The sequence below is a fragment of the Pantoea sp. UBA7232 genome, from assembly GCF_002473195.1.
Classification (GTDB): Bacteria; Pseudomonadota; Gammaproteobacteria; order Enterobacterales; family Enterobacteriaceae; genus Pantoea; species Pantoea eucrina.
Genome location: NZ_DKTK01000009.1, coordinates 297455 through 346831 on the forward strand (window position 1 = coordinate 297455; position 49377 = coordinate 346831).

45 protein-coding genes and 1 other RNA gene (1 of these 46 running past the window's edge) are annotated in these 49377 nt (G+C 54.6%); 34 read left to right on the forward strand and 12 right to left on the reverse strand.

The genetic code is table 11. The features are described 5' to 3' along the window. Both ssrA and B4056_RS11330 read left to right on the forward strand, forming a co-directional pair. Positions 1-38: a transfer-messenger RNA gene (gene ssrA / locus B4056_RS11325) on the forward strand; it begins 399 nt to the left of the window's first position. Positions 39-232: 194 nt separating this feature from the next. Next, on the forward strand, positions 233-1444 hold the full coding sequence (locus tag B4056_RS11330) for an integrase domain-containing protein (protein ID WP_288654773.1): 1212 nt from the start codon (positions 233-235) through the stop codon (positions 1442-1444). Here B4056_RS11330 and B4056_RS11335 read toward each other — a convergent pair. The 4 genes from B4056_RS11335 to B4056_RS11350 all read right to left on the reverse strand — a co-directional run bounded on the left by B4056_RS11335 (position 1441) and on the right by B4056_RS11350 (position 6356). Then, on the reverse strand, positions 1441-4089 hold the full coding sequence (locus B4056_RS11335; RefSeq protein ID WP_288654774.1) for a DEAD/DEAH box helicase: 2649 nt from the start codon (positions 4087-4089) through the stop codon (positions 1441-1443). The two genes, B4056_RS11330 and B4056_RS11335, sit on opposite strands and share 4 nt — an antisense overlap. Positions 4090-4098: 9 nt before the next feature. Next, a complete protein-coding gene (locus B4056_RS11340; RefSeq protein WP_288654776.1) occupies positions 4099-5046 on the reverse strand; it encodes a HamA C-terminal domain-containing protein in 948 nt (315 codons plus the stop codon). 345 nt (positions 5047-5391) lie between these two features. Then, complete coding sequence (locus tag B4056_RS11345; RefSeq protein WP_085013637.1) at positions 5392-5643, reverse strand: ogr/Delta-like zinc finger family protein; 252 nt, start codon at positions 5641-5643, stop codon at positions 5392-5394. Beyond that, positions 5640-6356 carry a hypothetical protein gene (locus B4056_RS11350; protein WP_288654779.1) on the reverse strand — a complete coding sequence of 239 codons (717 nt, stop codon included), beginning with the start codon at positions 6354-6356 and terminating at the stop codon, positions 5640-5642. The genes B4056_RS11345 and B4056_RS11350 overlap by 4 nt, the downstream gene beginning before the upstream one ends. A gap of 530 nt (positions 6357-6886) precedes the next feature. Here B4056_RS11350 and B4056_RS11355 point away from each other — a divergent pair. From B4056_RS11355 to B4056_RS11395, 9 genes are all read left to right on the forward strand, one after another. Next, positions 6887-7144 carry a helix-turn-helix transcriptional regulator gene (locus B4056_RS11355; RefSeq protein WP_288654780.1) on the forward strand — a complete coding sequence of 86 codons (258 nt, stop codon included), beginning with the start codon at positions 6887-6889 and terminating at the stop codon, positions 7142-7144. Further along, positions 7141-7389: a hypothetical protein gene (locus B4056_RS11360; protein ID WP_288654782.1), complete on the forward strand. Its 249-nt coding sequence runs from the start codon at positions 7141-7143 to the stop codon at positions 7387-7389. Before B4056_RS11355 ends, B4056_RS11360 begins: the two co-directional genes overlap by 4 nt. 13 nt (positions 7390-7402) lie before the next feature. Then, complete coding sequence (locus B4056_RS11365) at positions 7403-7930, forward strand: host cell division inhibitor Icd-like protein (protein ID WP_288654784.1); 528 nt, start codon at positions 7403-7405, stop codon at positions 7928-7930. Next, on the forward strand, positions 7927-8193 hold the full coding sequence (locus tag B4056_RS11370) for a hypothetical protein (RefSeq protein WP_278497509.1): 267 nt from the start codon (positions 7927-7929) through the stop codon (positions 8191-8193). The genes B4056_RS11365 and B4056_RS11370 overlap by 4 nt, the downstream gene beginning before the upstream one ends. Then, complete coding sequence (locus B4056_RS11375) at positions 8180-8521, forward strand: DUF5375 family protein (RefSeq protein ID WP_288654785.1); 342 nt, start codon at positions 8180-8182, stop codon at positions 8519-8521. Before B4056_RS11370 ends, B4056_RS11375 begins: the two co-directional genes overlap by 14 nt. A gap of 14 nt (positions 8522-8535) precedes the next feature. Then, a complete protein-coding gene (locus B4056_RS11380) occupies positions 8536-10851 on the forward strand; it encodes a primase-helicase zinc-binding domain-containing protein (protein WP_288654786.1) in 2316 nt (771 codons plus the stop codon). A gap of 345 nt (positions 10852-11196) precedes the next feature. Further along, positions 11197-12096 carry a hypothetical protein gene (locus B4056_RS11385; protein WP_288654788.1) on the forward strand — a complete coding sequence of 300 codons (900 nt, stop codon included), beginning with the start codon at positions 11197-11199 and terminating at the stop codon, positions 12094-12096. A 768-nt stretch (positions 12097-12864) separates the two neighbouring features. Beyond that, the gene (locus B4056_RS11390) at positions 12865-13221 is read left to right on the forward strand and encodes a hypothetical protein (protein WP_039379739.1); all 357 of its coding nucleotides are present in this window, start codon (positions 12865-12867) and stop codon (positions 13219-13221) included. A gap of 121 nt (positions 13222-13342) precedes the next feature. Continuing rightward, a complete protein-coding gene (locus tag B4056_RS11395; RefSeq protein ID WP_065648639.1) occupies positions 13343-14002 on the forward strand; it encodes an epoxyqueuosine reductase QueH in 660 nt (219 codons plus the stop codon). Positions 14003-14016: 14 nt separating this feature from the next. On the opposite strand, the gene B4056_RS11400 is transcribed toward B4056_RS11395, so the two are convergent. Continuing rightward, positions 14017-14694 carry an SDR family oxidoreductase gene (locus tag B4056_RS11400; protein ID WP_150034111.1) on the reverse strand — a complete coding sequence of 226 codons (678 nt, stop codon included), beginning with the start codon at positions 14692-14694 and terminating at the stop codon, positions 14017-14019. A 155-nt stretch (positions 14695-14849) separates the two neighbouring features. Next, positions 14850-17561 (reverse strand): magnesium-translocating P-type ATPase, encoded by a 2712-nt coding sequence (gene mgtA / locus B4056_RS11405; RefSeq protein WP_288654789.1) that lies wholly within the window; start codon positions 17559-17561, stop codon positions 14850-14852. 799 nt (positions 17562-18360) lie between these two features. Here mgtA and B4056_RS11410 point away from each other — a divergent pair. From B4056_RS11410 to speG, 6 genes are all read left to right on the forward strand, one after another. Further along, positions 18361-19929 (forward strand): ABC transporter substrate-binding protein, encoded by a 1569-nt coding sequence (locus B4056_RS11410; RefSeq protein ID WP_094111730.1) that lies wholly within the window; start codon positions 18361-18363, stop codon positions 19927-19929. Further along, positions 19929-20981, forward strand: coding sequence for an ABC transporter permease (locus B4056_RS11415; protein WP_288654791.1), 1053 nt, complete (start codon positions 19929-19931; stop codon positions 20979-20981). The genes B4056_RS11410 and B4056_RS11415 overlap by 1 nt, the downstream gene beginning before the upstream one ends. Then, entirely contained in the window at positions 20978-21835 is an 858-nt protein-coding gene (locus B4056_RS11420; RefSeq protein WP_065648634.1) for an ABC transporter permease, read from the forward strand. Before B4056_RS11415 ends, B4056_RS11420 begins: the two co-directional genes overlap by 4 nt. Further along, positions 21825-22658, forward strand: a complete 834-nt coding sequence (locus B4056_RS11425; RefSeq protein WP_039379750.1) for an ABC transporter ATP-binding protein — start codon at positions 21825-21827, stop codon at positions 22656-22658. Before B4056_RS11420 ends, B4056_RS11425 begins: the two co-directional genes overlap by 11 nt. Next, entirely contained in the window at positions 22651-23316 is a 666-nt protein-coding gene (locus B4056_RS11430; RefSeq protein WP_039379752.1) for an ABC transporter ATP-binding protein, read from the forward strand. The genes B4056_RS11425 and B4056_RS11430 overlap by 8 nt, the downstream gene beginning before the upstream one ends. Positions 23317-23421: 105 nt before the next feature. Beyond that, complete coding sequence (gene speG, locus B4056_RS11435) at positions 23422-23967, forward strand: spermidine N1-acetyltransferase (protein WP_039379754.1); 546 nt, start codon at positions 23422-23424, stop codon at positions 23965-23967. Positions 23968-24172: 205 nt separating this feature from the next. On the opposite strand, the gene B4056_RS11440 is transcribed toward speG, so the two are convergent. From B4056_RS11440 to B4056_RS11455, 4 genes are all read right to left on the reverse strand, one after another. Then, complete coding sequence (locus B4056_RS11440) at positions 24173-24595, reverse strand: hypothetical protein (RefSeq protein ID WP_094111732.1); 423 nt, start codon at positions 24593-24595, stop codon at positions 24173-24175. Positions 24596-24694: 99 nt separating this feature from the next. Further along, positions 24695-25627 (reverse strand): homocysteine S-methyltransferase, encoded by a 933-nt coding sequence (gene mmuM / locus B4056_RS11445; RefSeq protein WP_039379758.1) that lies wholly within the window; start codon positions 25625-25627, stop codon positions 24695-24697. Next, positions 25617-27029: an S-methylmethionine permease gene (mmuP, locus tag B4056_RS11450; protein WP_039379760.1), complete on the reverse strand. Its 1413-nt coding sequence runs from the start codon at positions 27027-27029 to the stop codon at positions 25617-25619. Before mmuP ends, mmuM begins: the two co-directional genes overlap by 11 nt. Before the next feature lie 132 nt (positions 27030-27161). Continuing rightward, a complete protein-coding gene (locus B4056_RS11455) occupies positions 27162-27500 on the reverse strand; it encodes a DUF2002 family protein (protein ID WP_039379762.1) in 339 nt (112 codons plus the stop codon). Positions 27501-27648: 148 nt separating this feature from the next. On the opposite strand from B4056_RS11455, the gene B4056_RS11460 reads away from it, so the two are divergent. The 12 genes from B4056_RS11460 (at position 27649) to emrB (ending at position 40785) form a co-directional block, all read left to right on the forward strand. Next, positions 27649-27963, forward strand: coding sequence for a DUF883 family protein (locus B4056_RS11460; RefSeq protein ID WP_039379764.1), 315 nt, complete (start codon positions 27649-27651; stop codon positions 27961-27963). Between the two features lie 261 nt (positions 27964-28224). After that, positions 28225-28467, forward strand: a complete 243-nt coding sequence (nrdH, locus tag B4056_RS11465) for a glutaredoxin-like protein NrdH (RefSeq protein WP_094111733.1) — start codon at positions 28225-28227, stop codon at positions 28465-28467. Positions 28468-28471: 4 nt separating this feature from the next. Next, entirely contained in the window at positions 28472-28876 is a 405-nt protein-coding gene (nrdI, locus tag B4056_RS11470) for a class Ib ribonucleoside-diphosphate reductase assembly flavoprotein NrdI (protein ID WP_288654815.1), read from the forward strand. After that, positions 28855-30993 carry a class 1b ribonucleoside-diphosphate reductase subunit alpha gene (gene nrdE / locus B4056_RS11475; protein WP_288654795.1) on the forward strand — a complete coding sequence of 713 codons (2139 nt, stop codon included), beginning with the start codon at positions 28855-28857 and terminating at the stop codon, positions 30991-30993. The genes nrdI and nrdE overlap by 22 nt, the downstream gene beginning before the upstream one ends. A gap of 7 nt (positions 30994-31000) precedes the next feature. Next, the gene (gene nrdF, locus B4056_RS11480) at positions 31001-31960 is read left to right on the forward strand and encodes a class 1b ribonucleoside-diphosphate reductase subunit beta (protein ID WP_039385618.1); all 960 of its coding nucleotides are present in this window, start codon (positions 31001-31003) and stop codon (positions 31958-31960) included. Between the two features lie 473 nt (positions 31961-32433). Further along, a complete protein-coding gene (gene proV / locus B4056_RS11485; RefSeq protein ID WP_094111735.1) occupies positions 32434-33630 on the forward strand; it encodes a glycine betaine/L-proline ABC transporter ATP-binding protein ProV in 1197 nt (398 codons plus the stop codon). Beyond that, the gene (proW, locus tag B4056_RS11490; protein WP_108570364.1) at positions 33627-34793 is read left to right on the forward strand and encodes a glycine betaine/L-proline ABC transporter permease ProW; all 1167 of its coding nucleotides are present in this window, start codon (positions 33627-33629) and stop codon (positions 34791-34793) included. The genes proV and proW overlap by 4 nt, the downstream gene beginning before the upstream one ends. A gap of 63 nt (positions 34794-34856) precedes the next feature. Then, a complete protein-coding gene (gene proX, locus B4056_RS11495) occupies positions 34857-35852 on the forward strand; it encodes a glycine betaine/L-proline ABC transporter substrate-binding protein ProX (RefSeq protein WP_094111736.1) in 996 nt (331 codons plus the stop codon). 176 nt (positions 35853-36028) lie between these two features. Beyond that, positions 36029-37207, forward strand: a complete 1179-nt coding sequence (locus tag B4056_RS11500; protein WP_094111737.1) for an MFS transporter — start codon at positions 36029-36031, stop codon at positions 37205-37207. 174 nt (positions 37208-37381) lie between these two features. Continuing rightward, positions 37382-37912: a transcriptional repressor MprA gene (gene mprA, locus B4056_RS11505; RefSeq protein ID WP_039379772.1), complete on the forward strand. Its 531-nt coding sequence runs from the start codon at positions 37382-37384 to the stop codon at positions 37910-37912. A 148-nt stretch (positions 37913-38060) separates the two neighbouring features. After that, positions 38061-39233, forward strand: a complete 1173-nt coding sequence (emrA, locus tag B4056_RS11510) for a multidrug efflux MFS transporter periplasmic adaptor subunit EmrA (protein ID WP_288654800.1) — start codon at positions 38061-38063, stop codon at positions 39231-39233. A gap of 16 nt (positions 39234-39249) precedes the next feature. Continuing rightward, entirely contained in the window at positions 39250-40785 is a 1536-nt protein-coding gene (gene emrB / locus B4056_RS11515) for a multidrug efflux MFS transporter permease subunit EmrB (RefSeq protein WP_039379775.1), read from the forward strand. Positions 40786-40825: 40 nt separating this feature from the next. On the opposite strand, the gene B4056_RS11520 is transcribed toward emrB, so the two are convergent. Next, a complete protein-coding gene (locus B4056_RS11520; RefSeq protein ID WP_113655651.1) occupies positions 40826-42019 on the reverse strand; it encodes a tRNA/rRNA methyltransferase in 1194 nt (397 codons plus the stop codon). 156 nt (positions 42020-42175) lie between these two features. Between B4056_RS11520 and trxC the strand changes: the two genes are divergently transcribed. From trxC to B4056_RS11550, 5 genes are all read left to right on the forward strand, one after another. Further along, the gene (trxC, locus tag B4056_RS11525) at positions 42176-42595 is read left to right on the forward strand and encodes a thioredoxin TrxC (RefSeq protein ID WP_039385620.1); all 420 of its coding nucleotides are present in this window, start codon (positions 42176-42178) and stop codon (positions 42593-42595) included. Positions 42596-42671: 76 nt separating this feature from the next. Further along, the gene (locus tag B4056_RS11530; protein ID WP_094112291.1) at positions 42672-43376 is read left to right on the forward strand and encodes a tRNA-uridine aminocarboxypropyltransferase; all 705 of its coding nucleotides are present in this window, start codon (positions 42672-42674) and stop codon (positions 43374-43376) included. A gap of 86 nt (positions 43377-43462) precedes the next feature. Next, positions 43463-46165, forward strand: coding sequence for a bifunctional acetate--CoA ligase family protein/GNAT family N-acetyltransferase (locus B4056_RS11535; protein ID WP_039379780.1), 2703 nt, complete (start codon positions 43463-43465; stop codon positions 46163-46165). A gap of 75 nt (positions 46166-46240) precedes the next feature. Then, entirely contained in the window at positions 46241-47596 is a 1356-nt protein-coding gene (pssA, locus tag B4056_RS11545) for a CDP-diacylglycerol--serine O-phosphatidyltransferase (protein WP_071668497.1), read from the forward strand. 4 nt (positions 47597-47600) lie between these two features. Beyond that, positions 47601-47921, forward strand: a complete 321-nt coding sequence (locus B4056_RS11550) for a YfiM family lipoprotein (protein ID WP_094112289.1) — start codon at positions 47601-47603, stop codon at positions 47919-47921. Here B4056_RS11550 and B4056_RS11555 read toward each other — a convergent pair whose 3' ends face one another. Further along, positions 47922-49226, reverse strand: coding sequence for an MFS family transporter (locus B4056_RS11555; RefSeq protein ID WP_288654804.1), 1305 nt, complete (start codon positions 49224-49226; stop codon positions 47922-47924). Positions 49227-49377: the final 151 nt, after the last annotated feature.

A 49377-nucleotide genomic window follows, 5' to 3' on the forward strand; every position in this document is an offset into this window, starting at 1 on the left:
AATTTCGGACGCGGGTTCAACTCCCGCCAGCTCCACCAAAATTCTCCATCGGTGATTACCAGAGTCATCCGATGAAGTCCTAAGAGCCCGCACGGCGCAAGCCCTGCGGGCTTTTTTGTGTCTGTAATCTTCCGAGGCGATCCGCCTGAATCCAGAGATAATTGGTACACGTTTAGGTACACGCTATAATGTGTACCAAAAAACGTGTACCAATTATGGATGGAAACCAGTCATGGCGCGGATGACACGCCCACTCACCAACAACGAAATCCTCAAAGCTAAGCCTCAAGACAAAGACTTCACGCTGCACGATGGCGACGGGCTTTTCATGCTCGTCAAAACCTCAGGTAAAAAGCTGTGGCGTTTTCGCTATCAGCGTCCAAATAGTAGCAGCCGCACAAATCTCAGCCTCGGCTCTTATCCTGCCCTAACGCTCGCTGCCGCACGCCAAATGCGAGACGAATATCTGTCGCTACTTGCGCGAGGGATCGACCCGCAGAAGCAGCAAGAGGAAGCGTCGGAACAGCGTCAAATAGAGCTGGATAGCATTTTCTCAGTCGTAGCCAGTCGATGGTTCCTGGTTAAAAGCAAAAGCGTCACTGAGGATTACGCGAAGGATATTTGGCGATCGCTAGAGAAAGACATCTTTCCTACGATTGGTGAGATTCCTGTTCAGGTACTTAAAGCCAGAACGATTGTTGAAGCATTGGAGCCGATCAAAGCTCGCGGGGCGCTTGAAACAGTCCGCCGTTTAGTTCAGCGTATTAACGAGATCATGATTTATGCTGTCAACATAGGGTTGATAGATGCCAATCCTGCTTCGGGCGTTGGTATGGCCTTTGAAAGGCCCAAGAAGCAAAACATGCCAACATTGCGACCGGAAGAACTGCCAGAGCTAATGCGCTCATTACTTATATCCAATCTCTCAATCACCACTCGCTGTTTAATCGAGTGGCAACTACTTACCCTTGTAAGGCCGTCAGAAGCCTCTGGGACACAATGGGCAGAGATCAACTTCGATTTAAACCTTTGGGTTATTCCAGCAGAGCGCATGAAGGCCAAGCGCGAACATATCGTTCCTTTATCTGAACAAGCTTTGGAAATACTCAAAGTTATGCGGCCTCTAAGTGCTAACAGACAATATGTTTTTCCAAGCCGTAACGATCCTAAACAACCAATGAATAGCCAAACTGCGAATGCCGCATTAAAGCGTATAGGATATGGCGGCAAATTGGTTGCTCATGGTCTTCGTTCTATAGCTAGCACAGCACTTAACGAAGCAAACTTTAACGCCGATGTAATTGAAGCTGCATTAGCGCATAGTGATAGAAATGAGGTGAGAAGAGCCTATAATCGTTCAACGTATCTTTCACAACGCAAAGATTTATTAGAATGGTGGGGGCGCTACGTGCACCCCAATCCATCAGGTAACATGCTTTATTAACTTCTCATTTCCCCAAAACCAGCTCTTGCTAAATATTTTTTATGTAACGGCGAGAGCTTATTTATATCATAGCTATTAAGGTAACTATCTACAGATTCACCATCTGCAATCCTTTTTTTGCGCAAGAGCTCGATAGCAGTACTTCGATTTATACCGAAAGCCATTATTTCTAGAACTTGAGAATCATAGCTACCCATTTCTAACATTGAAGGTAAATTTAGAAAGAACGCGTATTCTTCCTTTTCATCTTCATTCATAAATGAGCTAACTACATCAGACCATACCGACAAATACTTTACAAGAATGAAAGTTAAGTTTGTATTAATATGAGATGTAATGAAATTTGTTACACTATCAATTTTTTTGTAGTCAACAGGGATGCCGTGTTTTGTGAACTTATTGCTCACCATATCCTCAATAAAGAATCTATATTTTTTTCCAAGCATCCAGCTATGAGAATCATAGGCTAATTTTGCTATGCTGACCCTATATTTGGATTTAATAGATACCCCATCCTCTTTAAAATTGATCTCCCTCTCAATATCAAACAACTGGTTTAACCTTACGATAATGTTTTTATACTGATTGTAGTAATTCATTTCCAAGAAATTAACATCTTGACTTGATACACCAGTTTTATTGCTTGGGTATTTATTCATAATCCATGAAGAAACACCCTCTCTTTTTATTAAGAAGTAAAGATCGTCCAGAATCAAAGGATCTATAAAGGGGTTTTTTGCAATAAGCTCTGAGGGAACTGTAAGGTTGTTCGCAACGATTTCTAAACGTGAATCCATCAGACTTGTCTGTTCAGCATTCAAATTACTATTATTTAGTATTTTTTCGTAGTGATCGCGATCGACAATGAATTGACTCCTCAAGTAGGACACTAGGGGATAAACTTTATAATCACCCTCACCAGATAAAATGTCATTTCCAAACAAGTTAATATAACTAACAACCTTTTCAGCATTATCATTTATTTTTTTAAGAACCGTAGACTCTATTTCTTTCTTTTCTTCTTTAATAATCTTTTCCTCAGCCCAAGACTCATCACACAATTCAACGCAAAAAATCTCACCATATAAAGAATTACTAATCCTGCCAGCTCTTCCGATTAAATTTAAAAAGTCAAAGTGTGATAATTCGTAATCTCCTATCTTGGGGGAGAGAATAATTATCCTATCAGCAGGTAGATTAACCCCCTGTAATAAAGTAGAAGTACAAACCAAATTTTTTATAACACCTTCTGAAAAAAGATCTTCTACCTCTAATCGTGCAACGTCTAGCAAGCCGCCATGGTGAAATGCAACCCCCTTTTTTATACTTCTCACCAATGAGTAAAGCGGGTGAATTTCACTCTCTAGAAAGGAGCAGAGGTTACTTATCTTTTCATTTTCAATATTATTATGTAAATTGTCAGCATTATTTTCATCATCAGCACCAGATATCTTAAGAGCCCAGCCTTGAGCTATATTTTTTTTAGGCGCATATATTATATTTTGCTCTGAATCATCAAACAAAGATGTTAAGTGCTTAAGGGCATCTCCTTTTGAAGAGGATAACTTGCTATAAAGAGACTTTCCAATATTAATAGAACCTGATATAGGTTCTCCCACAGGCCCAAAAAGTTTATAATTTACATCCTGACTCCTTTTTAGAACTGACAAAATAACCTTCAATTGCAAAACTGGTGTTGCTAATGTTTTATGTTCTATTAACTTTATATCTACAACTTTCTTTAAAGATAAATGAAGGTCACTTATGTAGGGGCCTGCCATAATAAACTGAGTTTCTTTCCACAAAGTTGTCATCCTATAAATTATATTCTCGAACACACTCCCTCTGCTTCCGTCTTCTAAATTTTGTATTTCATCGAAGAAAACGATTTTTGGCGACTTATTAGAACTTTCGTTGAGTAGCCGTAAGCATCGCTCAGGCGTTAAGACAAAAACTATTCTCCCCTGCTCTTCTGTGTTCTCTCTATAGGTTGTCAATACGGAAGCGGTCTTTTTAAGCTCCCTCGACAATTCGTTACTAACTTGGTTAATTAATGCTTTCGAAGGGACTATATAAACATAAACACCATCTTTATTTTTTGTTATCTTTTCAAAAATGTACTTTTTAATTACAAATGATTTTCCAGCGGAAGTAGGCGCAGATACAGCCACATTATCGCCATCAACTAACTTGCGCCAAAGATCTTTTTGAAAATGAGTAAAATAAACAGTTTCTTCACCGTCAAACTCCTTTTCGAGGAGAACTTTTTGCGATGTAAGCTCCAAATCCAAAGATACACTAAAATGATTAATTATATTTTTATTTTTGTAGAGACCTTCGAGGTGCTTGGAAGAAACAATATTTCCCGCTCTTGATTGCAAAACATAGCAAGCCTTTAGAAACAACTCATTTTTAGAATCATACAAGTAAAGGAGGGCTCCAAATGAGCTAGCAATGCTTCGTTCCTTTTCATCCCCTAGTGATATTAATGATGCAAGCCACGTTGCTCTCCTAATACTTTCCATTGACAGGCTTGGCAAATCCCTTCCTTTTCTATTTTTTAAAAAAAGAGACTTAACTAAAAAATTAAAGACCTCTTGGAAATCTCTATGCATCAATGCTTTACTGGCTGTGGTATCAGACATGATTCTTCCTTAATTTTCGTTATAGTCTATGCCGTGGATAGCTCGGTATAAAGATTTTTTGAAGTGCCCCACATCAGACATTGGGATTAAAAAGAAATCCAAAAAACAAGGTTTAACGTTTTCATATTTAGATAATTTTTCTTCTATGCTTTCCTTAATAATTAACTTTTTGTCTTCAAGCCATTTTTCTAACATTTCTTCTGCATGCTTTTTACTCATTGCTTGATTTTCAATTTCTTTAATTTCTCTATCTTCAAATATTAATAAAACCGGATGAGTCTTAATACATTCTGAATTCAATGGTTTACCTGGAGTGAACGCGTCATAAACAAGCTCCATTGTTTCAAAATCAAAGTTGCTGGATATATTAGCTCTTGCCATGAAAAGCTCATGGCTCAACGCACCAGATGAATAGCTTTTCGTGAATCTATCAAGAGAGTCAAATGCACTCTCTAATGCACCACTAAAGCTTTTATATATCTTAGACTCACCAATAAGTAAAGACAGGTTATCTCTATAGACGCCAAAGAAAACCCCATCTCCACCTTTGACCTGATCATTTAGATTACTTAACGTCGTGATTTTATGAGATACCATTGGAGTATTTAAAATAGCCTCAGACAGAATATAAAGAATTAACTCACCATACTTTCCATCTTTAACGGGATTTGTATCGCCAAAAAATTGCGAAGCTTTTCTAAATGGGACAGTGCCTTCACCTCTCATTTTTTCCAAAGCCTCTTTATCAAATACGTAGTGTTCGATTGAATCTGCTAAACAATCAACTAAAGTTTGAATTTCTTGAATTACGCCACTAAAAGGAATAGTAAATAACCGAGAAATAACTTTATTACTAGTTGAACTACCATTATTAGATAATTTTGACTCTATCCAAGAATGTTTCGAGTGCACCAGTTCAGACCAGTCAATCGCCTTTAACTTTTCGATATCGTCCATATAGTTTTGAGCCTGACAGAATAGGAAATATCCTATTCTGTATCATTTTCAATCTTTCAAAAAGCTGATCATTTCATCAGGTATCCGGGCATAACAATCTCAGCGCGCAATGCTATCCCCACCACGCCTGCCCGCTTTATGCATCGCTTTTCATGCAGGTGCATGCTACGGGCCGGGCCACGCTCTGTATGGCCTGAACGAGGGAAAGTGGTACATGATTTTGCATGCAGATCCATGCACGCTATGCATGCACGGCTCTTTACAAAGCGGCTCGCCAGAAAAAAGGCTTCAGTAAGACAAAGACAGAAATAAAAAAGCCGCTGGTTATGTAGCGGCCGTGGGGGATTAATGAACCTGGCGAAATGCTGAGCCGTAACGGCCCAGCGTCTGACGTTCTCTTACCGGTTCCGGTGGTGCTTCCGGTACGGTTTCCGGCTGTGGCGGTGCGGTGATCACCTTTGTTATGCTCTCATTCGTTTTGAAAGTACAGGAGCAGTCCAGGTTAGTGCACTGGTGATAACGCTCTTTCACCTGTTCGGACATATAGCGGCTCGACTTGGTATGTGCCGCACTTTTGCAGTAAGGACAGTGCATCATTTCTGGCTGCCCTCCTGAAGTTTTGTACGCTGCGCGCGGATTGATTCAGCCAGCTTCTGACGGCGCAGAGGGCTCGTATAAAGCTCCATATCAATACCCGTCAGGGCCGGGCGGTGCAGGCCGATATTCTCCAGCAGTGGTGCCTCTATCAGCACACCGTCCGGCAGGGCCGCAGCCGCCCGCGTCAGTGCTTCACCAACCAGATAAGCTACGTCCTTAATCCGGTCACGGTCTTCACCGGCAAATGTCGGTGAAAGCTCTTCACGACGGAGACGCAGCTTAATGGCCCACAGCAGCGACGGACTCACGTTACGCAGGGCCGACTGCCAGTGTACATCCGCGAACCCGGTAAACGCCTCCCGGTGTGATTCAACGTACTCTTTGCCACTGCCGCAGCATTTCAGCATCGCCTCCTGCTTATCCAGCGCCAGCTCTTTGAGCAGTCCTCCGAACTCATCGGCCAGTTCCCGGCTCGCGATGCGCTGAGAGTGTTCGACGCGCAGCTCGTCAGTGAGATTGCCTCGCAGGTTGCGAAAGCGCGTGCGCCAATTGCTCTCAGCTTCTTTCCCTGCCTCGATGGCCGCCTGCTGTTCTTTCTCACAGCGGACAATATCGGCGCAGATGCCGTTATAGGCTTTCATTCTTTCGGTATGTTCAGCGCGGGCTTTCTCGAAGCATTCAAGTGATGCAGGTTTTTGTTCAGGCATGGTCATGGTTGTCTCTCATCGTCTGTAAAGGATGAGGCCATTCTGTCGTGTACCACAGGACAGCGCATTTCATTGCTTTCCGCCTGCCGATGAGCAGACAAGAGCACAGCCGGTGCGAGATAGCTCTTGAGAGATTATGTTTCTTATATAACTATTCACTAGTATTCACTAAAATATAAAAGATAGTAAATACAGTAACTAAGGAAGTGAACACTTTGAGATTTGGCCTTCACTTAGTATTCACCAGTGTTCACACTCGCTCAGTAATAAGTTTTTTCTGGCGAGCGTTATTCAACGTTATTTCCTTTTAATGATGGAATTTTGATAGTTGCGCCCTCTTTAATTTTTACTGACTGCACTTCACTGCATCACACTGCACCAAATTAAATAAACTGATTATTTTTTAGGCTACCCTGACTGGTCATAAGCCAAAACAGGGTTGTTTACACAGCAAAAAATATTCTCAAAATAGGGGGTTACCTGAAGACACTACCGTAACCGGACAGCACCGGCCGGACTCATAATGAGGTAACACCATGCACGCAGTTTCATCTGTACAGGCACCCGCCATCCCAGTAACCCGCGATACCGTTTATCCACGCGATCGCTTTATGCGTCTGCCCGAAGTCATCAGCGCCTGCGGTCTGTCACGCTCGACCATTTACGACTTAATCAGCCGGGAGCAGTTCCCCTCGCAGATTTCACTTGGCGGTAAAAACGTCGCCTGGCTGGCATCAGAGATTGACGGCTGGATGCAGGCCCGCATCGCGCAGCGTGCCGGAGGTGCAGCATGATTACGCTGAATTTCGGCACGAAAACTTACCCCCTCACCCGTGAAGAAGCCGCCTTTGTCGCGGAAAGCCTGACGGCAGCGGTGAGCGGCAAACCCGCCACGGCACCGGCCTTTACCAGCGGGATGCACAGTCATATTTCCGTGCTGAGTCAGAAAGCGAAGCCTGCAAAGCGAAGCGCAAAGAAAGAGGACGGTAAATTCCGATCAAATCCGCAGCAATCCGATCACGTCCTGACCGATTGCTGAGGAAAACGCCCCGATGAGTGAAAAAAGCCTTTTCTCTGGCGAGCGGCCGTTATACAGTTTTCGCGCTGTCGCAAAATCGGCAGCCGGGCGTAGGAACCCGAGTTACTCAATGGCGACACCAGACGCGCCATGCGTCTTTTTTTGTGTCTATGCCTCGGTGCACCCATTATCCGGGCAACGGTTCTTTAGCCGTTGCGCCGTCTGCGTAATGGTGGCCCGGGCGGGGCAGCCTTCGGGCTGGCCGGTATCCATTGAGGCCGGTATTCCTACCCCCGTCCGGGCTACCACCCATGAGCGTAGGAACTCCGGTGGTAGCAGCAACCGCTACTCAATGGAGATTGTCCTCATGACAACAGCCCTTACTGCCGCTCACCCCGAATTCACCTTTATTTTTGCCGCCGTGCGCCGCATCGATGCCGCCGCTCGTCCCTGCATGCTGCGTACCGTTGCAGGCGATGAACGCAGCGCCCGCGCCAGCCTCGCCCGCGATTACGTCCTGTCCTTTGCCGGTCGTCTGCCGGTTAAGGCGGTGGCGGCATGAATACCCTTTCTCAACACCTGAATAACCATGACACCTACCCTATTCCCCACGCTGACTATCTGCGCCTGCTGCACGCGCACACGGTCGGCGTGACCGTACTCGATATGTTCGACTCGGTGAACTGCCTGAACGCGCGCGGCTGCGTGCCGGACGGCGCGGCGCTTGCCTCGGTCGTTGCCCTACTCACCGACCAGCTCGGTAAAGTCGTTGAAACCTGTGAATCCCGCATGTTAGCCACGGAGGCCCGCCATGATGACCGTTAATCACTCCTGCCTGCCCGTTGAGGTACGCACCGCCGTTTACCGTCGCGCGCTGGCGCAGGGCTATCTGAATGCCTGCAAAAACCTCGGCATCACCGTGTCAGCCACGCTCGATGAGCTTCAGATGACCATCGCCCTTGAGCTGGAAAACTTTTATGTGCGCCGTCACGGCCCCGATGCGGGCATGGAGATGGCCTGCACCATGCTGGGCGATATGGTTGAGCCTGACCTGCTGACCGCGCCGCCGCGCCTGACGCAGCTCGGCGTCACCATGATGGATGAACTTTTCCGCAGCCAGCTTGCGGCCGCCAGCCGCATCACGCTGCACTGAGGGAGAAAATGCAGATGAAACATATCGTCTCTGACACCGTAAAGGCGGCCACCGGATTGTGGCCGCAGCTTCTGCCTGCCCTCGGCATCAGCGTGCTCGCCGGGGGGCGACATGGTGCCTGCCCTGCGTGCGGCGGTAAAGACCGCTTCCGTTTTGACAATCAGGACGGGCGCGGAACGTGGCTCTGTAACCAGTGCGGGGCCGGTGACGGCCTTAACCTGGTGGAAAAGGCGCTCAGTATCAGTGCTAAAGAGGCCGCCATGAAGGTGGCCGGAATGCTCGGCACGCTGCCGGAGTCAGCCCCGGTTATGCATGATGAAGCCGCAGACAAAAGCCGCGCGCAGGCAGACGCAGCCGCACGGGCGCAGGCACTTATAGCCGCTGCCGTCAGCCGCACGGACAACGCCTACCTTTCAGCGAAAGGGCTGCACGGCACGCAGGCGCTCACGCTTGGGGAGGCGCTGCGCTGTGGTGGTGTCAGCTTTGCCGCCGGGGATGTGCTTATCCCGCTGACCGGCGAAGATGGTACCGCCATTAACGTGCAGCTCATCAGCGCCGCAGGCGACAAGCGCACCCTGCCCGGCGGACAGGTGAAAGGCACATACTGGCTGGCCGGTGAGCCGGATGGCAAAACGCTGTGGCTCACTGAAGGATACGCAACCGGCCTGACCGTGCACCGGCTGACCGGGCAGGCGGTTTACGTGGCGCTGAGCGCCAACAACCTGCCCTCACTGGCAAAGCGGCTGCGTGAGTCATACCCCGGCGCGCTGATGATGATTGCTGCCGACCGCGACAACAACGGCACCGGCCAGTTAAAGGCAGAGGAAGCGGCGAAAGCCTGCGGCGGTAAAGCCGCCCTGCCGCCGGTTGCGGGTGACTGGAACGACGTGTGGCAGATGCAGGGTGATATCGCCACGCAGGCGCAGCTCACCGGCTTCACGCAGCCGCAGCCCCTCAGTCCGTTTGAATCCGTCAGCGAGGCTGACCTGAAAGCAATGAGCGCCAGCCAGAAAGCTGAGCTGCTGGTCGCCCATTACGGAGAGGCGCTGGCCGTGCCGCCAGTCGGGGAGGAAATCTGCCGCTATGAGAACGGCGCATGGCAGGTGATGGAGGCGAAGACACTGCGCCGGGAAATCGCCGCGCTGTTTCAGAAAGTGCGCGCACCGTTCTCGGCCGCCGGTATCGGCAGCGTACTGGACACGCTCAAGCTGATGGTGCCGCAGATGGGCGAACCGTCCCGCCGCCTGATCGGCTTCCGTAACGGCGTATTTGATACCGCTGCCGGCACGTTCAGTCCGCACCGCCGCGAGCACTGGCTGCGCACCGTTAACAGCGTGGACTACACCGCCCCGCGTCCGGGTGAAAACCTCGCAGACCACGCCCCGTATTTCTGGCGCTGGTTAACGCGGGCCGCCGGGCATAATCACGACAAGCAGGAGCGCATTCTCGCGGCGTTATTTATGGTGCTGGCAAACCGCTATGACTGGCAAATGTTTCTCGAAGTCACCGGCCCCGGCGGCAGTGGTAAAAGCGTCATGGCCTCGATAGCCACTCTGCTGGCCGGAAAAGACAACACCACGTCCGCCACTATCGACACGCTGGAATCATCGCGCGAACGCGCCAGCGTGGTGGGTTTCTCGCTAATTATTCTGCCTGACCAGGAGAAATGGAGCGGCGACGGCGCGGGCATTAAGGCGATTACCGGCGGCGATGCGGTGGCAATCGATCCGAAATACCGTGACGCCTATTCAACGCACATCCCGGCGGTGATTCTGGCAGTAAACAACAACCCAATGCGCTTCAGCGATCGCAGCGGCGGCGTGTCGCGCCGCCGGGTCATCCTGACGTTCCCGGAAGTTATACCGGCACAAGAGCGTGACCCGCAGCTACTCGATAAAATCAGCAACGAGCTGGCCGTGATTGTTCGTCACCTGATGCAGCGCTTTTCATCACCAAACGAAGCGCGCGAGCTGTTGCAGGCGCAGCAGACTTCCGGTGAGGCGCTGGATATCAAGCGACAGGCTGATCCGCTGGTTGACTTCTGTGGATACCTGATGCCGCTGAGCACGCCAAACGGACTGTTTATCGGTAACGCTAATATTCGTCCGATAAACCCGAAGCGCTATCTTTATCATGCGTATCTGTCATTTATGGAATCGCGCGGACATCAGCATCCGCTCAGCCTGACAGCTTTCGGCCAGGCAGTGCCGCAGACGCTGAAAGAGTATGAGCGCGTGCTGCTAAAGCGCCGCACAAATAACGGCATTCAAACTAACCTGACGTTACATGAGGACAGCGAGGCGGATTGGTTGCCAGCATGTAGCGTCTGATAAATCTTAAAAAAACCGGCTTAGGCCGGTTTTATGTTATGCGGAATAAATTGATGGCATTACTTATGATCATACTAGACAGCTTCAAATGAGGAACCGACATCACTACTTCATGTTACATTTTACCTAAAGCAAATTTTCAGCGATTTATGTGGTTTAATGGAAATCGTAAATCATTGATGATAGGTGCCTTACATATTGCCTTTAACAAAAAATTTCATATTATGTGCTAGAAGCACACTCACATTCTTAATGTGTGAAAATCTAAATTTAATAAAAGAAAGAATGAATTATTATTAGCCTTAATGCAATCTGCACGAAAATGTTGATCAAGGAGAAGATACAATGAGCGGAATTAAAATTACACAAGCAATTGATAAAAATCAAATTTTAGTCAATGTTATAGCCTTTACCCATGGAATAAACACTTTCCCGCTCACTTGTCCTGACCCAAATTGTAGTGCTCACCTAGTTTATGTTAAGAGCTACATCCGACGAAGTTATAATAAGACTCAACACATACCTGCTTTCTTCAGATTGGAAAAAGGTAATTTACACAACGAAGCCTGCCAATATGCTACTTCTGGTATGGATACGATTCATGCAGGTGATTCCAGCCATGATATCCGCAAAGCACTTGCTAATGGAAATAATATATTCCGGCTCCACATCCTCGATGTAGATGACTCTACTCTAATTAGAAAGAAAGCATTGGCAATGCAAATCACCCCACCTTCAGATACAACAGATCGAGTCTATATTAAAAAAGGTAGGAAAGCACCATATGTGAAAAATATGCTCAGTTTACGAGAGATCTATGATTATGGAAAAGCTAACCCTCATCTAAAAAATACTATAAAAATTGTTACAGCAACAAATACAGTCACATGGTCTGATTTTTTTTACGAAACATTCCAGTTAGACAAATTATCGACGTATCTACAATCGGTTAATATAGCTCAAGTGGCTGTAATTATTAAAGTCCATGTAGTCAGAACACCTATATCACATTTGGGTAACAAACAATTTATTGAAGGAACACCTAAGAAGATAAATGGGCAGCCTGACTTATATCCTACAATTCAACTAATTAATATAAGCCCTAAAATATTTCCGTTGAGTAAAAGTGTGATGGTTCTGGGTAAATTTACTGTTCCTGCGAATAGTAAAATGATCATGAAACCAATACTTGAGCGTGAGGTCAGGACTATGGTCTTTAGCGACGAACAGGTGTTAGAACTCTGAAACAACTGTAATTATCGCCATTTAACTGTAGAAGTGAACAATGGATGTTCGCTTAACTACTTCACATCAGAGTGGTGTTTGTTCTATTTGATAATATTTATACACATCCCCAATAACCGGCTCTAGCCGGTGTTTGTCTTTTTCACTTAAGTGATCACTCTAAGTGCACACTAGTGTTCATCCCGCTTCAAACTATTCACTACCTAATAGTATGAATTTAATTAATAAAATTAAAAAGTGAACAGTATGAACACTTTTCCCATAAATCATTTTATTTTGGATTTAGCACCAAGCATTCGCTATCCTTGCCCTGCCGTTCCGGGGTATGAGATCCAATAATTGGTACACATTTAGGTACACGGAACAAAGTTGAATTGGCGAAAAACATTCAATTTCATGAGCTTGCGAAACTTATTCAGACTCCGCCAGCGCAGTAGACCCGAAAGCCCCTACAACATAATCCCCGCAGCCTTTTGCACCTGCTGCTTACCAACCCAGGCTTACCGTACAGCTCTTTCACCTTCTTCCCTAACTCACTTCCCCCATATAACTCCCCCACCCATCCAAACAATAAATCACCCTAAAAACCTGCATTCGCCATTTCAACCCCCGCCCCTGAGCAGTAATACCCTGCGACTGTTTTCACAGTTAACCTAACCCCTCACGGCGTTTTCATTCACTTACAGTTTTATCCTGGAGCGCAACGTTGCTCAGTGTGCCACTCTTAACTACGCTCATATCACCAAATACGTTAAATGAGGGACTATGATGAAAAAGACCATTATTGCTGTATCTGCTTTCCTGCTGGCTTCTTCCGCGTTTGCGGCTACCACACACGCAACTGATGATACGGTCGCTAACGCTCAGGCTGGCGCTAACACCGCGAAAGAGAAACTGCATCAGGCGCAGCATCAGGGCGAAGAGCAGCGTCTTAAAGCGAAGCACGCGGCACAGGGCGAGCGCGACAGCATGACCAGCAAAGCCAGTGAAGGAACCCAGAAAACCTGGAACAAGACCAAAGAAGGGACTGAGAAAGGCTGGGATGCGACCAAAGAAGGCGCACAGAAAGGCTGGAACAAAACCAAAGAAGGTGCCAGCGATCTGAAACAGAAAGTCAGCGAGTAAGCTGCACTGCTGTGATAAAAAGGCCGCCCTGCGGCCTTTTTGTTTTTCCGCTGCCGCATTTTGCATCCGGCGCCGTAACTCCCTACACTACGCGTACTCTCTGCAAGCTTAACGGTTACTTATGTCTGAAACCTTCACACGTCAGCCGCTGCCGCTGCCCGGCGGACACAATAAAGTGCTGCTGCACTCCTGCTGTGCCCCCTGCTCCGGCGAAGTGATGGAAGCGATGCTCGCCTCCGGCATCGACTACACCATTTTCTTCTACAATCCGAATATTCATCCGTTGAAAGAGTATGAGCTGCGCAAAGAGGAGAATATCCGCTTTGCTGAGCAGTTTGGCGTGCCGTTTGTGGATGCTGACTACGACAAAGATAACTGGTTTGAGCGCGCGCGCGGCATGGAGTGGGAGCCGGAGCGCGGCGTACGCTGCACCATGTGTTTCGATATGCGCTTTGAGCGCACCGCGCTTTACGCGCACGAGCACGGCTTTCCGGTGATCACCAGTTCGCTAGGGATTTCACGCTGGAAAGATATGAAGCAGATCAACGACTGCGGCGTGCGGGCGGCGGCGCACTATCCGGATATGCTCTACTGGGAGTTTAACTGGCGTAAAGGCGGCGGCTCGTCGCGCATGATTGAGATCAGCAAGCGCGAGCGCTTCTATCAGCAGGAGTATTGCGGCTGCATCTATTCACTGCGCGATACCAACCGTCACCGCGTGGCCGGCGGCCGCGAACGCATTGAGATCGGGGTGCAGTATTACGCGCCTGACGACGCGTAATACGGCTCAGAACCTCACCAGGCGAGCGCGTCACCTTTGTAATCAAGGTAGTGATGACCGCCCTCGCCGCGATAGCGCTGCAGCTGGGTAACCAGTCCTGCCGCGCTCTCTTCTGCCGTGATATCGGCGTTCTCGCCACCCATATCGGTTTTCACCCAGCCCGGATGCAGCGACAGCAGCGTCGCTCCCTGCGGCCGCATCTCTTTTGCCAGCGCGCGGCTCAGCATATTGAGTGCCGCCTTGCTGGCCGAGTAGAGCGGCATCGCGGCGACGCGGTTTTCATTCAGGCTCGCCAGCTGTGACGTGGTGATCCCTACCACGCTCTGCTTATCACGCAGCAGCGGCAGCAGGCTCTCCGCCAGCCGCACCGGGGCTACCGCGTTGGTGAGAAATAGCTCGCTCAGCTCCGCATCCTCTGCCTGCTGCAGCTGCTGCGCATCCGGGCCAAAGATGCCGGCGTTAATCAGCACCGCATCAAACTGCTCACCCTGTAACTGCTGCAGCAGCGCCGCACGCGCCGCGCCGTCGGTGATATCCAGCGCCAGCCAGCGCAGCCGCTCGTGCTGGTATGATACCGCCGTGCGGCGGAAGGTGGCGGTCACGTCCCAGCCCGCCTGTAAAAACTGCTGTACCACCGCAAGCCCGATCCCTTTTGAAGCACCGATAATCAACGCACGTTGTGACTGGCTCATACCTTTCTCCCGGACAGATAGCGAAACGGGCAGCGTATGCTGCCCGCGATGAACTAACGTAACACTAACGTTAGCACGGTAATCACCGTCATCATTAACACCAGGTGGCAGACCACCTTTGTCAGTTCCGGCTTTTTCATCGCTCCTCCTGCAGATCAGAACCACTGACCAAAACGTTTGATGTAGAGGGTCTTCATGCCCTGCGCCACCAGGCAGTAACCGCACAGCGTCGCCACCAGCCACGGAAAGTAGGACCACGGCAGCGGCGTCAGCCCGACGCTGGCCCCCAGCGATGAGAACGGCAGCAGGACGCCGGCGATCATGACGCAGGCGGTGGTCAGCAGCACCGGCAGCGCGGCGCGGCTCTGAATAAACGGGATTTTGCGGGTGCGCAGCATATGCACCACCAGCGTCTGTGACAGCAGTCCCTCGACAAACCAGCCCGACTGAAACAGCGACTGCATCTCTGGCGTATTCGCAGCAAACACATACCACATCAGCGCAAAGGTGGTGATGTCGAACAGAGAAGAGGTCGGCCCGATCCACAGCATAAACCGTTTAATATTACGCGCGTCCCACCTGCGCGGCTTCTGCAGAAACTCTTTGTCCAGTTTGTCCCACGGCATCGCCAGCTGCGAGATGTCATACATCAGGTTCTGAATCAGCAGGTGGATCGCCAGCATCGGCAGAAACGGAATAAACGCGCTGGCGACCAGCACCGAAAAGACGTTGCCAAAATTAGAGCTGGCGGTCATGTTGAGGTACTTGATGATATTGCCGAAGGTCTCGCGCCCTTTGATGATCCCCTCCTCCAGCACCAGCAGATTTTTCTCCAGCAGAATGATATCGGAGGACTCTTTGGCGATATCCGCCGCGCTGTCTACGGAGATACCGACATCGGCCGCGCGCAGCGCCGGGGCGTCATTGATGCCGTCGCCCAGGAAACCGACGGTATGCCCCTGCTGCTGCAGCGCCGTTACAATGCGCGCCTTCTGCAGCGGCGTGAGTCTGGCAAACACCGCGCTCTGCTGCACAGCCTGTGCCAGCTGCTCGTCGCTCATCCGCGCCAGCTGCTCACCGGTTACGATGGCGCCGCTGTCGATACCCACCTCTGCACAAATGCGCGCGGTCACCACCGGGTTATCTCCGGTCAGGACTTTTACCGCGACGCCGTTATCGCGCAGCGCGCTGACCGCCGGCGCGGCGCTGGCTTTGGGCGGGTCCAGAAACGTCAGCAGCCCTTCTATAATGAGGTTCTGCTCATCCGCAACGTTCAGCGCCTGCTGCAGACCCGGCTCTTTAAGTACGCGGCTTGCCACCAGCAGCACGCGAAAACCCTGCTGATTATACCCGTGCGCCAGCGCCAGCAGCTCCGCGCGCCGGGCCTCATCCAGCGGCTGAATCAGCCTGCCCTCACGCTCTGCCACCGCGATGCTGAGCATCTCTTCAACTGCACCTTTGCAGATCAGCAGCTGCTGGTTAAGCCGGCGGTTGTGTACCACGACCGACACGCGCCGCCGGACAAAATCAAACGGCAGCTCATCGATTTTGCTCCACGCGTCGCTGACCGCACTGCCCAGGCGCGCGCCGCCATAGTGCAGAATGGCGCGATCGATCGGATTCGCGGTACTGCTCTGATAAAGGCTGTTGAGCCAGCTCAGCATCAGCACGCGGCTGTTCTCCACCCCGGTGCAGTCGACGTGCTGTGCCAGCGTAATGTTGTCCTGCGTCAGCGTGCCGGTTTTGTCCGTACACAGCACATCCATGGCGCCCAGGTTCTGAATCGCGTTCAGGCGTTTCACAATCACCTTGCGCCGCGACATGGCGATAGCCCCTTTTGCCAGATTAGAGCTGACGATCATCGGCAGCATCTCTGGCGTCAGACCCACCGCGACCGCCAGCGCAAACAGAGAGGCTTCCAGCCAGTCGCCTTTAGTGAAGCCGTTAAGCAGCAATACCACCGGCACCATCACCAGCATAAAGCGGATCAGCAGCCAGCTGACGCTGTTTACTCCGCGATCGAACGCCGTCTGGCTGCGTTTACCGGTCAGCGATGTCGCCAGCGTGCCGAAATAGGTATCGCTACCGGTGGCGACGACCACCCCTTTTGCGCTGCCGCTGGCTACGCTGGTCCCCATCAGGCAGATGCTGCCGATCTCCAGCAGCGACCTCCCCGCTTCATGCGCGCCGGCCGCTTTACTGGTGACGTGATCGGTGATGTCATATTTTTCCACCGGCAGCGACTCACCGGTCAGGATCGCCTGACTGATAAACAGATCGCGCGATTCCAGCAGGCGAATATCGGCCGGCACCAGATCGCCTGCGGAAAGACAAACGATATCGCCCGGCACCAGCGAGCCGGTATCCACTCCCCTGCGCACCGGCGACGCCTGCAGCGAGGGGCGTCGTACCACCGTTGCGGTGGTGCGCACCATCGATTTCAGCGCCTGCGCCGCTTTATTGGTACGAAACTCCTGCCAGAAGCGCAGCAGTCCGCTCAGCGTTACCATAGTGATGATAATCGCGATCCCGGTCAGGTCGGTCTCCCCGCCCTGCCGCCGCGGGATCCAGTAGTCAGTAAAAAAACTCACCGCGGCCAGCGCCATCAGCACATAGATAAATGGATTGCTGAACGCCTGCAGCAGCTGCAGCAGCGCCGGTGGCGCGTCAATATGCCGGGCATCGTTAGGGCCGTGGCGGCGCAGGCGTGCAGCGGCTTCTTCTTCGGTCAGGCCGGTAGCCTGACTGCACAGCCGTACCAGCGTTTCATCCGCAGTAAAGCCTGCTTCCTGTTCAATACGGTAACGCGGCGACTGCAGATCCTTTTTCCGGTTATTCCGCTGCAGATTATATTTCATATTGTTCATGTGACACCCCGATGGTGTTATTCAGGCGAGCGCTATCCTGCGCCAGACGCATAATAAACAGAGAGCCTGATAATTAATCAGCACGCTGAACCCGCAATTATCGGGCAAAAAGATGACGCGCTTTTAATTAATAAAAAGCGTGACGATCCCGCACCAGATAAAAGTGAGCCAGTAAATTTGTATGGCGTAATGTCTGACTGAAAATACGCAGTCAGGTTTAACGCGCAGCAGACAGGTGCACGCTGAGGATCAGCGTGCGCATCGGGGCGGTGGAAATAGCGCGTTGTAAATCAGAGACATAATAACTCCCGCGAACCTGTGTTGGTTATCAGCATTGAGTGTCCGGGAGCATTCTGCAGAAAACAGAACGTGCCGCCCGCCAGAGTGGCAAGCAGCAGGAAAAGGATCCGTGCGTCAGCTTGCCCTGTATCGCCATCGATAAAGTTGACTGTTCAACGAGATCCTCCAGATAGTTAATTGCCGTTATTATATTTACGCAGTTAATGAAGTAAAGATGAATATAGCGCATGAGCGTTTTATCTAAATTTTGTTGTGATTTGGTTGAGCAAGCTATTAACGATCTGCGACAGTCGCCCCATTCATCGGGAGAAAAGCCGGGGCTGAAACATTTCTGAAAAAGCGTATCTGATGCGTACTATGCTGGTTATTAGCGGCCATAACCCTTATAACAGAACCGCCGGGCTTAGAACCTAAAAGCATATGCATAGCCATAAATAGACTATTCTTCACTGATACGCTCTCGTAAACTCGCGTTACTTTTTTAAGGCAAGGAAACAACATGAAAAAAATTATTCCCTCACTGCTGGCGCTGTCGCTGGTGGCCGCCTTCTCTGCGCACGCTGTCACACCCAAAGATACGCTGGTGATTGCACAGTCTACCGATGATGCTGACAGCTTCGATCCGGCGCAGGGTTTTGAACTCACCACGGTACAGTCATTCACTAATATCTATCAGCGTCTGGTTCAGTCCGATCCGCAAAACCCGACTGACCTGAAACCGACGCTGGCGACCTCATGGCAGCCGGGCAGCGATAACCGCAGCCTGACGTTTGAGCTGCGTAAAGATGCGACCTTTGCCAGCGGCAACCCGCTGCGCCCGGAAGATGTGATCTTCTCACTGGGTCGCGTGGTTAAACTCAATCTTGACCCCTCTTTTATCCTGACGCAGCTCGGCTGGAATAAAGATAACGTTGATAGCTTCCTGAAAAAGGTGGATGACCAGCACGTACAGATCAGCTGGAACGCTAACGTCAGCCCGGCCTATGTGCTGAGCCTGCTCTCGGCACCGGTCTCTTCTATCATCGATGAAAAAACGGCGCAGGCTAATGCGAAAAACGGTGATTTCGGTCATGCGTGGCTGGGCACTCACTCTGCCGGCAGCGGCCCGTATCAGATCCGCAAAGTCGTGCTGCATGAAGCGGTTCTGCTGACGGCAAACCCCTCTTCTCCCGCCGGCGCGCCGAAGCTGAAGAACATTCTGATCAAAAACGTACCGGAGCCTGCGGCGCGCCGCTTGCTGCTGGAACAGGGTGATGTGGATATCGCACGTAACCTGGGCGCTGACCAGATTGCCGCGCTAAAAGGCAAGGCGGGCGTCAAAACTGACGCGATCCCGATGGCGTCGCTCTATTACATTCAGTTTAACGTCGGCAAAGATCCGGTGCTGAAAAATCCGGCGCTGTGGGAAGCGGCACGCTACCTGTTCGATTATAAAGGCATTGCCGATAACCTGCTGAAAGGGCAGTTTGAAGTGCATCAGACCTTCCTGCCAAAAGGCTTCCTGGGCGCGCTGAATGAAACGCCATACAGCTACGATCCGGAAAAAGCCAAAGCGATTCTGAAGAAAGCGGGCCTGACCAATGTGAGCTTTACCCTCTCCACCAGCAATCAGCCGCCTTATCTTGATATCGCTCAGGCGCTGCAGGGCAGCTTTGCGAAGGGCGGCGTAAAAGTTGAGGTACAGCCGGGCCTCAGCTCTGAAGTCTCAACGCGCGTTAAAGCGCATCAGTTTGAAGCGACGCTGAACGCCTGGGGTGCCGATTATTTCGATCCCAATACCAACGCCGCCTCATTTGCCTATAACCCGGAAGATGGCAGCAAAACCATCGCCTACCGCTCTGACTGGCACATTCCGGAGCTGAGCAAGCAGACGCTGGCTGCCACAGCGGAAGCGGACAGCAACAAACGCGCAGAGCTGTACCAGGCGATGCAGCGCGAAGTGCTGAAAAACTCCCCGTACGTGATTGGCCTGCAGGCGCGTAATCTGGTTGCGCTGCGCGACAATCTGAAAGGCTATGTGCAGGGTATTAACCCCGATATGGTCTATTACGCGCAGGTCTCTAAATAATGTCCGTATCTGCTTCACAGACCGGGTTCGCCCGGTCACTCTGGCAGCGCGGCAGCCGCCTTGTCACCAGCCTGCTCTCGCTGCTGGTGACGCTGCTCGGGCTGCTGGCGTTTACCTTTATGCTGTCGCACCTCTCACCGGTCGATCCGGTGCAGCAGATTGCCGGCGATCACGCCAGCGAAGCGACCTACGCGCAGGTGCGGCACGATCTCGGACTTGACCAGCCGGTGCTGGTGCAGTTCTGGCACTATATCAGCCACCTCGCGCGCGGCGATTTGGGTCTCTCTCATCTGACGAATCAGCCGGTGAGCGCCGACCTGCTGCGTACCTTCCCGGCCACGATTGAGCTGGCCACCTGCGCGATGATCTTTGCCGCCGTGTTTGGCGTGGCGCTGGCGCTGCTGGCGGCGTGGAAGCCGGGCAGTGTTATCGACAACGTGGCGCGTTTTATTTCGCTGCTGGGCTATTCGGTGCCGGTGTTCTGGCTTGGGCTGCTGGGCCTGCTGCTGTTCTACGCGGTGCTGCACTGGTCAGCCGGACCGGGCCAGCTGGATGATATCTGGGTCTATACGCTGGAACCCAAAACCGGCTTTGTGCTGATCGACAGCTGGCTCTCCGGCGATCCGGAGATGTTCCGTAACGCGATTGCGCACCTCTGGCTGCCGGTCGTGATCCTCGGTCTGCTGGCGATGGCGGGCATTACCCGCCTGCTGCGTGCGGCGCTGCTCGAAGAGAGCAGCAAAGAGTATGTGGTACTGGCACGCGCAAAAGGCGCAGGCCGCACGCGCATCCTGCTGCGTCATATCCTGCCCAACGTCACCGGTACGCTGATCACCGTGATTGCGCTCTCGTATGCCACGCTGCTGGAAGGCTCGGTGCTAACAGAGACCGTATTCGCGTGGCCGGGCGTGGGCCGCTATATGACCAACGCCCTGTTCTCAGCGGATGTGCCGGCTATCCTTGGCGCCACGCTGCTGATTGGCGGCTGCTTTATTCTGCTTAACGCCGTGGCTGACGCCCTGACCTGGTTAACCGATCCGAGAACCCGATGACTCAACAACTTCACGAACTGGAAAGCGTGCGTCCGCGTCGTCGTCGGGCGCGCGTGACTTCCCTCTCCATCGGCCTGACGCTGGTGGTGATTCTGATTGCGATGGCGCTGTTGGCACCCTGGCTGGCCCCGTTCGATCCGAATGTGCAGACCATTAACCAGCGCCTGCTGCCGCCCTCCGCCCTGCACTGGTTTGGCACCGACGGCTTTGGCCGCGACCTGCTGTCGCGCGTGATTTACGGTGCGCGCCCGACGCTGCTGCTGGTGTCGCTGATTCTGGTACTGACGATCCCGGTGGGATTACTGATTGGTATTACCGCCGGTTACGTCGGCGGCTGGACCGAGCGCGTGCTGATGCGCATTACCGATATTTTCCTGTCGCTGCCGAACCTGGTGATTGCGCTGGCGCTGGTCGCCATGCTCGGTCCGGGCCTGATGAATGGCGCGCTGGCGCTGGCGCTGACCAGCTGGCCGCCGTTTGCCCGCCAGGCGCGTGCAGAGACGCTGGCGCTGCGCCGCAGCGACTATCTTGCCGCCGCACGCATGCAGGGTATCACCGGCCTGCGGCTGATGTTCGGCCATATTCTGCCGCTCTGCCTGCCGACTGCCGTTGTGCGTGCTGCGCTCAGCCTCGGCGGTATTATTCTCTCCGCTGCCGGTCTCGGCTTCCTCGGTATGGGCGTACAGCCCCCTACTGCCGAGTGGGGCTCGATGGTTGCCGAAGGGAGTAAAGTGATTTTCGATCAGTGGTGGGTGGCGGCTGCGCCCGGCGCTGCGATTCTGTTCGCCAGCCTGGCGTTTAACCTGACAGGCGACGGCCTGCGCGATCGACTGGATACCCGCCATGCCAAATGAGTTATTGATTGATGCCCGCGGGCTGAGCATCCGCAGCGGCGACGCGCTGCTGGTGGATAACATCAGCTTTCAGATTGGCCGCGAACGCGTGGCGCTGGTCGGTGAGTCCGGCTCCGGCAAATCGCTTACCGCACGCTCGCTGATGGGCCTGCTCTCCCCTTCCCTGCAGCTGCAGGCTGAACGTCTGCAGATTGCCGGTGCTGATGCTCAGCGTCTGCAGGAGCGTGACTGGATCACGCTGCGCGGCGGAAAAGTAGCGATGGTGATGCAGGACCCGAAATATGCGCTCAACCCGACGCGCACCATCGGCTGGCAGGTGGAAGAGCCGCTGATTTTACATCGCAAGCTGAGCCGCGCTGAACGACGCGAGAAAGTGTGTGAGATGCTGGCTGCCGTTGGCCTGCCTGAACCGCGTCAGCTGATGAAGCGCTATCCGCACCAGCTCTCCGGCGGCATGGGTCAGCGCGTGATGCTGGCGATTGCGCTGATTACCGATCCGGAACTGCTGATTGCCGACGAGCCAACCTCCGCGCTCGATCACGCTATGCGCGATCAGGTGCTGGCGCTGATCCGCCGGCTGGTGGAGCAGCGTAATATGGGGCTGCTGCTGATCAGTCACGATCTGCAGCAGGTCTCAGAGCACTGCGAACGGGTGATGGTGATGTATAAGGGCCGGCTGCTTGATACGCTGCCTGCCGCACAGCTCTCTCATGCTACCCACCCCTATACCCGCACGCTGTGGGCCTGTCGTCCCGGTAAGGCGACGCACGGCGAACGTCTGCCGGTGCTGGATCGCGCCGCGCTGGAGAGAGAGAATGATTGAGTTATCAAACCTGAGCGTTGCCCATAAGCACGGCTATGAGCTGCGTACCGTGGTGCACGACGTCTCCCTGCAGGTCGCTGCCGGTGAGTGTTTTGGTCTGGTTGGCCCATCCGGCTGCGGCAAATCGTCGCTGCTGTGGGTGCTGGCCGGTCTGAATCCGCACTGGCAGGGCGAGATGACGCTGGCGCAGACGGCAGTCCAGCCGGGCAAAGCCTTTACCGGCCAGCTGCGACGCGATGTGCAGATGGTGTTTCAGGATCCGTATGCCTCGCTGCATCCGCGCCATCGCCTGCGCCGCACGCTGGCGGAGCCGCTGAAGTTGTTAAAGCGCGATAATATCGATGACCGCATCGACGCAGGCTTTCGTCACGTGGGTCTCGATCCGGCGCTGGCGAACCGCTATCCGCATCAGCTCTCGGGCGGACAGCGCCAGCGCGTGGCGATTGTGCGCGCGCTGCTGCTGGAACCTAAAATCCTGCTGCTGGATGAACCGACATCGGCGCTGGATATGTCAGTTCAGGCGGAGATCCTCAACCTGCTGAACGATCTCAAACAGAACGACGGGCTGACCATGGTGCTGGTCAGCCACGATCCGGACGTTATCGATCATATGTGCGACCGCGCGGCGCATATGGCGCAGGGACGGATCGTGGGCTAACGGCGCAAGGGTCCCGGGTCGCATATGCCTGCATCACATCTGCAGGGTGCGCATTTATGCGCACCTCGTATTCAGGCGCACTCCACTAAACATTCAGGAACTGTTATGACGGTGAAATTACGCCCTCTGGAGCGGGAAGATCTGCATTTTGTTCATCAGCTGGATAACAATGCCAGCGTAATGCGCTACTGGTTTGAAGAGCCTTATGAGGCGTTTGTTGAGCTCTCCGACCTCTATGACAAGCATATTCACGATCAGACCGAACGACGCTTTGTGGTCGAGTATGAAGAGGAAAAAGCGGGACTGGTCGAGCTGGTGGAGATTAACCATGTGCACCGCCGCGCGGAGTTTCAGATCATCATCGCGCCGGGGCATCAGGGGAAAGGCTTAGCCAGCAAGGCGGCGCGGCTGGCAATGGATTACGGTTTTTCCGTGCTGAATCTCTACAAGCTCTATCTGATTGTTGATCAGGAGAATGAGAAAGCGATTCATATCTACAGTAAGCTGGGCTTCGAAGTCGAAGGCGTGCTGAAGCATGAATTTTTTATCAACGGTGAATACCGTAACACCATCCGCATGTGTATTTTTCAGCAGCAGTATCTCGCCCAGCATAAACCCGGCAACGCCATGGTCAAGCCCACCGCCCAGTAAGCAGCGAATTTTACAGGTTTGCAGGGGCGCATGAATGCGTCCCCTACGGTAATCCTGAGGCAGCTGAACATTATGCCAGGGGCGCATTAATGCGCCCCCTACGGCACCTGAACCCTTCGTAGGGACGCCATTAATGGCGCCCTGGCCGACGTTGCCGGGAATCTGCCAGGAGCGCATGAATGCGCCCCCCACGAACCCGCGGGGGCTAGCGGCCGCGCGCGCCTGTTACGTTCAGTACCGGCTGCGGATGATCCGGCTTCAGGGTATACATTCCGCCATAGAACGGATCGACTAACAGCCAGCCCGGGAAGCCGAGCAGCGGAATATTTCCCAGCACGTACCAGAGATTGGCACTCGCCTCAATGGGCAGCGTCAGCGGGACATAGCCCGGGCTTTCCAGCATGACCTGATAATGTTTTTTGCCGAAGTAACTGCCGTTTGATTTTGCCAGGTCTACGGTCTGGGGCGTGTAGCCCTGCGCCACCGCGCGCCCGGTCTCATCCTGTACCGTAAAGCGGGCGCCTTGCGGAATGGAGTCAATTTTTACCGGCTGCGTGTCTGTACCGACAATAGTGGCGCAGCCGCTTAGCAGCAGCGCGCAGGCGGGAAGAGTGTGTCGCAGGTTCATAGCAGATCCGCATCAGAGTCAGAGAGCACAGTGTAAACCGTGCTCTCTGGCTTTTCACTGACGACAATCGCGCTATCAGTGTGCTTTTTTTGTGCTTATTCAGCGTTGACAACAGGCAGCAATTGCCCGGATATCCTCAGGCGACGTCCGGCAGCAGCCGCCAATCAGCTGCGCACCCGCCTGCTGCCATTCGCTAAACTTCTCCTGCAGCGTGCAGCCAGAGGGTGCCGAGTGCCAGCTTTTACTCTCTGCATCATATTGCTCGCCCGAGTTAGGGTAGACCAGCAGCGGCTTCTGCGTCAGCGCCTGCAGCGTCCGCAGCGCCGGCGTGACGCTCTCCAGCGCGATACAGTTGATCCCCACCGCCACCACCTGCGGTGCCGCGTTAATCACCTTCATCACGCTCTCAAGCGGCGTGCCGTCGCTGATATGCTCTGCATCACGCAGCGTAAACGAAAACCACGCGCTGCTTTGCGGAAATTCAGCCAGCAGCGCGATCAGCGCCTGCGCTTCACCAAACGACGGCAGCGTTTCACACGCCAGCAGATCGACACCCGCTTCCAGCAGCGCCGCCACGCGCGGCCGGTGGAAATCTTTCATCTCTTCCGGCGGCAGCGCGTAATCGCCGCGATATTCGGCCCCGTTTGCCAGATAGGCGCCCCACGGCCCCACTGAACCGGCGACTAGCAGCGGCGCCGTGGTGCCGGAAGCGGCGCGATAATCATCGCGTGCACGCTGCGCCAGCGTCACGCTCAGGCGAATCAGCTCGCCCGCCTTGCCGCTCTCCAGACCGCGCGCGGCAAAACCGCGCGGCGTTGCCTGATAGCTGGCGGTGATCGCCACCTGCGCGCCGGCAGCAAAGTAGTCGCGGTGCACGGCATAAATCAGTTCCGGCTGCTCCATCAGCACCTTTGCTGACCAGAGGGAATCTGCCAGATCGCAGCCGCGCGCCTCCAGCTCGGTGGCCAGCGCGCCATCAAGGATCAGCGGACGGGTCTGGGTGAGTGCTTCAGCAATCGGGTTACGCGGCATGGTTGCTCTCCTGCGTCTTAAGGGGTTTACGTCGCCGGGTAACATAGTAAGCAGCATAACAGAGCAGTACAAACGGAATACCGCACCAGAGCGCAATGCGCTGCGACGGATCGAAGGCCAGGCCCACGCACGCCAGCAGGCAGAGCACAAACCCCAGCACCGGCACCACCGGATAGAATGGCGCGCGCCAGGCGAGCTGTCTGATATCTTTGCCTGCACGCACGTAGCGCCGGCGGAAAACGTAGTGCGAGGCGCAGATGCTGAGCCAGACGGCCACCACGGCAAAACCGGAGATCGCCGACAGCGCCACAAATACCGTATCCGGCGCGATCACGCTGGAGAAGAGCGCCAGCAGGCCCCCCAGCATGCTGATGGTGATCGCCAGCACCGGAATACCGCGCCGGTTCACGCGCGCAAAACAGCGCGGCAGCGTATTTTCATTCGCCAGCGACCAGAGCATGCGTCCGGAGGCATAGAGGCCGGAGTTAGCGGCGGAGAGGATCGCCGTGAGAATCACAAAATTGAAGATGTCAGCCGACCAGGGAATACCGATTTTTTCAAACACCAGAACAAACGGGCTTTTGACGATGCCCGCCTGGTCCATCGGGATAAGTGCCGCCAGCACAAACACCGTGCCGACAAAAAAGATAATCAGGCGCGCGACGGTAGTGCGGATAGCCAGCGGCAGCGCTTTCTGCGGATCCTCGGTCTCCCCTGCTGCAATCCCAATCAGTTCAGTACCGGAAAACGCAAAGTTTACCGCCACCATGGTCATCAGAATCGGCAGCGTGCCGTGCGGTAGCCAGCCTGACGCCGTCAGGTTATGCAGGCCAGGCGCGGCAGAGCCATCTTTCAGCGGGATAAAGCCAAACATCGCGGCGCCGCCCAGCACAATAAAGGCGATGATGGTGACCACTTTAATGACTGAGAACCAGAACTCACCTTCGGCAAAAAAGCGCGTCGAGATGATATTCAGCAGATAGATAGCCAGGCAGAACACCAGGCACCAGAGCCAGACCGGCACCGTCGGGAACCAGTACTGCATACAGAAACCGGCCGCGGTCAGGCTCGACCCCAGCGCCACGGTCCAGGTGAGCCAGTAGAGCCAGGCGACGGTATAGCCCGTGGCCGGGCTCAGATAACGTGCGGCATAGACGTGAAACGCGCCGGTTTCCGGCATCGCTACCGCCAGCTCGCCCAGGCAGGCCATGACCAGCCAGACCACCAGCGCGCCAATCAGATAGGCCAGCAGCGTGCCCGCTGCACCGGTGGTTGAGATGATATAGCCGGTATTGAAAAACAGGCCGGTGCCGATGACGCCACCCAGCGACAGCATCACCAGGTGCCGCACTTTCATCGTGCGTTTAAAACTTTCCTGCGGAGGGGTATTCGCGCTTTGCATACTGATAATCCATATGGACGTCTAAACTTCTATATGGATACAGAGTTATACGCATCCGCGCTGCGTTTTGCAACGTGGCAGAAACCGGGGATGGTGCAGGCCGGGAGAGCCCCGCGTTAACGGGGCAAAAAATCAGGCGCCAAACACGCCCTGCAGATAGCGCTCCAGCGCAACACGGGAACTGAAACCGTGGGGAATACCGTAATGCTCCTGTGAATCACCCATCAGGTAGAGAGGGAATTGCGTGTAGTGATCGCAGGTTTTCATCTCTGAGGCGGGCTCAGCAAAGTGCTGGCTTTTCTCTTTCAGCGTAGGATGGATCACCAGCGCCGTGCGTCCCAGACGCGCCTCACGGTTAACATAGACGTAGTTTTCACCACGACGGTAACCATAGGTTTTTGGCGTCAGAACATCCATTTCGAATCCTGCTTTTTCCAGTACGCGCGCAACCTCATCCGGACGTAAATACATGCTTGCTCCTCTCTTCTCACAGCCCCGCAACCTTACAACAGACCTGGGGTACAGACATTCGGATTTTCCCTAAAGCCTGGCATAGCGCTGCGTTTAATCACGTATCGTCTACACTTAGTATTACGTTTTAAATTAAAGGGAGCGAAAAATGTTTAATCGAACCACTAAAAACGATGACATTGATATCAATCAGGATGTAAACGATCTGGCTGATTCGCTGGAAGCGTTGCTTAAGTCTTATGGCAGCGACGCCAAAGATGAAGTCGACAGCGCGCGCGACAAGGCGCAAAAATTGCTGAAGCAGACCCGCGCGAAAATGAACGGCAATAGTTCAGTTTCCCAGGCGGCACGCGATGCAGGCTATCAGGTTGACGCCTACGTACGCGATAAGCCGTGGCATGGCGTAGGGCTGGGTGCCGCCGTGGGCCTGGTTCTGGGTGCACTGCTGGTGTCCCGCCGCTAACCGGCACATGATTCTGAAAAAGCCCTGCTGATGCAGGGCTTTTTTTGCCTTTCAGCGACCAGAAAAATTTTTTCCATTGCAAAAAGCGCAGCCTGCCTGGGTTGTTGTACCGCCAGAGCAATACCCCTTCAGTTATCGGGTTGACCGCCACAAATACCACATCTAGTATCTAACTATACAAAATACGCTACATATTGATTTGTGGCCGATTGCACCTGGTAACAGCAGCTATCTTTCTGTCACTAAAAGGAAATGCGAATCATGAGCATTATTATTTACACTAAGAGTAACTGTGTCCAGTGTGATACCACTAAAAATGCCCTGGACCGCTGCGGCATGACGTATCAGCTCATCAACCTTGATACCGCGCCGGAAGCGCTCGAAGAAATTAAAGCGCTGGGATACCGCCAGGTGCCGGTTGTCATGACGCCGGATGACAGCTGGAGCGGTTTCCGTCCGGATAAAATTGCTGCGCTGCGGCACTCCGCTGCGGTAAGTGAATAGCGCCATGTATCCGCTGGTCTATTTTTCCAGCCGGTCAGAAAACACCCACAGGTTTATTACCCGCCTGGCGCTGCCGGCGCACCGCATTCCTGCAGAAGCTAACCAGCGGCTGCAGGTTGACCACCCCTATATTCTGGTGGTGCCGAGCTATGGCGGCGGCGGTGCGCAGGGGGCCGTCCCGCGCCAGGTGATTCAGTTTCTTAACGACAGCGCAAATCGTCGCGGCATCCGCGGCGTCATTGCCGCCGGCAACCGCAATTTCGGCAGCGGTTTCTGCCTGGCAGGCGACATCATTGCGCGTAAATGTCAGGTGCCCTGCCTTTATCGCTTTGAAATGATGGGCACGCCGGAAGACATTGCGCAGGTTAAAGCAGGAGTAACCCAATTTTGGCAACAGCAGACACCCTGAACAGCACGCAGCTCGATTACCACGCGCTGAACGCGATGCTGAATCTGTATGACACAGCGGGTCATATTCAGTTTGAAAAAGATCGCGAAGCGGCGCGGCAGTTTTTCCTGCAGCACGTTCAGCCCAATACGCTGACCTTCAGCTCCGCCGCTGAGCGGCTGCGCTATCTGGTTGAGGAAGGCTACTACGAAGCCAGCGTCCTGAATCAGTATGACTTTCACTTTCTCTGCGCGCTGCATGACGAAGCGGATGCGCAGGATCACCGCTTTCACACCTTCCTCGGTGCCTGGAAGTTTTACACCAGCTATACGCTGAAAACCTTTGATGGCAAACGTTACCTGGAGACCTTCACCCAGCGCGCCTGCATGGTGGCGCTGACGCTGGCGCGTGGCGATGAGCAGCAGGCGCGAGCGCTGCTGACAGAGATCCTGAGCGGCCGTTTCCAGCCCGCCACACCTACGTTTCTGAACTGCGGCAAACAGCAGCGCGGTGAGCTGGTCTCCTGCTTCCTGCTGCGTATTGAAGATAATATGGAGTCGATTGGCCGCGCGGTGAACTCTGCCCTGCAGCTCTCTAAACGCGGCGGCGGCGTGGCGTTTCTGCTTTCTAACCTGCGCGAAGCGGGAGCGCCGATCAAGCGTATCGAAAACCAGTCATCCGGCGTGATCCCGGTCATGAAGATGCTGGAGGATGCGTTCTCTTACGCTAATCAGCTGGGCGCGCGTCAGGGGGCCGGTGCGGTCTGGCTGAACGCCCATCATCCCGATATTCTGCGCTTCCTCGATACCAAACGTGAAAACGCGGATGAAAAAATCCGCATTAAAACGCTCTCGCTGGGCGTAACGATCCCGGATATCACTTTTCAGCTGGCAAAAGAGAACCGGGATATGGCGCTGTTTTCGCCGTATGACGTTGAGCGCATCTATGGCAAAGCGTTCGGCGATATCAGCATCAGCGAGCACTATGACGCGATGCTGGCGGACGAACGCATCCGCAAAACCTATATCAACCCGCGCGACTTTTTCCAGACGCTGGCAGAGATCCAGTTTGAGTCGGGCTACCCCTATATCATGTATGAGGATAGCGTTAACCGCAGTAATCCGATTGCCGGGCGCATTAATATGAGCAACCTCTGCTCAGAGATTTTGCAGGTCAACAGCGCCAGCGAACTGAATGAGGATCTCAGCTACCGGCGCACGGGCAAAGATATCTCATGTAATCTCGGCTCGCTGAATATCGCACACGCGATGGATTCCCGTGACCTCCCCCGCACCGTGGCAGTGGCCGTGCGGGCGCTCACCGCCGTGTCAGAGATGAGTGAGATCGCTTCGGTGCCGTCCGTCGCCGAAGGCAATCGCCGTTCACACGCTATTGGCCTCGGGCAGATGAATCTGCACGGCTATCTGGCGCGGGAAGGTATCGCCTACGGTTCAGAAGAGGCGCTGGATTTCACCAACCTCTATTTTTACTGCGTCACGTTTCACGCACTGCGTACCTCAAACCAGCTGGCCCGGGAGCGTCAGCGCAGCTTTGACGGGTTTGAACAGTCTCACTACGCCAGCGGAGAGTACTTCGATAAATATATTACGTGCAGCTGGCAGCCGCGCACCGCGCGCATTGCGCAGCTATTTGACGATGCCGGTCTTGTCCTGCCGACGCAGGCTGACTGGCAGGCGCTGCGGTCGGCGGTGATGCAGCACGGGCTGTTTAATCAGAACCTGCAGGCGATCCCGCCAACCGGTTCTATCTCCTACATCAACCACGCCACCTCAAGTATTCATCCGATTGTGTCGCGCATTGAGATCCGTAAAGAGGGTAAAACCGGACGCGTCTATTATCCGGCGCCGTTTATGACCAATGAAAACCAGGCGTTTTATCAGGATGCCTACCAGATTGGCCCTGAGGCGATTATCGATACCTATGCGGAAGCAACCCGGCATGTCGATCAGGGATTGTCGCTGACGCTGTTTTTCCGCGACGACGTCACCACGCGCGATATCAACAAAGCGCAGATTTACGCCTGGAAAAAGGGCATTAAAACGCTCTATTACATTCGCCTGCGTCAGATGGCGCTACAAGGCACGGAGGTTGAGGGCTGCGTCTCCTGCGCCCTGTAAAGTTATGATGAAACTTAATGCTATTCAGGCGATTAACTGGAATCGCCTGCAGGATGATAAAGATCTTGAGGTCTGGAACCGTCTCACCAGTAATTTCTGGCTGCCGGAAAAAGTGCCGCTTTCCAACGATCTGCCTGCGTGGCAGGCGCTGGCACCGGCGCAGCAGCAGCTGACTATCCGCGTATTTACCGGCCTGACGCTGCTCGATACGATTCAGAATGTCGTGGGCGCACCGGGCCTGATGCCGGACGCCGCCACGCCGCACGAAGAAGCGGTGCTGTCAAATATCAGCTTTATGGAGGCGGTACACGCCCGCTCCTACAGCTCGGTTTTCTCCACGCTATGCAACACGGCAGACGTTGACGCCGCCTACCGCTGGAGCGAAGAGAACGCCGCGCTGCAGAAAAAGGCGCAGATCATTCTGGCGCACTATCAGGCGGACGATCCGCTGAAGAAAAAGATCGCCAGCGTTTTCCTGGAGTCGTTTCTGTTTTATTCCGGCTTCTGGTTGCCGATGTACTGGTCCAGCCGGGGCAAGCTGACTAACACCGCCGATCTGATCCGCCTGATCATCCGCGATGAGGCGGTTCATGGTTACTATATTGGCTATAAATATCAGCAGGCGCTGCAGCACGCCGATGCCGCGCGGCGTGAAGCGCTGCAGCAGTTCGCTATCGATCTGCTGCTGGAGCTGTATGAAAACGAACTGGCTTATACCGATGCGCTGTATGGGGAATCGGGCTGGGCGGAAGAGGTAAAAGCCTTTCTGCACTACAATGCTAATAAAGCGCTGATGAATCTGGGCTATGAAGCGCTGTTTCCGGCGGAGATAGCAGCAGTCAACCCGGCAATACTGGCGGCATTGTCGCCGAACGCAGATGAAAACCACGACTTCTTCTCCGGCTCCGGCTCCTCCTATGTCATGGGCAAAGCCGTGGAAACGGAAGATGAGGACTGGGATTTCTAATCGGCTCTGGCGCCAGGTGGGTAGTCCTCTCTGGCGCTCCTGATGCAACGCAGTGGCGGCTCTGCGGATCGCCACTCCGCGTAATGGCCTCACGCGCCCTGCGGAACGTCCTTATGATAAACGCAATCTCCTGTTTCATCCTGCCTTACTTATCTATCAACGCACCGGAATATTTCCGACACTCAGCGTCCGCTATTTAATTAATATCAGTGCCGTTAAAGCGCGATTTATCCGCATTTCACGCAGCGATTTGACTAAAACCTGCCAAATTTCACAAAAAATTCAGAAAAAATTGATCCGCGCTCATCCCTCGTGGGCTCTGGAATTAGCGGCAATAATCAGGATGCATTTGCCGGAAATATTCTGTGCAAGGGTTGTCAGACACTCTCACTATGTTAGGTTATAGGGCGCTTAAATTTAATCAGGGTACAACAAGAAATAGTCAGACATTTAACCAGGAATGTAATTATTGCATGGCAATTAAACTCGAAGTTAAAAATTTATATAAAGTATTTGGCGATCATCCGGAAAAGGCATTTAAGCTCATTGCGCAAGGCGCAAGCAAAGAGACAATTCTGGCGAAAACCGGTCTCTCAGTAGGCGTACAAAATGCCAGTCTGGCCATTGAAGAAGGCGAGATCTTCGTCATCATGGGGCTGTCAGGATCTGGAAAGTCCACCATGGTTCGCCTTCTCAATCGTCTGATAGAGCCCACGCAGGGCCAGGTGATTATCGATGGTGTCGATATTGCTAAAATATCAGATAGCGAACTGCGTGAAGTACGCAGAAATAAGATCAGTATGGTGTTTCAATCCTTCGCGCTTATGCCACATATGACGGTACTGAATAATACCGCCTTTGGAATGGAATTAGCTGGCACGCCGCTTCATGAACGTCAGGAAAAAGCGCTTGAGGCATTGCGTCAGGTAGGGCTGGAAAATTATGCCAATGCTTATCCGGATGAACTTTCCGGCGGTATGCGTCAGCGCGTGGGATTAGCGCGCGCGCTGGCAATTAATCCCGATATTTTACTGATGGATGAAGCGTTCTCCGCTCTGGATCCCTTAATTCGTACCGAAATGCAGGATGAGCTGGTAAAGCTGCAGGCAAAACATCAGCGCACCATTGTCTTTATTTCTCACGATCTTGACGAAGCCATGCGTATTGGCGATCGCATTGCCATTATGCAGGGCGGCGAAGTGGTTCAGGTTGGTACGCCTGATGAGATCCTCAATAATCCCGCGAATGATTATGTCCGCACCTTTTTCCGCGGTGTGGATATTAGTCATGTCTTTAGCGCTAAAGATATTGCGCGCCGCAGTGCCGGAGCGCTGATCCGTAAAGCGCCCGGCTTCGGTCCGCGCTCCGCCATTAAGCTGCTGCAGGATGAAGACCGCGAGTTTGGCTATGTGCTGGAAAAACAGAAGTTTGTTGGCGTGGTCTCCAGTGATTCGCTGAAAGCGGCGCTGGCCGCCGGTGCCGGGCTGGATAGTGCGCTGCTGGAAGCCCCGCAGGCGGTGCCTGCTGATACCTCACTGAATGATTTGCTTTCCCATGTGGCGCAGGCGCCGTGCGCCGTACCGGTAGTCGGTGAAGATAATCAGTACGTCGGTATCATCTCTAAAAGCATGTTATTGCGTGCGTTAGACCGTGAAGGAGCCCAGCCATGAGTAAACACACCGCCAACCCATGGGATAGCGCCAGCCAGAGCGCAGCGCAAACAACCACGCCTGATGCCAGCGCCGCCGATCCCTGGTCAGGTGCCGCTTCAGCCACGCCTGCAGAGAGCAGCACCGGTGGCGCAGATGCGTGGGGGGATCCCGCAGCCACCAGCGGCGGTCATGACGCTGCCACTGGCACGGCCAGCGGCAGCGACTGGCTCAACAGTGCACCTGCACCAGCGCCGGAACATTTCACTATCATGGACCCGTTCCATAAAACCTGGATTCCGCTCGACAGCTGGGTGACCGAGGGCATCGACTGGGTCGTGAACCACTTCCGCCCGCTGTTTCAGGGTATCCGCGTTCCGGTGGATTACATCCTGAGCGCCTTCCAGCAGCTGCTGCTGGGCATGCCGGCACCGGTGGCGATTGTGCTGTTCGCGCTGATTGCCTGGCAGATTGCGACGCCGGCGATGGGCATTGCCACGCTGGTTTCACTAATTGTAATTGGCGCGATTGGCGCATGGTCGCAGGCCATGGTAACGCTTGCGCTGGTGCTCACCGCCCTGCTGTTCTGTATTGTCATTGGGCTGCCGCTGGGTATCTGGCTGGCGCGCAGCGAGCGTGCCGCGCGTATCGTCCGTCCGCTGCTGGATGCGATGCAGACCACGCCCGCCTTTGTTTATCTGGTGCCGATTGTGATGCTGTTTGGTATCGGCAACGTACCAGGCGTGGTGGTAACCATCATCTTTGCACTGCCGCCGATTGTGCGCCTCACCATTCTCGGTATTAAACAGGTGCCTGCTGACCTGATTGAAGCCAGCGAATCCTTCGGCGCCAGCCCGCGTCAGATGTTGTTTAAGGTCCAGCTGCCGCTGGCGATGCCAACTATCATGGCCGGGGTTAACCAAACGCTGATGCTGGCGCTATCAATGGTGGTTATCGCCTCCATGATCGCGGTCGGCGGACTGGGCCAGATGGTGCTGCGCGGCATTGGCCGCCTCGATATGGGGCTGGCCACCGTGGGTGGCGTCGGCATTGTGATCCTCGCCATTATCCTCGATCGCCTCACGCAGTCGGTTGGCCGCGATAGCCGCAGCCGGGGTAGTCGTCACTGGTACAGCACCGGTCCGGTTGGCCTGCTACTGCGTCCGTTCAGTAAAAAAGCCTGATTTTTTTGGGCGGTCCATCGTGGCCGCCCGTCTCCGACGTCACACGTAAAATAAGGAATGACTATGCGCAAGACAGCTCTGTTCGCTGCCGTCCTGACGACGTTCGCCGCGACGCACGTGTCCGCCGCCGACCTGCCGGGTAAAGGCATTACCGTTAAACCGCTGCAAAGCACCATTGCTGAAGAAACCTTCCAGACGCTGATTGTCAGCCGCGCGCTGGAGAAACTCGGCTATAGCGTGGAGAAACCGGGCGAAGTCGATTACAACGTGGCTTACACCACAATCGCTGCCGGTGACGCTACCTTTGTGGCCACTAACTGGCAGCCGCTGCACGACGATATGTATAAAGCCGCTGGCGGTGACAGCAAGTTTTACCGCGAAGGCACCTACGTTGGCGGTGCTGCCCAGGGCTATTTAATTGACAAAAAAACCGCTGAAAAATATCACATCACCAATATTGAACAGCTGAAAGATCCAAAAATTGCCAAACTGTTCGACAGTAACGGGGATGGTAAAGCGGACATGACCGGCTGTACGCCGGGCTGGGGCTGCGAAGCGGTGATTAATCACCAGAACAGCGCGTTTGGCCTGGCCGATACCGTTACCGCCAATATGGGTAACTATTCGGCAATGGTGGCCGATACGCTGGCGCGCTTCAAACAGGGTAAACCGATTCTCTACTACACCTGGACACCTTACTGGTTGAGCGATGTGCTGAAACCGGGCCGTGACGTAGTCTGGCTGCAGGTGCCGTTCTCCTCCCTGCCTGGCGAACAGAGCAAAGTGGATACCAAACTGGCAAATGGTGCGAATTACGGCTTTCCGGTGAACACCATGCATATCGTGGCGAACAGAGCCTGGGCAGAGAAAAACCCGGCCGCCGCGAAGCTGTTTGCGGAGATGAAGCTGCCGATTAAGGATATCAACGCGGAGAATGCCGCCATGCATGCGGGTCAGGCATCTGAAGCGGATATCAACCATCATGTGGATGGCTGGATTAAAGGTCATCAGGCGGAGTTTGATAAGTGGATCAATGACGCTCTGGCCGCCGCGAAATAAACGCCATCGTTTTATGTAGTCAGCGGGCGGCCTTCGGGTCACCCGCACTGTTTCCGTCGCCGATAAGCGCAGCGTGCGCTATAACGCACTGGTACGTCCTGTTAATTATCACAACTATGAAATAATTTTTTCGGTTACTATTATCCCCATATGATTATTTCACTGTGTATCCGCTCATGAGCTCATCTCCGGCACGCCTCAGTGCCCCATTAGTGGCGCTGATGTCAGTCGCGACAGGGCTGGCTGTGGCCAGTAACTATTACGTGCAGCCGCTGCTCGATACGATTGCGCATCAGTTTGGTCTCTCTGTCAGCGTAGCGGGCTTTATCGTGACCACCGCGCAGCTTGGCTACGCCTGTGGATTGCTGCTGCTGGTGCCGCTGGGCGATATGCTGGAACGGCGTGCTCTGATTGTTTCAATGAGCCTGCTGGCGGCGGGCGGCATGATGCTGACCGCCCTCTCCTCTTCGCTGACGCTGATGCTGCTGGGTACGGTGGTAACCGGTCTCTTCTCAGTGGTGGCACAGCTTCTGGTGCCGCTGGCGGCCACGCTGGCTGCTCCGGAAAAGCGTGGCAAAGTGGTAGGTACGGTCATGAGTGGCCTGCTGCTGGGCATTTTACTGGCGCGTACCGTTGCCGGCGCGCTGGCTCAGGTTGCCGGATGGCGCAGCGTTTACTGGTGCGCCAGCGTGCTGATGATCCTGATGGCGCTGGCGCTGTGGCGCTATCTGCCGCGCTACCAGCAGCGCGTGCCGCTTAACTACCTGCAGCTGCTGCGCTCAATTTTCTCCCTGTTCAGCGCCGATCGGGTGTTACGTACCCGGGCGCTGACCGGCTGCCTGAGTTTTGCAAACTTCAGCATGCTCTGGACTTCAATGGCCTTTCTACTCGCTGCACCGCCGTGGAATTTCAGCGAGGGCGAGATCGGCCTGCTGGGTCTGGCAGGAGCTGCAGGCGCGCTTGCGGCGCGTCAGGCGGGCGGACTGGCAGACCGGGGCAAAGCAAAACTCACCACCAGCGCCGGACTGGTGATCATGCTGATCTCCTGGGGCGTTACCGCACTCGGCAGCAGCAGCCTGCTGGCGCTGATTGCCGGCATTGTGCTGCTGGATCTGGCGGTTCAGGGCGTACATATCACCAACCAAAGCGTTATCTATCGCACTATGCCCGAAGCGCGTAATCGCCTGACGTCCGGCTATATGACCAGCTATTTTACCGGTGGGGCGCTCGGCTCGGTGATCTCGGCCAACGCCTTTCATCTGTTTGGCTGGTATGGCGTCTGTGCGGCGGGTGCCCTGGCGACGCTACTTAATCTGATAATCTGGTGGCGTAACGCCAGCGCAGAGCCTGCCTGAGCAAGAAAAACAGCGTAAATCGGTAAGCGGCGCTGTCCATTAACAGGTGAGTTTGATATCGTTAGCAGTGTACTTATTCACTGTAGTTATTTTTACTCTCGAAATTATTCCACAGCGAAGCGGTTAGCGCGCTGAATGTGATAATTCTACGTTGCAATCAAGAGGTTTTTTTAGATGGAAAGTTCGTTTACTCCCATTGAGCAGATGCTGAACGTCCGGGCAAATCGTCATAAAGATTTTCCGCTGCAGGAGATTATCCTGACCCGCCTGTGTATGCATATGCAGGGCAAGCTGCTGGATAATCGCAACAAGATGCTCAAGGCACAGGGAATTAACGAAACCTTATTTATGGCGCTGATCACGCTGGATGCGCAGGAAAACCAGAGCATTCAGCCATCAGAATTGAGTGCGGCACTGGGCTCTTCACGCACCAACGCCACGCGCATTGCGGATGAACTGGAAAAGCGCGGCTGGATCGAACGCCGTGAAAGCGACAACGATCGCCGCTGCCTGCATCTGCATCTGACGGAAAAAGGCAACGAGTTTCTGCGTCAGCTGCTGCCGCCCCAGCACCAGAGCCTGCAGTATCTCTGGTCGTCACTGAGCGCCACCGAGCAGGAGCAGCTGGAAGCCATCACGCGCAAGCTGCTTAACCGTCTGGACAAAATGGACGAAGATCAGGTTATCGCCTCACTCTCTCGCTAATAGCAAGAAGTGCGACACAACCCCCTGCCGAAATCGCTATTTTAATTTTCCTTTATCTGGCCAGCGCCTTTTGCGCTGGCTTTTTCGATTCGGGTTACCGTGTTGATGGATCAGCACACCCCGACTTATGGCAAACGTGGAGAACGACATGAGTGCGACAGCGGAAGCTCAAAGCCCGCAACAGCCTGCAAACAAGAAGAAGAAGCGTAAAATTGCGCTGATCCTGCTGGCTGTCGTGTTTATTGTGGCCGGTATTGGCTATCTGACTTACTGGTATCTGGTGCTGCGTCATTTTCAGGAGACTGATGATGCCTATGTAGCAGGCAATCAGGTGCAGGTGATGGCGCAGGTTTCCGGCAGCGTTAACAAAGTATGGTTTGATGATACCGATCGCGTCAAAAAAGGCGACGTGCTGGTCTCACTGGATAAAACCGATGCGCAGCAGGCCTTTGAAAAAGCGCAGACCGCCCTGGCCACCAGCGTCCGCCAGACGCACCAGCTGATGATCAACGGCAGGCAGTATCAGGCCACGATCAAGCTGCAGCAGACGGCACTGGAACAGGCTGAAGCCGATCTGAAGCGCCGCGAACCGCTGGGCGCCTCAAATCTGATTGGCCGTGAAGAGCTGCAGCACGCGCGTGACGCCGTGGCGACCGCGAAAGCGCAGCTTGACGTCGCTGTGCAGCAATATAATGCCAACCAGGCGATGATTCTGAACACCAGTCTGGAAAACCAGCCTGCGGTGCAGCAGAGCGCCGCTGCCCTGCGCGACGCCTGGCTTAATCTGCAGCGTACCGATATACGCAGCCCGATTGATGGCTATGTTTCACGCCGCAGCGTGCAGGTAGGCTCGCAAATCTCCACCACCACCCCGCTGCTGGCCGTAGTGCCCTCCACCAACCTGTGGGTAGATGCCAACTTCAAAGAGACGCAGCTTGCCGGCGTCCGCATCGGTCAGTCTGCAACTGTAGTCAGCGATATCTATGGTGATGATGTGGTCTATCACGGCAAGGTCGCGGGGCTCGATATGGGAACCGGCAGCGCCTTCTCGCTGCTGCCCGCACAAAACGCTACCGGCAACTGGATCAAAGTCGTACAGCGCCTGCCGGTGCGTATTGAACTGAACCCGGATGAAGTGGCGGCGCATCCGCTGCGCATCGGACTCTCGACTCTGGTGAAGGTTGATACGCAGAACAAAGAGGGTGCAGTGCTGGCAGGCGCCGTTCGTCCGCAGGCCGCCTATGAGAGCAACGCGCTGGCGATTGATCTTGCGCCGGTCAACCAGATGATTACCGCTATCGTTCGTGCCAACGCGGGCTGATCCGCCGGAGACTGTTATGGCACAAAAACCGCTTGAGGGCGCGCCACTTGTTCTGATGACTATCGCCCTGTCGCTGGCGACATTTATGCAGGTGCTCGACTCAACTATCGCCAACGTGGCGATCCCGACCATTGCCGGTAATCTGGGCGCGTCAAATTCACAGGGCACCTGGGTTATCACCTCGTTCGGGGTGGCTAACGCCATCTCGATCCCAATTACCGGCTGGCTGGCAAAGCGCATCGGTGAAGTGAAACTTTTCACCTGGGCAACCATTCTGTTTGCGCTCGCCTCCTGGGCGTGTGGCATGTCAGAAAGCCTGGAGATGCTGATCTTTTTCCGTATTCTGCAGGGGATTGTGGCCGGTCCGCTGATCCCGCTGTCGCAAAGCCTGCTGCTGAGTAACTACCCTCCGGCTAAACGCAGTATTGCCCTGTCGCTGTGGGCGATGACGGTGATCGTTGCGCCAATCTGCGGCCCGATCCTGGGCGGCTGGATCAGCGATAACTATCACTGGGGCTGGATCTTCTTTATCAACGTGCCGATTGGCATCGTGGTGGTGATGCTGACGCTGCAGACGCTGCGCGGCCGTGAAACCAAAACCGAGATCCGTCCGATCGATATTGTCGGACTGGTGCTGCTGGTGGTGGGCATCGGCGCGCTGCAGGTGATGCTGGATCGTGGTAAAGAGCTCGACTGGTTCAGCTCGACAGAGATTATCGTGCTGGCGGTGGTGGCCGTGGTAGCGCTGGCGGTGCTGCTGGTGTGGGAGCTGACGGACGATCATCCGATCGTTGACCTGTCGCTGTTTAAAATGCGCAACTTCACCATTGGCTGTCTGTCGATAAGCCTGGCCTACATGCTCTACTTCGGCTCCATTGTGCTGTTGCCGCAGCTGCTGCAGGAGGTCTACGGCTATACCGCCACCTGGGCCGGACTCGCATCTGCCCCGGTCGGGATTATTCCGGTGATCCTCTCACCCATTATTGGCCGGTTCGCCCACAAGCTCGATATGCGCCGGCTGGTAACCTTTAGCTTTATCATGTACGCCGTCTGTTTCTACTGGCGCGCCTACACCTTTGAGCCCGGCATGGACTTCGGCGCATCCGCCTGGCCGCAGTTTATTCAGGGCTTTGCCGTGGCCTGTTTCTTTATGCCGCTGACCACCATTACGCTGTCGGGACTGCCGCCGGAGCGCCTCGCCGCAGCCTCCAGCCTCTCTAACTTTGTGCGTACGCTGGCAGGATCGATCGGAACCTCTATTACCACGACCCTGTGGACCAACCGCGAGTCGATGCATCACAGCTATCTGAGCGAATCCGTCAATCCTTACAACCAGAATTCGCAGGAGATGTATGCGCAGCTGGAAGGCATGGGCATGAGCCACCAGCAGGCGTCTGCGTGGATTGCGCGGGAGATCACTAATCAGGGCCTGATTATTTCAGCCAATGAGATTTTCTGGGCGTCTGCGGGGGTGTTTGTGATTCTGCTGGTGCTGGTTTGGTTTGCCCGTCCGCCATTTGGTGCAGGCGGCGGAGGGGGTGGCGCACACTGAGCCGCCACCATGCAAAACGGGCCGCTATGGCCCGTTTTTTTTATGCGTTCTGACGCCACCATTCGGCCAGCAGAATACCGGTTGCTACCGAGACGTTCAGGCTCTCAACGTGGCCGGTTCCGCCAATCGACAGGTTGAGTTCGCCCTGCCGGAAGGTGCTGTCTGAAAGCCCTTCCCGCTCCTGACCCAGCACCAGTACCATTTTCGCCGGCAGTTCGGCGCGCGCCAGCGGCGTGCCCTCGTGGCTCGACGTGGTCACGATGGTGTAGCCCGCCTTGCGGAACGCATCAAGGCTTGCAGCGAAATCTTCGCCGTTGATCGCCTGTACGTGCTCAGCGCCGCCTTCAGCAGTACGCACGGCGGCGCCCGACTCCAGCTGCGACGCGTCGTTCACCAGCAGCCCCTTCACGCCAAAATGCGCGCAGCTGCGCATAATGCCGCCCAGGTTATGCGGGTTGCTCACATCTTCCAGCGCCAGCACGCAATCTTTGTGCTCGGCCTTTTTCAGCCACTCTGATACCGCCATGCCGCTGCGCTTTTTGATAATAAAGCAGACGCCGCCGTGATGTTCGGTACCGGACGCTTTCGCCAGCTCAGCCTCCTCAACCACGTGATACGCTTTGCGGTTTGCGGCCAGCCAGCGCAGCGTTTCGCGGAAGCGCGGCGTAACGCTCTGGACAAACCAGGCGCGCACGATGCTCTCCGGACGGCTCAGGAAGAGCGCCTGACAGGCGTTTTCGCCATAGACGCGCGTCTCTTCCTGACGCTGACGGCGGATCTGCTCGGAATCGATTACCGGCTTCGCGTCAGCGGCGTCATCCGCCGGGCTGTCGGCAGCGGCAACCGGCGGGCGGGATACGGTGCGCCACGGCGAATCACTGAAGCCGCGATCGTCGCGGTCGTTACGCTCAGGGCGGCTGCTGCGCTCGCTACGGTCATTACGATCCGTGCGGCGGCCGCGGCCGGCATCATCGCTGCTGCGCGGCGCGCGTGAGCGGCCAGCGTCGTCGCGGCTGCGTGAGCGACCGGAATCGTCACCGCTGCGTGGCGCGCGCGCGCGATCGCTTTCGTCATTGTTGCGATTGCTGCGGGGAGCAGAGCGACGATTATCTTCCTGGCGCGCAGCAGGACGGCCGCCTTTGCCGGTACGCGGATTTGGCTTACTGCCGCCCTCCTCTTCACGTACATACATCACTTTTACCTTGCCGCTTTTGCCTTTAAATTCGTCGTTCATCTGTTCCTCCAGCATTGAGAGCGCGAAGATTACCTGATGTGCCAGCGCTTAGCTATCAACTATTGAACCTATTGGGTAATCCAGATTGAGCATAGCATCCAGCCTTTTCATAATACGACTCTATCATCAGATTTACAGGACCGGTTTGAGATGACAATGAATACTGTATGCGCCGGCTGTCAGGCAGTTAACCGCGTTCCCGAAGCGCGTCTGGCCGACGGTGCAAAGTGCGGTCGCTGCGGCGAAGCGCTTTTCAACGGCGAGGTAGTTAATGCCACGGCCGCTACGCTGGATAAATATCTGCAGGATGACCTGCCGGTCGTGATCGACTTCTGGGCGCCGTGGTGCGGCCCCTGCGTGAACTTTGCGCCCGTATTTAAAGAAGTTGCGGCCGAACGCAGCGGCAAAGTGCGTTTTATTAAAGTCAATACGGAAGCTGAGCAGGCGCTCAGCACGCGTTTTCGCATCCGCACGATCCCGACCATCATGATTTTTAAACGGGGCGAAATGGTCGATATGCTGAATGGCGCGATGCCGAAAACGCCGTTTAATGAGTGGCTCGACGAAACCCTGTAGTCACTGAAGGCCAGCAGATTGCTGGCCTTGCTTTCCCCCTTCTATTACACTGACGTTTTTCCTGCCCTGCCTGTCTATGTCTGAAAATGCTGTTCTGCGCTTACGGGCGCAACGTCTGGCCCGCGCTACGCGGCCCTTTCTCGCGCGCGGTAATCGCGTTGTGCGCTGTCAGCGCTGTCTGTTGCCGCACAGGCACTGCCTGTGTGCCACGCTGCAGCCGCAGCAGTCGCGCAGCCGCTTCTGCCTGGTGATGTTCGATACTGAACCGATGAAGCCCAGCAATACCGGACGCCTGATTGCCGATGTGCTGCCGGATACCCTCGCCTTCGGCTGGTCGCGAACGGAGCCTGACCCGGCGCTGCTGGCAGCAGTGCAGAGCAGCGACTATCAGCCGGTGGTGGTGTTCCCCGCCTCTTATGCCGATCCCGGACGTGAGGTGCTGACTGCGCCGCCGATCAGCGGTAAACCGCCACTGTTTATTATGCTGGATGGCACCTGGTCTGAGGCGCGCAAAATGTTTCGTAAAAGTCCGTGGCTGGACCATTTTCCGGTGATGTCGCTGAGCGTGAACACCCCGTCGCGCTACACCCTGCGGGAGGCGCACGGCGAAGGACAGCACTGCACGGCAGAGGTCGCCGCAGCGCTGCTTGCTCAGGCGGGTGACAACGTGGCCGCCAGCGCCCTGCAGCAGCACTTTGAACAGTTCCGTCACGCCTACCTTGCAGGCAAACCGCATCATCCGGTTCATACGCAGCAGGCGTTAAACAGCAGCGAAAACTGAAGCTGGCTCGCAGCCTGACAGCAGCAAATCGGTTTTCGCCGTAAAAGCGTTTACAATCATGCCAATCCCGACAGCAGGAGTGGATGATGAGTCAACGTGGACTGGAAGCGCTGTTAAGACCTAAATCGATTGCGGTAATTGGCGCCTCGGTAACGCCGGGGCGTGCCGGCTATTTCCTGATGCGCAACCTGCTGGCGGGCGGCTTTAGCGGCCCGGTGCTGCCGGTTACGCCAAAATATAAGGCGGTACAGGGCGTGCTGGCATGGCCCGATATCGCCAGTCTGCCTTTTGCTCCCGATCTGGCCATTATCTGCACCCATGCAAAGCGCAATCCAGAGCTGCTGCAGCAGCTGGGCGAAAAAGGCTGCAGAGCCTGCATTATTCTCTCCTCACCCGCCAGCCAGCTTGAGACGCTGAAAACCTGCGCCAGCCAGTGGCAGATTCGCCTGCTCGGCCCTAACAGTCTTGGGCTGCTGGCCCCGTGGCAGGGGCTGAATGCCAGCTTCTCGCCGGTGCCCATCGCTAAAGGGCGTATTGCTTTTGTTTCACAGTCTGCCGCGGTCTCAAATACCATCCTCGACTGGGCGCAGCAGCGGAATCTCGGCTTCTCCTGGTTTATCGCGCTGGGCGACAGCCTCGATATCGATGTCGATGACGTGCTCGATTTTCTGGCACGCGACCCGAAAACCAGCGCTATCCTGCTCTACCTGGAACACCTGAGCGATGCCCGGCGTTTTGTCTCCGCCTCGCGCAGCGCCTCACGCAATAAGCCTATTCTGGTTATCAAAAGCGGACGCAGCCGGGAGGCGCAGGCGATGATTGGCACCCTGAGCGGCCTGGATGCCGCCTGGGATGCCGCAATACAACGCGCCGGCCTGCTGCGCGTGCAGGATACGCATGAACTTTTCTCTGCGGTTGAATCACTCAGCCACATGCGTCCGCTGCGCGGCGAGCGCCTGATGATCGTCAGCAACGGCGCTGCGCCGGCTGCTCTGGCGCTGGATGCGCTCTATGCGCGCAGCGGTAAGCTGGCTTCGCTGGATGAGGCGATGCGACAGAGAGTAGCCTCACTACTGCCGGAGGGCGCTGGCCGGGGAAACCCGCTGGATTTAAAAGATGACGCCACACCTGCCCGCTACGTTGCCTGCATTGAACTGCTGCTCGACAGTCATGATTTTGACGCCCTGATGATTATTCACTCCCCCAGCGCGGTTGCGCCAGCGACCGAGACGGCGGAGCAGATTATTGCTGCACTCGCGCGTCATCCGCGCGGCAGGCAGATCACGCTGCTGACTAACTGGTGCGGTGAATCCTCATCCCAGGCGGCGCGGCGCGCCTTTACCCAGGCCGGCATTCCGACCTGGCGCACCCCGGAAGGCACCGTGACCGCGTTTATGCATCAGGTCGAGTATCGCCGTAACCAGAAGCAGCTGCGGGAAACGCCGGCGCTGCCACCGGGGCTGCAGCAAAACAGCGCTAAAGCGCATCAGCTGCTGCAGCAGGCACTTGACCGCGGTGTGACCACGCTGGATACCCATGAGGTGCAGCCTGTTATGCAGGCTTATGGTCTGACAACGCTGCCCGGCTGGATCGCAAGCGACAGTCAGGAAGCGGTCACTATTGCTGAGCAGACGGGCTATCCGGTCGCCCTCAAACTGCGCTCGCCCGATATCGCCCATAAATCTGAGGTACAGGGTGTGATGCTCTATCTGCGCAGCGCTGCCGAGGTGAAACAGGCCGCACAGGCTATTTTTGAGCGCGTGCGCAGCACGCATCCGCAGGCGCGCGTCGATGGCCTGCTGGTACAGAGTATGGCCAGCCGGGCTGGCGCTCAGGAGCTGCGCGTAGTGGTAGACCAGGATCCGCTGTTTGGCCCGATTATCCTGCTCGGCGAAGGGGGGGCTGAATGGCAGCCTGATAAGCAGGCCGCCGTAGCGCTGCCGCCGCTGAATATGACGCTGGCGCGCTATCTGGTGATTCAGGCGATAAAAAGCGGCAAGATCCGCAGCCGCAGCGCGCTGCATCCGCTCGACATCGCCGGGCTGAGTCAGCTGCTGGTACAGGTATCAAACCTGGTGGTGGATTGTCCGGAGATCCAGCGGCTTGATATTCATCCGCTGCTGGCATCGGCAGAAACCTTTACCCTTATTGACGTCACGCTGCAGCTGGCCCCTTTTAGCGGCGACAGCGAGGCGCGGCTGGTTATCCGCCCTTACCCACAGCATCTGGAGGAGCAGGTTGAGCTGAAAGATGGCCAGCACTGCCTGTTTCGCCCAATCCTGCCTGAGGATGAGCCGCAGCTGCGCGCTTTTATTGCGCAGGTGACTAAAGAGGATCTCTACTACCGCTATTTCAGTGAAATCAGCGAATTCACCCACGATGATTTAGCCAATATGACGCAGATAGATTACGACCGCGAAATGGCGATTGTGGCGGTACGCCAGCGGGAAGGCGCTGAAGAGGAGATTATCGGCGTTACCCGCGCGATATCTGACGCTGATAATGTCGATGCGGAGTTTTCAGTGCTGGTTCGTTCCGATCTCAAAGGGCTGGGTATGGGGCGACGGCTGCTGGAGAAGATGATTCGCTATACCCGCGATCACGGTCTGCAACAATTGAACGGTATAACCATGCCGCACAATAGCGGCATGATTACGCTGGCGCGCAAACTTAACTTTCGCGTGAATATTCAGCTTGATGATGGCATTGTCACGCTTAATTTACCGTTGATTGACGTCGTAACACCGCCTGTAGAGAACGGTAAAAATCCTCCTCAACAGGTGAGTTGATGTTATTATTTGACGTTAGGATCATGATTTGATGGCAAAAGGCCATACAAATGAACAGAGAAGAAGTGCACTGTGATGTTGTCTAAATTTAAACGCAATAAACACCAACAACACCTCGCACAGCTGCCTAAACTGTCACAATCTGTGTCGGACGTGACCACGCTTTTTTCGCCCGCTGAGTTTCGCGAAACGCTGCTGGCAAAAATTGCAGCGGCAGAAAAACGCATCTGTATTGCTGCGCTCTATCTGGAAAATGATGATGGCGGCCGCAGTATTATGGAGGCGCTGTATGCGGCGCGTCAGGCTCGTCCGGAACTGGATATCGCCATTCTGGTAGACTGGCATCGTGCGCAGCGTGGACGTATCGGTGCGGCGCGTGGCCTGACCAATGCTGACTGGTACTGCGAGATGGCTACCCGGCATCCGGATATTGCCATTCCGGTTTATGGCATTCCGGTTAATACGCGGGAAGCGCTGGGCGTCCTGCATCTCAAAGGTTTTATCATCGACGATACGCTGCTTTACAGCGGAGCCAGCCTGAATGATGTCTATCTGCATCAGCATGAACGGTACCGCTACGATCGCTATCAGCTGATTCGTAATCCACAGTTAACGAATGCGATGTATGAGTGGATCGATGAAAACCTGAAACAGTCTGATGCGGTCAACCGCCTCGATCAGGCTGAGCGTCCTTCCAGCCCGGAAATCAAAAACGAGACGCGTCAGTTTCGCAGCGAGCTGCGCAGTTTTCATTATCATTTTACCGGCGATGCCGGTAACGATACGCTGGCGGTGACGCCGCTGGTGGGTCTGGGCAAGCGCAGCTTACTTAATAAAACTATTTTCCATCTGATGCCCTGCGCCGAGCAGAAGCTGACGCTCTGCACACCTTACTTTAATCTGCCTGCCATTCTGGTGCGTAACCTGATCCATCTGCTGCGTCAGGGCAAGGATGTCGAGATTATTGTCGGTGATAAAACGGCGAACGATTTCTATATTCCGCCGTCTGAGCCCTTCAAAGTGATCGGCGCCCTGCCCTATCTTTATGAGATCAACCTGCGTCGCTTCCTCAGCCGCCTGCAGTACTATGTTGATAACGGTCAGCTGACGGTACGCCTGTGGAAAGATGGTGAAAACAGCTATCACCTGAAAGGCATATGGGTTGATGATGAGTGGATGATGATCACCGGCAACAATCTCAACCCGCGCGCGTGGCGTCTGGATCTGGAAAATGCGGTATTGATTCACGACCCACTTAATCAGCTGGCGGAACAGCGCGAGAAAGAGCTGACGCTAATCCGCGAGCATACTACGGTGGTCACTCACTTTCGCGAGCTGGAAAGTATCTCTGACTACCCCGCCAAAGTGCGCAAGCTTATCCGTCGACTGCGGCGCATCCGCATCGATCGGTTGATCAGCCGGCTGCTGTAAAGTCATGCGGGCGTGCATCCTCTGTATAGTGTTGCTGTGTAGCGGATGTGCGCATCAGGCGCAGGATCGCTGGACCGGTAAAGATAAAGCGCAGCACTATGTTGCCTCAGCGCTGCTTGCCGCCGCCGGCAGCGAAATTTCCCGTCACCAGCAGCAGGATAACGCCCAAAATATGGGTTTTGGCCTGATGTTTTCACTCAGTTTTGGCGCGGCAAAAGAGCTCTATGACAGCCGTGCGGCAGGAAGCGGCTGGAGCTGGAAAGATCTGGCATGGGATGCCGCCGGCGCTGCCAGCGGCATCATGCTCTGGAATATCCGTCACTGACTACAGCGCAATTCCTTTTCCCTTGCGATGCAGCATAAGTGAGACCAGGAAAGAGAGCGCGCCCATGGCTGAGACATACCAGAAGAAGCTGGTTTCGATACCTTCTCTTTTCATCAGCAAAGCGACATATTCAGCCGAGCCGCCAAAAATCGCGTTGGCCACCGCATAAGAGAGTCCTACGCCCAGCGCACGCACCTCTGGCGGAAACATCTCAGCCTTAAGGATCCCGCTGATGGCGGTATAGAAGCTGGTGATAATCAGCGCCAGCATAACCAGCAGGAATGTGACCCAGTGACTCTCAGTATGCTGCAGCAGCAGCAGAACAGGTACGGTACAGGTTGCGGCGCCCGCGCCAAATATCATCATGGAAGCACGCCGTCCGATTTTATCTGATAGCGCACCGACAACAGGCTGGATCACCATAAAGACCAGTAACGCCCCCGTCATCAGACCGCTGGCACTGCGCGCGTCCATTCCGGCACTATTGACCAGATACTTCTGCATATAGGTGGTAAAGGTGTAGAAGCTCAGCGAGCCGCCGGCGGTAAAACCCAGCACCATAAAGAATGCGCGTGAGTGATTGCGCAACAGCCCTATCACGCTGCCCGCATCGCGATGCGCGCGATGTGACTTTTCAGAGGTATCATTCAGAGAGCGTCGCAGCCAGAGTGCGACGATAGCCAGCCCGGCACCGATGAAAAACGGGATACGCCAGCCCCAGCTGCGCAGCGCCTCATCATCCAGTAGCTGCTGCAGTACCACGACGGTTAACACCGCCATCAGCTGGCCGCCAATCAGCGTCACATACTGAAAAGAAGCATAAAACCCTTTGCGGCCTTCCAGCGCGACTTCACTCATATAGGTTGCACTGGTGCCATACTCGCCACCCACTGACAGCCCCTGAAACATACGCGCCAGCAGCAGAATAACCGGCGCGGCTATGCCAATTTCGCCATAGCCTGGCAGACACGCAATAACTAAAGAGCCCAGACACATCATGCAGACCGAGATCAGCATAGACGTTTTACGTCCGTGCTTATCGGCAATATAGCCAAACAGCCAGCCGCCGATCGGCCGCATCAGAAAACCTGCAGCGAATACCCCGGCAGTTTGCAGAAGCTGTGTGGTGGTATCACCTGCCGGAAAAAAGACATGAGCAAAATAGAGGGAGAAAAAAGAGTAAACGTAAAAGTCAAACCACTCGACCAGGTTACCGGACGACGCCCCGACAATTGCCCGGATCCGTTGCCGCGTCTCTGCTGCTGATACAGGCGGTCTGCTGTTTTGATGTTCCTGATGGGTCATGCTTTACCTCATTTCCTTGCGAAGAAAAAACGCGAAACGGGTAGTAAAACATTAGTTTGCCCGATAAGGGAATTGGCTCTGCTCCGGAATGAGAAACGGTAGTAAAGAATGAAGGGAGCAGCTGCCGCTACTGGATATCAATCAGCCTGAT

Excerpts from the sequence above, each read along its gene's own strand:
- B4056_RS11330 (WP_288654773.1), top strand. The coding sequence starts at position 233 with ATGGCGCGGATGACACGCCCACTCACCAACAACGAAATCCTCAAAGCT.
- B4056_RS11335 (WP_288654774.1), bottom strand. The coding sequence starts at position 4,089 with ATGTCTGATACCACAGCCAGTAAAGCATTGATGCATAGAGATTTCCAA.
- B4056_RS11340 (WP_288654776.1), bottom strand. The coding sequence starts at position 5,046 with ATGGACGATATCGAAAAGTTAAAGGCGATTGACTGGTCTGAACTGGTG.
- B4056_RS11345 (WP_085013637.1), bottom strand. The coding sequence starts at position 5,643 with ATGATGCACTGTCCTTACTGCAAAAGTGCGGCACATACCAAGTCGAGC.
- B4056_RS11350 (WP_288654779.1), bottom strand. The coding sequence starts at position 6,356 with ATGACCATGCCTGAACAAAAACCTGCATCACTTGAATGCTTCGAGAAA.
- B4056_RS11355 (WP_288654780.1), top strand. The coding sequence starts at position 6,887 with ATGCACGCAGTTTCATCTGTACAGGCACCCGCCATCCCAGTAACCCGC.
- B4056_RS11360 (WP_288654782.1), top strand. The coding sequence starts at position 7,141 with ATGATTACGCTGAATTTCGGCACGAAAACTTACCCCCTCACCCGTGAA.
- B4056_RS11365 (WP_288654784.1), top strand. The coding sequence starts at position 7,403 with ATGAGTGAAAAAAGCCTTTTCTCTGGCGAGCGGCCGTTATACAGTTTT.
- B4056_RS11370 (WP_278497509.1), top strand. The coding sequence starts at position 7,927 with ATGAATACCCTTTCTCAACACCTGAATAACCATGACACCTACCCTATT.
- B4056_RS11375 (WP_288654785.1), top strand. The coding sequence starts at position 8,180 with ATGATGACCGTTAATCACTCCTGCCTGCCCGTTGAGGTACGCACCGCC.
- B4056_RS11380 (WP_288654786.1), top strand. The coding sequence starts at position 8,536 with ATGAAACATATCGTCTCTGACACCGTAAAGGCGGCCACCGGATTGTGG.
- B4056_RS11385 (WP_288654788.1), top strand. The coding sequence starts at position 11,197 with ATGAGCGGAATTAAAATTACACAAGCAATTGATAAAAATCAAATTTTA.
- B4056_RS11390 (WP_039379739.1), top strand. The coding sequence starts at position 12,865 with ATGAAAAAGACCATTATTGCTGTATCTGCTTTCCTGCTGGCTTCTTCC.
- B4056_RS11395 (WP_065648639.1), top strand. The coding sequence starts at position 13,343 with ATGTCTGAAACCTTCACACGTCAGCCGCTGCCGCTGCCCGGCGGACAC.
- B4056_RS11400 (WP_150034111.1), bottom strand. The coding sequence starts at position 14,694 with ATGAGCCAGTCACAACGTGCGTTGATTATCGGTGCTTCAAAAGGGATC.
- mgtA (WP_288654789.1), bottom strand. The coding sequence starts at position 17,561 with ATGAACAATATGAAATATAATCTGCAGCGGAATAACCGGAAAAAGGAT.
- B4056_RS11410 (WP_094111730.1), top strand. The coding sequence starts at position 18,361 with ATGAAAAAAATTATTCCCTCACTGCTGGCGCTGTCGCTGGTGGCCGCC.
- B4056_RS11415 (WP_288654791.1), top strand. The coding sequence starts at position 19,929 with ATGTCCGTATCTGCTTCACAGACCGGGTTCGCCCGGTCACTCTGGCAG.
- B4056_RS11420 (WP_065648634.1), top strand. The coding sequence starts at position 20,978 with ATGACTCAACAACTTCACGAACTGGAAAGCGTGCGTCCGCGTCGTCGT.
- B4056_RS11425 (WP_039379750.1), top strand. The coding sequence starts at position 21,825 with ATGCCAAATGAGTTATTGATTGATGCCCGCGGGCTGAGCATCCGCAGC.
- B4056_RS11430 (WP_039379752.1), top strand. The coding sequence starts at position 22,651 with ATGATTGAGTTATCAAACCTGAGCGTTGCCCATAAGCACGGCTATGAG.
- speG (WP_039379754.1), top strand. The coding sequence starts at position 23,422 with ATGACGGTGAAATTACGCCCTCTGGAGCGGGAAGATCTGCATTTTGTT.
- B4056_RS11440 (WP_094111732.1), bottom strand. The coding sequence starts at position 24,595 with ATGAACCTGCGACACACTCTTCCCGCCTGCGCGCTGCTGCTAAGCGGC.
- mmuM (WP_039379758.1), bottom strand. The coding sequence starts at position 25,627 with ATGCCGCGTAACCCGATTGCTGAAGCACTCACCCAGACCCGTCCGCTG.
- mmuP (WP_039379760.1), bottom strand. The coding sequence starts at position 27,029 with ATGCAAAGCGCGAATACCCCTCCGCAGGAAAGTTTTAAACGCACGATG.
- B4056_RS11455 (WP_039379762.1), bottom strand. The coding sequence starts at position 27,500 with ATGTATTTACGTCCGGATGAGGTTGCGCGCGTACTGGAAAAAGCAGGA.
- B4056_RS11460 (WP_039379764.1), top strand. The coding sequence starts at position 27,649 with ATGTTTAATCGAACCACTAAAAACGATGACATTGATATCAATCAGGAT.
- nrdH (WP_094111733.1), top strand. The coding sequence starts at position 28,225 with ATGAGCATTATTATTTACACTAAGAGTAACTGTGTCCAGTGTGATACC.
- nrdI (WP_288654815.1), top strand. The coding sequence starts at position 28,472 with ATGTATCCGCTGGTCTATTTTTCCAGCCGGTCAGAAAACACCCACAGG.
- nrdF (WP_039385618.1), top strand. The coding sequence starts at position 31,001 with ATGAAACTTAATGCTATTCAGGCGATTAACTGGAATCGCCTGCAGGAT.
- proV (WP_094111735.1), top strand. The coding sequence starts at position 32,434 with ATGGCAATTAAACTCGAAGTTAAAAATTTATATAAAGTATTTGGCGAT.
- proW (WP_108570364.1), top strand. The coding sequence starts at position 33,627 with ATGAGTAAACACACCGCCAACCCATGGGATAGCGCCAGCCAGAGCGCA.
- proX (WP_094111736.1), top strand. The coding sequence starts at position 34,857 with ATGCGCAAGACAGCTCTGTTCGCTGCCGTCCTGACGACGTTCGCCGCG.
- B4056_RS11500 (WP_094111737.1), top strand. The coding sequence starts at position 36,029 with ATGAGCTCATCTCCGGCACGCCTCAGTGCCCCATTAGTGGCGCTGATG.
- mprA (WP_039379772.1), top strand. The coding sequence starts at position 37,382 with ATGGAAAGTTCGTTTACTCCCATTGAGCAGATGCTGAACGTCCGGGCA.
- emrA (WP_288654800.1), top strand. The coding sequence starts at position 38,061 with ATGAGTGCGACAGCGGAAGCTCAAAGCCCGCAACAGCCTGCAAACAAG.
- emrB (WP_039379775.1), top strand. The coding sequence starts at position 39,250 with ATGGCACAAAAACCGCTTGAGGGCGCGCCACTTGTTCTGATGACTATC.
- B4056_RS11520 (WP_113655651.1), bottom strand. The coding sequence starts at position 42,019 with ATGAACGACGAATTTAAAGGCAAAAGCGGCAAGGTAAAAGTGATGTAT.
- trxC (WP_039385620.1), top strand. The coding sequence starts at position 42,176 with ATGAATACTGTATGCGCCGGCTGTCAGGCAGTTAACCGCGTTCCCGAA.
- B4056_RS11530 (WP_094112291.1), top strand. The coding sequence starts at position 42,672 with ATGTCTGAAAATGCTGTTCTGCGCTTACGGGCGCAACGTCTGGCCCGC.
- B4056_RS11535 (WP_039379780.1), top strand. The coding sequence starts at position 43,463 with ATGAGTCAACGTGGACTGGAAGCGCTGTTAAGACCTAAATCGATTGCG.
- pssA (WP_071668497.1), top strand. The coding sequence starts at position 46,241 with ATGTTGTCTAAATTTAAACGCAATAAACACCAACAACACCTCGCACAG.
- B4056_RS11550 (WP_094112289.1), top strand. The coding sequence starts at position 47,601 with ATGCGGGCGTGCATCCTCTGTATAGTGTTGCTGTGTAGCGGATGTGCG.
- B4056_RS11555 (WP_288654804.1), bottom strand. The coding sequence starts at position 49,226 with ATGACCCATCAGGAACATCAAAACAGCAGACCGCCTGTATCAGCAGCA.